The organism is Sphingopyxis sp. YR583 (assembly GCF_900108295.1).
Taxonomy (GTDB): domain Bacteria; phylum Pseudomonadota; class Alphaproteobacteria; order Sphingomonadales; family Sphingomonadaceae; genus Sphingopyxis.
In genome coordinates this window covers 2105001-2161159 of sequence record NZ_FNWK01000001.1, presented here as the reverse complement: position 1 = coordinate 2161159, position 56159 = coordinate 2105001, and the positions used below count along the sequence as shown (strand labels likewise).

The 56159-nt window shown below is 63.9% G+C and carries 53 protein-coding genes, 1 tRNA gene and 2 rRNA genes (2 of these 56 cut by a window edge); 30 read left to right on the top strand and 26 right to left on the bottom strand.

What is annotated here, in order from left to right:
* The 4 genes in view from BLW56_RS10000 to crtY are tightly spaced (each overlapping or abutting the next) and all read right to left on the bottom strand, a layout consistent with a single transcriptional unit that may run on beyond the window.
* On the bottom strand, positions 1–960 hold the 5' portion of the coding sequence (locus BLW56_RS10000) for a phytoene/squalene synthase family protein (RefSeq protein ID WP_093510351.1). 15 nt of this gene lie to the left of the window's left edge; 960 of the gene's 975 nt are visible here — the first part of the coding sequence; it begins with the start codon at positions 958–960; its stop codon lies off the left edge, out of view.
* Positions 960–1541: an LOG family protein gene (locus tag BLW56_RS09995; RefSeq protein ID WP_093510350.1), complete on the bottom strand. Its 582-nt coding sequence runs from the start codon at positions 1539–1541 to the stop codon at positions 960–962. The genes BLW56_RS10000 and BLW56_RS09995 overlap by 1 nt, the downstream gene beginning before the upstream one ends.
* Positions 1541–3013, bottom strand: a complete 1473-nt coding sequence (locus tag BLW56_RS09990) for a phytoene desaturase (protein WP_093510349.1) — start codon at positions 3011–3013, stop codon at positions 1541–1543. The genes BLW56_RS09995 and BLW56_RS09990 overlap by 1 nt, the downstream gene beginning before the upstream one ends.
* A complete protein-coding gene (crtY, locus tag BLW56_RS09985) occupies positions 3010–4167 on the bottom strand; it encodes a lycopene beta-cyclase CrtY (protein WP_093510348.1) in 1158 nt (385 codons plus the stop codon). Before crtY ends, BLW56_RS09990 begins: the two co-directional genes overlap by 4 nt.
* A gap of 74 nt (positions 4168–4241) precedes the next feature.
* On the opposite strand from crtY, the gene BLW56_RS09980 reads away from it, so the two are divergent.
* The 6 genes from BLW56_RS09980 (at position 4242) to BLW56_RS09955 (ending at position 10159) form a co-directional block, all read left to right on the top strand.
* Positions 4242–5024, top strand: coding sequence for a sterol desaturase family protein (locus BLW56_RS09980; RefSeq protein ID WP_093510347.1), 783 nt, complete (start codon positions 4242–4244; stop codon positions 5022–5024).
* Positions 4966–5379, top strand: coding sequence for a DUF2141 domain-containing protein (locus BLW56_RS09975; RefSeq protein ID WP_256203374.1), 414 nt, complete (start codon positions 4966–4968; stop codon positions 5377–5379). The genes BLW56_RS09980 and BLW56_RS09975 overlap by 59 nt, the downstream gene beginning before the upstream one ends.
* Before the next feature lie 33 nt (positions 5380–5412).
* Complete coding sequence (lnt, locus tag BLW56_RS09970; RefSeq protein WP_093510346.1) at positions 5413–7002, top strand: apolipoprotein N-acyltransferase; 1590 nt, start codon at positions 5413–5415, stop codon at positions 7000–7002.
* Positions 7003–7053: 51 nt separating this feature from the next.
* Complete coding sequence (metK, locus tag BLW56_RS09965; protein WP_093510345.1) at positions 7054–8280, top strand: methionine adenosyltransferase; 1227 nt, start codon at positions 7054–7056, stop codon at positions 8278–8280.
* 68 nt (positions 8281–8348) lie between these two features.
* The gene (locus tag BLW56_RS09960; RefSeq protein WP_093510344.1) at positions 8349–9404 is read left to right on the top strand and encodes a hypothetical protein; all 1056 of its coding nucleotides are present in this window, start codon (positions 8349–8351) and stop codon (positions 9402–9404) included.
* Positions 9405–9445: 41 nt separating this feature from the next.
* Positions 9446–10159, top strand: a complete 714-nt coding sequence (locus BLW56_RS09955) for a tRNA (guanine(46)-N(7))-methyltransferase TrmB (RefSeq protein WP_093510343.1) — start codon at positions 9446–9448, stop codon at positions 10157–10159.
* A 268-nt stretch (positions 10160–10427) separates the two neighbouring features.
* On the opposite strand, the gene BLW56_RS09950 is transcribed toward BLW56_RS09955, so the two are convergent.
* Positions 10428–10763 (bottom strand): hypothetical protein, encoded by a 336-nt coding sequence (locus tag BLW56_RS09950; RefSeq protein ID WP_093510342.1) that lies wholly within the window; start codon positions 10761–10763, stop codon positions 10428–10430.
* Between the two features lie 114 nt (positions 10764–10877).
* On the opposite strand from BLW56_RS09950, the gene BLW56_RS09945 reads away from it, so the two are divergent.
* Together BLW56_RS09945 and BLW56_RS09940 are read left to right on the top strand one after the other, a co-directional pair.
* On the top strand, positions 10878–11774 hold the full coding sequence (locus BLW56_RS09945) for a LysR family transcriptional regulator (RefSeq protein ID WP_256203373.1): 897 nt from the start codon (positions 10878–10880) through the stop codon (positions 11772–11774).
* A 123-nt stretch (positions 11775–11897) separates the two neighbouring features.
* A complete protein-coding gene (locus BLW56_RS09940; RefSeq protein WP_093510340.1) occupies positions 11898–12665 on the top strand; it encodes a sulfite exporter TauE/SafE family protein in 768 nt (255 codons plus the stop codon).
* A 46-nt stretch (positions 12666–12711) separates the two neighbouring features.
* Here BLW56_RS09940 and BLW56_RS09935 read toward each other — a convergent pair whose 3' ends face one another.
* Positions 12712–13263 (bottom strand): hypothetical protein, encoded by a 552-nt coding sequence (locus BLW56_RS09935; protein WP_093510339.1) that lies wholly within the window; start codon positions 13261–13263, stop codon positions 12712–12714.
* Between the two features lie 191 nt (positions 13264–13454).
* Between BLW56_RS09935 and BLW56_RS09930 the strand changes: the two genes are divergently transcribed.
* Entirely contained in the window at positions 13455–14591 is a 1137-nt protein-coding gene (locus tag BLW56_RS09930) for a beta-ketoacyl-ACP synthase III (RefSeq protein WP_093510338.1), read from the top strand.
* A 6-nt stretch (positions 14592–14597) separates the two neighbouring features.
* Here BLW56_RS09930 and BLW56_RS09925 read toward each other — a convergent pair whose 3' ends face one another.
* From BLW56_RS09925 to hisB, 5 genes are read right to left on the bottom strand one after another with little or no spacing between them, the layout of a single operon-like run.
* Positions 14598–15680, bottom strand: coding sequence for a calcium:proton antiporter (locus BLW56_RS09925; RefSeq protein ID WP_093510337.1), 1083 nt, complete (start codon positions 15678–15680; stop codon positions 14598–14600).
* Between the two features lie 49 nt (positions 15681–15729).
* Positions 15730–16494 carry an imidazole glycerol phosphate synthase subunit HisF gene (gene hisF / locus BLW56_RS09920; RefSeq protein ID WP_093510336.1) on the bottom strand — a complete coding sequence of 255 codons (765 nt, stop codon included), beginning with the start codon at positions 16492–16494 and terminating at the stop codon, positions 15730–15732.
* Positions 16491–17225 carry a 1-(5-phosphoribosyl)-5-[(5-phosphoribosylamino)methylideneamino]imidazole-4-carboxamide isomerase gene (gene hisA, locus BLW56_RS09915; protein ID WP_093510335.1) on the bottom strand — a complete coding sequence of 245 codons (735 nt, stop codon included), beginning with the start codon at positions 17223–17225 and terminating at the stop codon, positions 16491–16493. The genes hisF and hisA overlap by 4 nt, the downstream gene beginning before the upstream one ends.
* On the bottom strand, positions 17213–17821 hold the full coding sequence (hisH, locus tag BLW56_RS09910) for an imidazole glycerol phosphate synthase subunit HisH (protein ID WP_093510334.1): 609 nt from the start codon (positions 17819–17821) through the stop codon (positions 17213–17215). Before hisH ends, hisA begins: the two co-directional genes overlap by 13 nt.
* A gap of 9 nt (positions 17822–17830) precedes the next feature.
* Positions 17831–18418, bottom strand: a complete 588-nt coding sequence (hisB, locus tag BLW56_RS09905) for an imidazoleglycerol-phosphate dehydratase HisB (RefSeq protein ID WP_093510333.1) — start codon at positions 18416–18418, stop codon at positions 17831–17833.
* An 86-nt stretch (positions 18419–18504) separates the two neighbouring features.
* On the opposite strand from hisB, the gene BLW56_RS09900 reads away from it, so the two are divergent.
* The 5 genes from BLW56_RS09900 to BLW56_RS09880 are packed head-to-tail and all read left to right on the top strand — an operon-like array spanning position 18505 to position 21554.
* Positions 18505–18984 carry an SspB family protein gene (locus tag BLW56_RS09900; protein ID WP_093510903.1) on the top strand — a complete coding sequence of 160 codons (480 nt, stop codon included), beginning with the start codon at positions 18505–18507 and terminating at the stop codon, positions 18982–18984.
* Positions 18985–19042: 58 nt separating this feature from the next.
* The gene (locus BLW56_RS09895; RefSeq protein WP_093510332.1) at positions 19043–19300 is read left to right on the top strand and encodes a hypothetical protein; all 258 of its coding nucleotides are present in this window, start codon (positions 19043–19045) and stop codon (positions 19298–19300) included.
* On the top strand, positions 19297–20691 hold the full coding sequence (fumC, locus tag BLW56_RS09890) for a class II fumarate hydratase (protein WP_093510331.1): 1395 nt from the start codon (positions 19297–19299) through the stop codon (positions 20689–20691). Before BLW56_RS09895 ends, fumC begins: the two co-directional genes overlap by 4 nt.
* 50 nt (positions 20692–20741) lie before the next feature.
* Positions 20742–21110 (top strand): hypothetical protein, encoded by a 369-nt coding sequence (locus BLW56_RS09885; protein WP_093510902.1) that lies wholly within the window; start codon positions 20742–20744, stop codon positions 21108–21110.
* A 51-nt stretch (positions 21111–21161) separates the two neighbouring features.
* Positions 21162–21554 (top strand): hypothetical protein, encoded by a 393-nt coding sequence (locus BLW56_RS09880; RefSeq protein WP_093510330.1) that lies wholly within the window; start codon positions 21162–21164, stop codon positions 21552–21554.
* A 6-nt stretch (positions 21555–21560) separates the two neighbouring features.
* Here the strand turns inward: BLW56_RS09880 and BLW56_RS09875 are convergent, their stop codons facing one another.
* Positions 21561–22124, bottom strand: coding sequence for a DUF2585 domain-containing protein (locus BLW56_RS09875; protein WP_093510329.1), 564 nt, complete (start codon positions 22122–22124; stop codon positions 21561–21563).
* Between the two features lie 44 nt (positions 22125–22168).
* Between BLW56_RS09875 and gmk the strand changes: the two genes are divergently transcribed.
* Positions 22169–22831 carry a guanylate kinase gene (gene gmk, locus BLW56_RS09870; protein ID WP_093510328.1) on the top strand — a complete coding sequence of 221 codons (663 nt, stop codon included), beginning with the start codon at positions 22169–22171 and terminating at the stop codon, positions 22829–22831.
* On the opposite strand, the gene BLW56_RS09865 is transcribed toward gmk, so the two are convergent.
* From BLW56_RS09865 to BLW56_RS09850, 4 genes are all read right to left on the bottom strand, one after another.
* The gene (locus tag BLW56_RS09865) at positions 22828–23265 is read right to left on the bottom strand and encodes an acyl-CoA thioesterase (protein WP_093510327.1); all 438 of its coding nucleotides are present in this window, start codon (positions 23263–23265) and stop codon (positions 22828–22830) included. The genes gmk and BLW56_RS09865 overlap by 4 nt on opposite strands.
* A gap of 1 nt (position 23266) precedes the next feature.
* Entirely contained in the window at positions 23267–24049 is a 783-nt protein-coding gene (locus tag BLW56_RS09860) for an SDR family NAD(P)-dependent oxidoreductase (RefSeq protein WP_093510326.1), read from the bottom strand.
* Positions 24050–24164: 115 nt separating this feature from the next.
* Positions 24165–25334, bottom strand: a complete 1170-nt coding sequence (locus BLW56_RS09855; RefSeq protein WP_093510325.1) for an acetyl-CoA C-acetyltransferase — start codon at positions 25332–25334, stop codon at positions 24165–24167.
* A 31-nt stretch (positions 25335–25365) separates the two neighbouring features.
* Entirely contained in the window at positions 25366–26520 is a 1155-nt protein-coding gene (locus tag BLW56_RS09850) for an acyl-CoA dehydrogenase family protein (RefSeq protein ID WP_093510324.1), read from the bottom strand.
* A gap of 231 nt (positions 26521–26751) precedes the next feature.
* Here BLW56_RS09850 and BLW56_RS09845 point away from each other — a divergent pair, with 231 nt between their 5' ends.
* Positions 26752–27621, top strand: a complete 870-nt coding sequence (locus BLW56_RS09845; protein ID WP_093510323.1) for an SMP-30/gluconolactonase/LRE family protein — start codon at positions 26752–26754, stop codon at positions 27619–27621.
* Positions 27622–27746: 125 nt separating this feature from the next.
* Positions 27747–29900: a M3 family metallopeptidase gene (locus BLW56_RS09840; protein WP_256203372.1), complete on the top strand. Its 2154-nt coding sequence runs from the start codon at positions 27747–27749 to the stop codon at positions 29898–29900.
* A gap of 105 nt (positions 29901–30005) precedes the next feature.
* Here the strand turns inward: BLW56_RS09840 and BLW56_RS09835 are convergent, their stop codons facing one another.
* On the bottom strand, positions 30006–30740 hold the full coding sequence (locus BLW56_RS09835; RefSeq protein WP_143043420.1) for a hypothetical protein: 735 nt from the start codon (positions 30738–30740) through the stop codon (positions 30006–30008).
* 176 nt (positions 30741–30916) lie between these two features.
* Between BLW56_RS09835 and BLW56_RS09830 the strand changes: the two genes are divergently transcribed.
* The 10 genes from BLW56_RS09830 to BLW56_RS09785 all read left to right on the top strand — a co-directional run bounded on the left by BLW56_RS09830 (position 30917) and on the right by BLW56_RS09785 (position 42759).
* Positions 30917–31822, top strand: a complete 906-nt coding sequence (locus tag BLW56_RS09830; RefSeq protein ID WP_093510320.1) for an SPFH domain-containing protein — start codon at positions 30917–30919, stop codon at positions 31820–31822.
* A gap of 10 nt (positions 31823–31832) precedes the next feature.
* Positions 31833–32036, top strand: a complete 204-nt coding sequence (locus tag BLW56_RS09825) for a toxin-antitoxin system HicB family antitoxin (protein ID WP_093510319.1) — start codon at positions 31833–31835, stop codon at positions 32034–32036.
* A gap of 1 nt (position 32037) precedes the next feature.
* On the top strand, positions 32038–32280 hold the full coding sequence (locus BLW56_RS09820; RefSeq protein WP_093510318.1) for a hypothetical protein: 243 nt from the start codon (positions 32038–32040) through the stop codon (positions 32278–32280).
* A gap of 88 nt (positions 32281–32368) precedes the next feature.
* Positions 32369–33040: a ribulose-phosphate 3-epimerase gene (gene rpe / locus BLW56_RS09815; protein WP_093510901.1), complete on the top strand. Its 672-nt coding sequence runs from the start codon at positions 32369–32371 to the stop codon at positions 33038–33040.
* Between the two features lie 3 nt (positions 33041–33043).
* On the top strand, positions 33044–34822 hold the full coding sequence (locus BLW56_RS09810; protein ID WP_093510317.1) for a heparinase II/III family protein: 1779 nt from the start codon (positions 33044–33046) through the stop codon (positions 34820–34822).
* 215 nt (positions 34823–35037) lie between these two features.
* Entirely contained in the window at positions 35038–37830 is a 2793-nt protein-coding gene (locus BLW56_RS09805; protein WP_093510316.1) for a TonB-dependent receptor, read from the top strand.
* Between the two features lie 23 nt (positions 37831–37853).
* Positions 37854–39296, top strand: a complete 1443-nt coding sequence (locus BLW56_RS09800) for a purple acid phosphatase family protein (RefSeq protein ID WP_256203371.1) — start codon at positions 37854–37856, stop codon at positions 39294–39296.
* A 20-nt stretch (positions 39297–39316) separates the two neighbouring features.
* Positions 39317–40336, top strand: coding sequence for a phytase (locus BLW56_RS09795; protein ID WP_093510315.1), 1020 nt, complete (start codon positions 39317–39319; stop codon positions 40334–40336).
* 82 nt (positions 40337–40418) lie between these two features.
* A complete protein-coding gene (gene purH / locus BLW56_RS09790) occupies positions 40419–42011 on the top strand; it encodes a bifunctional phosphoribosylaminoimidazolecarboxamide formyltransferase/IMP cyclohydrolase (RefSeq protein ID WP_093510314.1) in 1593 nt (530 codons plus the stop codon).
* A 94-nt stretch (positions 42012–42105) separates the two neighbouring features.
* On the top strand, positions 42106–42759 hold the full coding sequence (locus BLW56_RS09785; RefSeq protein ID WP_093510899.1) for a YqaA family protein: 654 nt from the start codon (positions 42106–42108) through the stop codon (positions 42757–42759).
* Between the two features lie 142 nt (positions 42760–42901).
* On the opposite strand, the gene BLW56_RS09780 is transcribed toward BLW56_RS09785, so the two are convergent.
* The 3 genes from BLW56_RS09780 to BLW56_RS09770 all read right to left on the bottom strand — a co-directional run bounded on the left by BLW56_RS09780 (position 42902) and on the right by BLW56_RS09770 (position 46566).
* Positions 42902–43447 (bottom strand): VOC family protein, encoded by a 546-nt coding sequence (locus BLW56_RS09780; protein ID WP_093510313.1) that lies wholly within the window; start codon positions 43445–43447, stop codon positions 42902–42904.
* Complete coding sequence (hppD, locus tag BLW56_RS09775; RefSeq protein ID WP_093510312.1) at positions 43444–44532, bottom strand: 4-hydroxyphenylpyruvate dioxygenase; 1089 nt, start codon at positions 44530–44532, stop codon at positions 43444–43446. Before hppD ends, BLW56_RS09780 begins: the two co-directional genes overlap by 4 nt.
* A gap of 159 nt (positions 44533–44691) precedes the next feature.
* Positions 44692–46566: an ABC-F family ATP-binding cassette domain-containing protein gene (locus tag BLW56_RS09770; protein ID WP_093510311.1), complete on the bottom strand. Its 1875-nt coding sequence runs from the start codon at positions 46564–46566 to the stop codon at positions 44692–44694.
* 79 nt (positions 46567–46645) lie between these two features.
* Here BLW56_RS09770 and BLW56_RS09765 point away from each other — a divergent pair, with 79 nt between their 5' ends.
* Positions 46646–47068 carry a VOC family protein gene (locus BLW56_RS09765; protein WP_093510310.1) on the top strand — a complete coding sequence of 141 codons (423 nt, stop codon included), beginning with the start codon at positions 46646–46648 and terminating at the stop codon, positions 47066–47068.
* A gap of 2 nt (positions 47069–47070) precedes the next feature.
* On the opposite strand, the gene BLW56_RS09760 is transcribed toward BLW56_RS09765, so the two are convergent.
* Genes BLW56_RS09760 through BLW56_RS09750 form a run of 3 tightly spaced genes read right to left on the bottom strand, consistent with a single transcriptional unit; the run spans position 47071 to position 51200 of the window.
* Positions 47071–48621, bottom strand: a complete 1551-nt coding sequence (locus BLW56_RS09760) for a DHA2 family efflux MFS transporter permease subunit (protein ID WP_093510309.1) — start codon at positions 48619–48621, stop codon at positions 47071–47073.
* Between the two features lie 3 nt (positions 48622–48624).
* Complete coding sequence (locus BLW56_RS09755; protein WP_093510308.1) at positions 48625–49773, bottom strand: HlyD family secretion protein; 1149 nt, start codon at positions 49771–49773, stop codon at positions 48625–48627.
* A complete protein-coding gene (locus tag BLW56_RS09750; RefSeq protein ID WP_093510307.1) occupies positions 49773–51200 on the bottom strand; it encodes an efflux transporter outer membrane subunit in 1428 nt (475 codons plus the stop codon). Before BLW56_RS09750 ends, BLW56_RS09755 begins: the two co-directional genes overlap by 1 nt.
* 89 nt (positions 51201–51289) lie before the next feature.
* Between BLW56_RS09750 and BLW56_RS09745 the strand changes: the two genes are divergently transcribed.
* Together BLW56_RS09745 and BLW56_RS09740 are read left to right on the top strand one after the other, a co-directional pair.
* A complete protein-coding gene (locus BLW56_RS09745) occupies positions 51290–51898 on the top strand; it encodes a TetR/AcrR family transcriptional regulator (protein WP_256203370.1) in 609 nt (202 codons plus the stop codon).
* A gap of 86 nt (positions 51899–51984) precedes the next feature.
* Positions 51985–53277 carry an Hsp70 family protein gene (locus BLW56_RS09740; RefSeq protein ID WP_093510306.1) on the top strand — a complete coding sequence of 431 codons (1293 nt, stop codon included), beginning with the start codon at positions 51985–51987 and terminating at the stop codon, positions 53275–53277.
* A gap of 106 nt (positions 53278–53383) precedes the next feature.
* On the opposite strand, the gene BLW56_RS09735 is transcribed toward BLW56_RS09740, so the two are convergent.
* From BLW56_RS09735 to BLW56_RS09725, 3 genes are all read right to left on the bottom strand, one after another.
* Positions 53384–53460: transfer RNA gene (locus BLW56_RS09735), tRNA-Met, on the bottom strand.
* 113 nt (positions 53461–53573) lie between these two features.
* A 5S ribosomal RNA gene (gene rrf / locus BLW56_RS09730) occupies positions 53574–53688 on the bottom strand.
* Between the two features lie 114 nt (positions 53689–53802).
* Positions 53803–56159, bottom strand: a 23S ribosomal RNA gene (locus tag BLW56_RS09725) (it continues 434 nt past the right edge of the window).

Here is a 56159-nt window from a genome sequence, read left to right as displayed (position 1 = left end):
ATGGCCCGGTTCGACATGTGTGGGACGCGTCCAGAGGCCGTCGCGGCTGATCCGCCGCTGTGGCGGACGGCGGAGAACCGACCAGCCGGCGCGGGCCACCCAGCCGAGCTTGGCGAAGAGCGAGGTTCCCGCACGGTGATCCCAAGCATGATCGCCCCGCGCCCGAACCTCGCGCGCGATGTCGCCATAAATGCCCGCCGCGGCGAGCACCGCCCAGCGGCTGCGCGGGCCCAGCTTGCGCGCGCCCCAGCGCGCCGACGCTTCATATTCCTCCGCCATTTCGGACAGCCATTTCGCCATCACCGACAAGCGCCCGCGAAAGGCGGGGTGCATGTGCTGGCCGGGCGGGATGTCGAGTTCGACCATCCATTCGACGGGCAAATAACAGCGATCGGCGGCGGCATCCTCCGCGACATCGCGCGCGATATTGGCGAGCTGGAACGCGATTCCGAGGTCCGAAGCGCGGTCGAGCGTCGTCTCGTCGGAGGGATCGATCCCCATCACCAGCGCCATCGCGACCCCCACCGCGCCGGCGACGTGATAGGAGTAGCGCAGCAAATCCTGCTCGCTGCGCGGACGCCAATCCTTCGCATCGAGTTCGAACCCCGCGACGATATCGTCGATCACCCAGCGCGGGATCGCAACTTCGGTGAGCAGGAAGCCGAGCGCGTCGAACGCCATGTCGCCCGTCGGCTGCCCGGCAAAAGCCTTGTCGGTCTGCGCGCGAATATAGGCGACCGCGGCGACCGGATCATGGTCCGGCTTCATCGCGCCGCCATGATCCTGTCCGTCGGTCAGGTCATCGGCGGCGCGGCACCAAGCATAGAGCAGCCAGACGCGCTCGCGCGTTTCGCGGTCGAAGAGCTGGCTGGCCAGCGCAAAGCTTTTCGATCCGCGCGCGATGCTGTCGTGCGCGAAACCGTGGAGGGCATGTGCATCATAGGCCCCCTCGCCGGTCATTACAGATTTTCGGCCTTCATCGCGAAGATCGTCTTGTGCGGGACATAGGCCGCCATCTTTTCGAGCAGATCGTCGAGCCCGGCGTCGACGATCATGATCCCGGCGTGGGCGGGACGGATGAAGCCGACCTCTACCATGTTGCGGTTGAAGGCGATGAGGTCGTTATAGAAGCCCGCGGCGTTGAGCAGCCCGACCGGCTTGCTGTGATAGCCAAGCTGCGCCCAGCTGATCGCTTCCCACAATTCGTCCATCGTACCGACGCCGCCGGGGATGGTAAGGAAGCCGTCGGACAGGTCGGTGAACATCTTTTTGCGCTCGTGCATGCCGCTGACGACATGCAATTCGGTGCAGCCGCGATGCGCGACCTCGGCGCCGACGAGTGCCTCGGGGATTATGCCGATCACCTCGCCGCCGGCTTCCAATGCGCTGTCGGCGACCGCACCCATCAGTCCGAGCCGGCCGCCGCCATAGACGACGCCGATGCCGCGCTCGGCCAGCGTGCGGCCGACGTGGCGCGCGGTTTCGATATAGATCGGATCTTCGGGGGTCGCGGACCCGCAATAGACGGCAAGGCGTTTCATTATTCTTCCAACATCAGATGGGCGGTCGCCTTGGCACTGCCGACGACGCCGGGGATTCCTGCGCCCGGATGCGTCCCCGCGCCGACGAAGTAAAGATTGGAAATCACATCGTCGCGGTTGTGCGCCCGGAACCACGCGCTTTGCCAGAGGAGGGGCTCGAGACTGAACGCGCTGCCGAGATGCGCCGACAGGTCGCGGCCGAAATCGGCGGGCGTGTAATGAAAGCGCGTGACGAGGTTCGCGCGAAGACCGGGCGCGACGCGGCGTTCGACCTCTTCGAGGACCGCATCGGCGAAACGCGCGCCGAAATCGCCGTCCCAGTCGGCCTTGGCCTTGCCCAGATGCGCGACGGGAGCGAGCGCGTAAAAGGTCGAATGGCCGGGCGGCGCCATGCCGGGGTCGGTGACACTCGGATGGTGGAGATAGAGCGAGAAGTCGTCGGGGATTTTCCCGCCGTAAATGTCGCCCAGCAGCCCCTTGTAGCGCGGGCCGAAGAGGATGCTGTGGTGGGCGATGCCGGGATATTCGCCCTTCACGCCGAAATGGACGACGAACAGCGAGGGCGACCAGCGCTTGCGCGACAGGCTTTTGGCGACCCTGGCGCCGCGCGGATGGTCGAGCAGATCCTTGTAGCTGTGCATCAGGTCGCCGTTGCACGCGACCATATCGGCCTCGGCGTGCCAGCCGCTTTGCGTCGTAATGGCCGTCGCGCGATCGCCCGTCGTTTCGATCTTCGTCACCGGATCGCCGAGCAGCAGCCTGCCGCCCAAGCGCTCGAACAGCCGCACCATGCCACTTACAAGAGCATTGGTGCCGCCGCGCGCGAACCAGACGCCGCCGTCCTTTTCGATCGTGTGGATCAGCGCATAGATCGCGCTCGTCGTCATCGGGTTGCCGCCGACGAGCAAGGTATGGAACGACAGCGCCTGCCGCAGCCGCTCGTCCTTCACATAGGAAGAGACGACCCCATAGACGCTGCGCCACGCCTGATATTTCATCAGTGCAGGCGCGGCACGGATCATCGAGGCGAAATCGAGGAAGGCGACCGCGCCGAGCTTCACATAGCCCTGTTCGTACACGCCCTTCGAATATTCGAGAAAGCGGTCGTAACCTTCGATATCGGCCGGATGGAGCTTGGCGATCTCCGCCCGTAACGCCGCCTCGTCGTTCGAATAGTCGAAGTTCGTCCCGTCGGGCCAGTTGAGCCGGTAAAAGGGCATGACGGGGACGAGGTCGACATCGTCCCTCATCTGCTGTCCGCTCAACGCCCACAATTCTTCGAGACACGGCGGATCGGTGATGACGGTGGGCCCGGCATCAAAGGTGAAGCCGTCCCTGAGCCAGTGGTATGCCCGCCCACCGGGCTTGTCGCGCGCCTCGACGACCGTCGTCTCGACGCCCGCCGATTGCAGCCGGATCGCGAGGGCGAGCCCGCCGAACCCTGCGCCGATGACGATGGCGTTGCGGCTCATTTCCAGTCGCGCTTTGCCAGCGCGGCGATCGCGCGGCCGATCGGCACCGGAGGCTTGCCCGACAGGATGCGCAGCTTGTCCGCCGTCGTCGACCGTCCGGCGTAGAAACGCGCCACAAGCCCGGGCGCGAGACGATAGAAGCGTTCGAAGATACGGTAACGCTCGCCCGGATCGGCCGCGCGGAACGCCATGGCCCCGAGCATGCGGTAGAAACGCTGGCGCCGCCACGACGCCGCGGCTCGGCCGCGAAGGATTGCGGGAAGATCGGCGCGGTCGACGAGACCGGGCAGCGCCGATGCCGTGCGCACGGCGTCGGGCAAGGAATAGCCGGTGGTCGCGTGGAACGCGCCGGCGCGAACGCCAATTCGCGCGGTGCGATCGGATTCGAGCCACAACCGGTCGAAGTCCCCCGCGATCACGACGGGCAGCACGCCGTGTTCCTCGCGCGTCGTGGCGGCGACGTCCCAGCCCTGCGCCGCCGCATAGGCGGCGATCCGTTCGCGCACGGCGGGCGCGTCAAGATCGGCACCTTCGCTGTAATAGGTGTCCTCGACGAAGATGGTTTCGGCGTCGAAGGGCAGCAGATAGACGAAACGATAACCGTCCAGTTGTTCGACTGTCGCATCCATCACGACAGGCTGTTCGATGCCGTGCCCGCCCTTCACAGTCAGTGCCTGTCCGACGAACTTCTGCCAGCCACAGTCGAGCGTCGGGAATTTGATGGCGCCGCGCGCGTCGATGACATGCTTTGCCGACAGGCGCCCACCACGCGACAGCAGCAGATGGTCGGGCGCGACATGCTTGGCCTTGTCGGTAATGATATGCCCTGCGGGCAGCGCCGCCATGACAGCGTCGGCGAGAGCTTCGCCGGTTATGCTCTTGTACCCCATGCGCAACCGGCGCGCGTGCGACGGGAAGCGGACATCATATCCCGTCCAGTGGTGGCGAACGAGCGGCGCCACGATCCAACGGTCCTTCTTGGCAATATCGCTGTCGAAAAAGGACCAGACATGATTGCCGCCGATCGGCCCTGGCTCGACCAGTCGCACGTCGAGGTCGGGCCGCTTCGCCGCGAGCGCAAGCGCCGCGAGCCCGCCGGCGAGCCCGCCGCCGACGATCGCGATATCGCATTTATCATTGCTCGGCCCCACCATTCGCCTGCCTTAGCCACGCAAACGCGCGGGCGCAAAGCCATTGCAACGCGGCCGCGAGCGGCTAGCCTTGCGCGATGACCGGCTGGCCGATCCTTTTCTCCGCGCTTGCGATGACCGCGATCGTGGGCGTGCGCTATTTGCTGACCAGCGGGACCTTCGCTTTCGCGACGCGGCTGAAACACCCCGGCCTCTATCGCGGGCTGGAACCGCAGATGCGCCGCGAGGTCGGCTGGAGCCTTGCAAGCGCGGCGATTTACGGGGTTCCCGCGGGCGTCGTCGCATGGGGTTGGCAGGCGCATGGCTGGACGCGCATCTATACCGATATCCACGCATTTCCGATTTGGTATCTGCCGCTTAGCCTTTTCGCCTATCTGTTGATCCACGACACATGGTTTTACTGGACGCACCGCTGGATGCACCGGCCCAAGCTGTTCCGCATCGCGCACAGCGTCCATCACGACAGCCGGCCGCCGACGGCCTGGGCGGCGATGAGCTTCCATCCGGTCGAGGCGATCACCGGCGCCATCGTCATTCCGGCGCTCGTCTTCGTCATCCCGATCCATGTCGCGGTGCTGGGGACCGTGCTGGCGATTATGACCGTCATGGGCGTCGGCAATCATATGGGGTGGGAAATGTTCCCGCGCGCGCTTGTTCATGGACCCGCAGGGCGCTGGCTGATAACCGCGACGCATCACGAGCGGCATCACGCCGCTTACCGAGGGAATTATGGGCTCTATTTTCGCTTCTGGGACAAGGCGTGCGGCACCGATCTTGGCCTTGGCGACTTTGGGGGCAGCATTGCCCCTGCTGATCGGCGCCGCGAGCGCGTCGCCGCCGACACCCACGCCGACGGTTGAGGTCAGCGTCACCGGGCTGCGCAATATGAAGGGGCAGATACTCGTCTGCCTGACCACCAATCCCAAGGCATTTCCCGATTGCAGCAAGGACAAGTCATCGGTGCGTATGGCGGTGAAGGCGGCCGACGCAGGCGATTTCACGGTCCACGCGCCCGCAACCGGCACCTATGCGATCGCGGTCGTCCACGACGAGAACAGCAACAACAAGATGGACACGGCGATCTTCCTGCCAAAAGAAGGTTTCGGTTTTTCGCGCAACCCGACGATCACCGTCGGTCCGCCGAGCTTCAAATCGGCGAGCTTTGTGCTGACCGGCACCGTGCGCCAGTCGATCAAGATGAAATATATGCTCTAGTGGCCGTAACATCGGACGGCTAAGAGAGCGCGCGTGACCGCGACTTCCTCCCGCATCGCCGCTTTCGCCGACCGTTGGCCCAAGCTTGTCGCCCTTTTGCTTGGCGCCGTTTCCGCGACGGGTTTCGCACCGCTGAACCTCTGGCCGCTGACGCTGCTCGCGCTTGCGGGCTGGATGACGCTCGTCGCGAAAGCCCCGCGAGGCCGGCGCGCCTTCGGACTCGGATGGGCCTTTGGCGTCGGCCATTTCACAATCGGCCTGAACTGGATCGCGACCGCCTTCACCTATCAGGCGGCGATGCCCGCGTGGCTCGGCTGGATCGCCGTCGTCCTGCTCGCTCTCTATCTGGCCGTCTATCCGGCACTTGCTGCGTGGGGCGCATGGGCGATCAAGCCAAAAGCCGATACGCATTTCGCTGCCCCCTCCTACATCCTGGTTTTCGCGAGCCTCTGGACGCTCACCGAATGGCTCCGCAGCTGGGTCTTTACCGGCTTCGCATGGAACCCCCTCGGCGTGATCGCTGTCCCGCACGTCGCGGCGCCCGCCCGATGGATCGGCACCTATGGCATGAGCGGGATCGCCTGCCTGCTCGCGGGCGTCCTGATATTGGCCTTTTATCGCCGTCGCGTGGCTGCGGCCTCGCTTCTGGCGAGCCTCGTCCTGTTCTGGGGCGCGGCATTTCTGACGCAGGCCGGCAGCGATGCCGACGCCGCCGTCCGGTCCAAAGGAATGGAGCGCATTCCCATCACCGTCGTCCAACCCAATGTCGGGCAACAGGACAAGTGGGAGGGCAGCAAGGCCGACGCCAATTTCGCCAAGCTGGCACGGTTGACGAGCCCGAAGGACGATACGCCGCGCCTGATCCTGTGGCCCGAGGCAGCGGTGCCCGACTATCTCGAGTGGGGCTATCCATCGGCCTATTATGATCGCTCGCCCGCCGCTGCGCGCGCGCGGCTCGTCGCCCTGATGAACCCGGGCGATCTGATGCTGCTCGGCGCATTGAAGCTTGAACTCGACCAGGCGGGCGATGTCGTCGGGGCGCGCAACGCAGTGATGACCATCCATGCAGACGGCACGCTCGGCCCGCGTTACGACAAGGCGCACCTTGTCCCCTACGGCGAATATCTGCCGATGCGGCCAATATTGTCGGCGATCGGCCTGTCGCGGCTGGCGCCCGGCGATATCGATTTCTGGCCCGGACCGGGGCCGCATACGCTCGACCTCGGCACATTCGGCCGCGCGGGGCTCCAGATCTGCTACGAAATCATCTTTTCGGGGCAGGTGGTCGATCGCGCGCATCGTCCCGATTTCATCTTCAACCCGTCGAACGACGCTTGGTTCGGCGGCTGGGGCCCGCCGCAGCATCTGGCGCAGGCGCGGCTGCGCGCGATCGAGGAAGGATTGCCCGTCGTGCGTGCGACGCCGACGGGGATCAGCGCGATCATCGATGCCGACGGCCGCATCGTCGAATCGCTGCCGATGCATGCGGCCGGGCGCATCGACAGCTTCGTACCAAAGGCCCACGCGCCCACGCTGTTCGCCCGCCACGGCAACATGCTGCCGGTCGGATTTGCGTTGCTGCTGCTCGCCGCCGCCATTGCGTTCCGGCGGCGCGGCCGCTAACAGGGCGCAGACATAAAGCATCCTTTATATTCGTTCCCAAGAAGGCTCTCCATGCGCAACAGCTTCCTCTTCACCTCCGAAAGCGTATCCGAAGGACATCCCGACAAGGTGGCCGACCAGATCAGCGATTCGATCGTCGACCTGTTCCTGTCGAAGGATCCCGAAGCGCGCGTCGCGTGCGAGACGCTGACGACCACTCAGCTCGTCGTGCTGGCCGGTGAAATCCGTTGCAAGGGCGTGTTCGAGAATGACGAATGGGCGACGGGCGCGCTCGAAGAGATCGAGGCCACGGTTCGGAACACGGTGCGCGAGATCGGTTATGAACAGTCGGGCTTCCACTGGGAAAGCTTCCGCTTCGAGAATAATCTCCACGCGCAATCGGCGCATATCGCACAAGGCGTCGACGAAAGCGGCGACAAGGACGAAGGCGCCGGCGATCAGGGCATCATGTTCGGCTATGCCTCCGACGAAACGCCCGACCTGATGCCCGCGACGCTCGATTACAGCCACAAGATTCTCGAACGGATGGCCGCCGACCGCAAGGCGGGAATCGCGCCCTTCCTCGAACCCGATGCGAAGAGCCAGGTCACGCTGCGCTATGCCAACGAGCGTCCGGTCGAAGCGACCGCAATCGTCGTTTCGACGCAGCATGCGCCGGGCTATTATTTCCATAATGGCGAAGGCGACGAAGCAAGATATCTCGAGCTGCGCAAATATGTCCTCGGCGTGATTGCCGACGTGCTGCCGACCGAACTGCTCACTGCGAACACCATCTATCATATCAATCCGACCGGGCGTTTCGAGATCGGCGGGCCCGACGGCGACGCGGGGCTGACCGGCCGCAAGATCATCGTCGACACCTATGGCGGCGCGAGCCCGCACGGCGGCGGCGCCTTCAGCGGCAAGGATCCGACCAAGGTCGACCGCTCGGCAGCCTATATCACCCGCTATCTTGCGAAGAACATCGTCGCCGCGGGCCTCGCGCGCCGCTGCACGATCCAGCTCAGCTATGCGATCGGCGTTGCCGAACCGCTGTCGATCTATGTCGACCTGCATGGTACCGCCGCGCAAGGCGTGACCGAAGCCGCGATCGAACAGGTGATCCCGCAACTCGTGCGCCTGACCCCCAAGGGCATTCGCACGCATCTGGGCCTCAACAAGCCGATCTATAGACAGACTGCGGCCTACGGCCATTTCGGCCGCACGTCGGAAGGCGACAGCTTCCCGTGGGAGCGCACCGATCTGGTCGACAAGCTGAAGGCCGCGATTGCCGGCTAAGGCAGGCGCTTGCCATCGCCACCCCGATCTGACAGCTTCGAAGTCGTCGGATAGGGGGAGGCTGGTCGGTGGCAAGATTTTCTGTTTGGCTGATTTTTTCGGCGCTGGCGCTGGCGGCGTCGCCCGTATGGGCCCAAGGCGAATTGGCCGTCACGGCAGGCAAGCCCTGGACGCATGCCCATAGCGGCATCACCGTTCCCGCCAAGCTCGGCGGCAATCCGCTGACACGGGCGCGGACCTTTGCCCCGCAGGAACTCGATGTCAGCCTGAGCTTCGAACCCGATACGGCCCGAGACTTTTTGTCCTTCTATATTTTCCGCAACACCAACGGCGGCGTCCCCGTGTGGATGGCGCAAGCGCAATGGTCGATCGAGAACCGCGGCGCGTTCGCAGGAGCAAAACTGGCCGCCCCGCCCGAACCATTCACGCCGCCCGGGCAGGCCGTGGCGAGCGGGCTTCGCGCGGTTTACGCCACGCCCGACGCGACGGGTTATAAAAGTACCGGGGTCGCGTTGCTGCCGCTTGGCGACTGGTATGTAAAGCTGCGGGCGACGTCACGCGACAAGAGTCCGGCCGAACTGGCGCAGGCGATGGACGGCTGGTTGAAGGAAATCGGCTGGCCGAAAAATGCGCCCGCGGCTTCCGCCGCTCTTCCGCTCATTCCGTGCGCCGAGCCGCTTGTCTTCAAAGGTACCGCAAAGGACGCGAAAGGCGACATGATGAAAGGCGCGCTTGCCGGCGCCCTCGTTTCGGCGGCCGCGGGCGAACGGAAAGGCGCTCCCGAGCAGATACAATGGTGTCGCGACAGCGCGCTGGACGGCAACAAGGCAGCCTATCGCCCCGATGCGGCGAACAACGCCTATCTTCTTGCCGTCGGCGACAATGGCGATGGCGTGTGGGTCGCCCCGTCGATCGCCGGGGCCGTGGACAGTGACGGCAAGACGGCAAGCTATGGCGTGACGCTCAAGATGGCGGCCGAAGATCTGATCTTCGTGGCGCAGGACCGACTCCCTTCGCCGGCGCGCACCATGGAGATCGTCAACGCGGGCGAGGTCACCAGCAGCGTCACGACCTGGGGTAAAAAGCGCGACATTCGGATCAACAGCGGCACAAAAGAGAAATAGCGCCCTTTCGCCTGCGGCCCGGCCGCGCTAACGCGCGCGCCATGACTGCTTACAAACCCGGCGATCCGACGACGATCAACCGCCTTTATGGCCGTTCGAAGGGCAAGCCGCTGCGCGCCGGCCAGCAGGATCTGGTCGACACGTTGCTGCCGCAGATCGCAGTGCCGCCCGAGGGCGATGTAACCGCCGAGCGCCTGTTCGGATATGACCGGCCGCTGCATTTCGAGATCGGCTTTGGCGGCGGCGAGCATATGGCAGGTCGCGCCGACATGCTGCCCGATCATGGCTTCATCGGCGCGGAACCCTTTATCAACGGCGTCGCGCAGGCGCTGGTCCATGTCGCGGGCGATCATGGCGCGAAATTGCCGCTCGGCAATGTGCGGATCCATCATGGCGACGCGCTGGAGGTGCTGCGGCGGATTCCCGACGACGCCCTGAGCTTCGCCTATCTGCTCCATCCCGATCCGTGGCCCAAGGCGCGCCACGCCAAGCGGCGGATGATGAACGACGGACCGCTCGACCTGATCGCAGAGAAGCTCAAACCCGGCGGCGAATTCCGGTTCGGCACCGACCATCCGATCTATCTTCAGCACGCGCTGATGGTGATGCGCCGCCACCGCCATCAGTTCGAATGGCTGGCGCAGGATGCGCGCGATTTTCAGGTGCGTCCGAACGGCTGGCCCGAAACGCGCTATGAAGCCAAGGCGCGCGCGCAGGGGCACGAAGTCTGGTATTTCCGCTATCGGCGGATCTAGTTTCCGGATTTGCGCTTCCTGGCCGCCGCTTGCCGCAGGCGGTTTTCGCGCAATGCCAGTTCTTCGTACCGGCAGAGCGGCACGGCATCATTTGCGGACGCGCCGGCTGGCGGCGTTTCAGGTCGCGCTTTCCTGCCTGACATGGCGGCAGTCTATCCTGCAAACCGCGCATAAACAAATGGGGCGGCCTCGTTATGAGTGCCGCCCCAGTTATGTGGATCCGTCGGGGAGAGAGAGGACGGTCCGGAGATTGGTGTGTCAGTTTGTCTTAGCGCGACGCCATCTGGCTGTCGGTTTCGACTTCGGCGACGCCGGCAATCTTCAGCGCGGCGCGGAACTGCTTGGCGGCGGCGCGTTCGTTGCCCGCTTCGCACAGCTTCTTGCCGGTCGAAACAAAGCGCTTGGCGCTCGACTGCTTGGCGCCTTCGACACCGCCGGCGGCGACATGCGCCTGTTCGGCGAGGCCCGAGCAGCGATAGTCGCTACCCGACTGGGCATAAGCGGGGCTGGCGGTTGCCATCAGGCCGGTGAACGCGAGGGCCGAAGCGGCGACGATCGCGAAAGCGGCAGGAAAGCGGCGATAAGAGGAGAGCTGATAGGCCATGGGAGAGGTTTCCTTTCGTTTCGTTGTGCAACCTTTTTAGTCGCGGTTGCGCACATAGATAATCCTCTATAATCTGCAAGTGCTTTGAAGCAGGATTTAACAATCCCCCACGGGGTGCTCGACGGGATCGAAGCCTTCCTGCGTGTCGCGGAAAGGCGGAGCTTTTCCGCCGCGGCGGTCGACCTTGGCGTCTCTCCCTCGGCGATCAGCCAGATCATCAAGGGGCTGGAAGCGCGCGTTGGCGCCCCATTGTTCATGCGCACCACACGCAGCGTCGGGCTGACGCAGGCGGGCGAGATGTTCCTCGAGCGCGCCGCGCCCGCCTATGCAGGGCTCGGCGACGCCTATGAAGCCGCGCGCAACCTCGGCAACCGCCCCGCGGGCCGGCTCCGCATCAACCTGATGCGCGGCGCGGTGCAGCCTCTGTTCGAACCGATCATCGCCGGCTTTTGCGAAACCTATCCCGAGATCGAACTCGAAATCTATGCCGAGGACGCGCTCGCAGACCTCAGCGCCGGCGGCTTCGATGCCGGGGTGCGGATGGGCGAATCGCTCGATGCCGATGTGATCGCCGTCCGCCTGACCGGGCCGTTCCGCTTCGTCGCGGTCGCAACGCCGGGCTATCTGGAGAAACACGGACGCCCCGAAAGTCCCGACGAGCTTCGCAATCATCGCTGCGTGCGCATGCGCATGGGCAGCGGCGCGCTGATGCCCTGGACGTTCGAGAAAGGGAATCGCGAGATCGAGGTCGGGGTGACCGGGCCAGTGATCGTCAACGATTTTACCGCGATGATGGTCGCGGTGCACGCCGGGGTCGCGATGGGCATGACCGCCGAGCCGGTGGTCAAGGCGCTCGTCGCCTCGGGTCAACTCGAACTGGTTCTGCCCGACTTTGCCTGCTCGACCTCCGGCCTGTTTCTCTATTATCCCAGCCGTAAACAGGTGATGCCGAAACTCCGCGCGTTCATCGACTATGTACGCGACTACCTGCCCGACGACGTTACCGGCTGAGCCCGTTCGGAGACTTCGGTGGGGCGCACAAACAAATCCCTTTGCCGCGAGCAGAAAAATTGGGCTGGCGCCGGCCAGGGAATCCCGGCAGCAGGTTGTCAATCAAATGGGTTGGGATGACATATGACTGAACTTGCGGCCATCGACTTCTCCGCGCTCCTGCCGTTCATCCTGATCGGCTTCGCCGCGCAGCTTGTCGACGGCGCGCTCGGCATGGCCTTCGGCGTTATATGCAACACCCTGCTCGTGGCGGTCCTTGGCGTCCCGCCCGCGACCGCATCGGCGCGCATCCATGTCGTGGAAATCTTCACGACCGGCGCATCGGGCCTCAGCCATTTATTCCATCGCAACATCGACTGGCCGCTGTTCTGGCGACTGCTGATCCCGGGCGTGATCGGCGGCGTTCTCGGCGCCTATGTCCTTTCGTCGCTTCATGCGGACGTGGTGAAGCCCTTCGTGCTCGGCTATCTGGTGCTGATCGGTGTGTGGCTGCTCATTCGCGGCCTGCTCTATCCGCCCAAGATCGCAAAGCCCAAGGTCGTCGCCCCACTGGCTGTCGTCGGCGGCTTCCTCGACGCGGCGGGCGGCGGCGGCTGGGGACCTGTCGTGACCTCGAACCTGCTCGTCCAGGGCGGCGAGCCGCGCAAGGTTGTCGGCACGGTCAACAGCGTCGAATTCTTCCTCGCGATTTCGGTATCGATCGCCTTTATCGCGAACCTCGGTTTCGCAGAGATATTGGGACCGACGCTGGGGCTGATCATCGGCGGCGTCGCGGCCGCGCCGCTCGGCGCAATGATGGCCAAGCGCTTCTCGCCCAAGGTCATGCTGGTCATGGTCGGCATCGTGCTGACCGCGACGAGCGCCTTCGGCCTCTATCGCGCGCTGATCTGAGCGAAAGCGGTCCGGGCGGCACCCGATGGCCGCCGCCGCTGCGCGATCAGTTCGCCGGTTTGATTTCGTCCACCTTCTCGACCCATTCGGGATAGAAGCTCGGCTCGCGCGCCGACCAACCGGGCGCGGTCGCGGCGGCTTCACTGATCGACTGGAGCAGGATCTTGCGCTTGTCGGGGTGGAGGTGCGGCAGCGACGCCGCGGCGCAGAAGGCGCCGGGCAGCCAAGGCCGCGCATGGGCGCCGAGCAGCCGTTCGTAGAGGAAGCGGTAGGGCGCAAAGGCATGGAGCCGGTCCTGACCGAGGTCGAAGGCCGACACGGCGATCAGCGGTGCCATGAAATGTTCGAGCGCATCGAGCCCGCTATCGTCCGGAATATGCGCGCGGATGTCGACGAGGCGGTGATAGACGCGCGCCTGAACGCGGATCGCGGTTTCCTCCACCATGTCGCGCGACCAGCGCGCGATCGCGTCGTCGCGTTCGAGCCCGATGTCGAGCGAGCGGCGGATATACCGCTGCGTCGCGGCGGGAAAGCTCGCGAATTCCTTGATTTCCGATATCGACAGATCGCCTGCTGCCGGTCCCGAACGCGTCGCCATGGTCGTGCTCCCGCACGGCGCCCGGGGAGCCATCCCCCCGGAGGCCTGCATCAAACAGTCTGCCACCAAAATGGTTAGTGGCGGGTTAACCATGATGTCGGCGATCGTTCAGCAAGCTGAGGGGCGTTGCGCAGCGCCGCGACGAAGCCTAATCAACGTGTCTTGAAACTGTAAGACACATGAGAGCCACCATGTCGCATTCACCGCAGCCGGTCATTTCCGCAACCGGCCTCTTCACCCCTGCCGAACGCATCACCAACGAAGAACTTGTCGCCAGTTTTAACGCGTATGTTGCGCTGCACAATAGAGAAAATGCAGCGGCCATTGCGGCGGGCGATGTAACCGAACTCGCTGAATCGAGTGTCGAATTCATCGAGAAGGCGAGCGGCATCGGGTCGCGCTTCGTCGTCGACAAGGCCGGCATTCTCGACCCCGAACATATGGCGCCACGCATCGGAGAACGGAGCAACGACGAACTCTCGATCCTCGCGGAAATCGGCGTCCTTGCAGCGAAGGACGCACTCGCGCGTGCAGGCCGCGATGCGTCAGACGTCGATGCCGTGCTCTGCGCCGCTTCGAACATGCAGCGCCCCTATCCGGCGATGGCGGTCGAGATCCAGGACGCGCTGGGGATCGACGGTTTCGGTTTCGACATGAATGTCGCCTGCTCGTCGGCGACCTTCGGCATCCAGACCGCCGCCGACTATATCCGTGCGGGGCATGCAAAAAGCGTGCTCGTCGTGAATCCTGAAATCTGTTCGGGGCATCTGAATTGGCGCGACCGCGACAGCCACTTCATCTTCGGCGACGTCGCGACCGCGATCCTCGTCGAGGACAAGGATATCGCACCCGCGGGCCATTGGGACATTCTCGGCACCAAGCTCAAGACGCAATTCTCGAACAACATCCGCAACAATTTCGGTTTCCTCAACCGCGGCCACGGCGGGATAGACCAGTCGGGGCCGAAGAGCGACAAGCTTTTCGTGCAGGAGGGCCGCAAGGTCTTCAAGGAAGTCGTGCCGTGGGTCGCGAACCTGATCGTCGAACAGATGGAATTGCTGAAGCTCAAGGGCGGCGACATGCGCCGGCTGTGGCTGCATCAGGCGAACACCAACATGAACCGCCTGATCGCGCAGCGCGTGCTCGGTCACGAAGCGAGCGAGGACGAGAGCCCGACCGTGCTCGACACCTATGGCAACACGTCGAGCGCGGGGTCAATCATCGCCTTTCACCTCTACCATGAGGATATGACGGCGGGCGATACCGGGCTGATCTGTTCGTTCGGTGCCGGCTATTCGGCGGGAACGGTGTTCGTTCGCAAGACCTGACGCGCCTTACGGCACGAAGGTCGTGAACAAATAGATCGCGAACAGCATCAGGTGGATCACCCCCTGCAACACGGTGGTGCGCCCGTTCGCTAGCGTCTGCGATGCGACAATCAGCGACAGGAACAAGAGCACGGTCGATTTGGCATCGAGGCCGAGGCTGATCGGAAGATCGGTGACGATCGACAGTATCGCGACCGCCGGAATGGTGAGGCCGATCGTCGCGAGCGCCGACCCCAATGCGAGGTTGAGGCTGGTCTGGAGGCGGTCGGCCTTCGCCGCACGGACAGCCGCGAGGCCCTCTGGCGCGAGGATCAGCGCCGCGATCAATACGCCGAGCACCGCAGGCGGCGCGCCCCAGTCGGCAAGCAGCGCGCCCATCACCGGGGACAGATTCTTGGCGAGCAGGACCACCGCGAACAAGCTGGCGAGCAACAGTCCGCCCGAAATGGCGGTGCGCTGGATGCTCGGCGGCGCGGCATGTGCATCGGGTTCGTCGTGCGCCTCGCCATCGGGCAGAAAATAGTCGCGGTGGCGCACGGTCTGGACGAGCGCGAAGGTCGCATAGAGAATCAGCGAAACCGCCGCGACGAAGCCGAGCTGCGTTTCCGAATAGAAGGGTCCAGGCACGCTCGACGTGAAATTCGGCAAAACGAGCGTCACGATGGTGAGCACGGTGAGCGTCGCGAGCGCGGCGCCGATGCCGGTACGCTGGAAACGCTGTTCGTGATGGCGGATCGCGCCGCTGAGCAGGCAAAGTCCCATCAGGAGGTTCAGGATCACCATCACCGCCGCGAACACCGTATCGCGCGCCAGCGTCTGCGCCTTTTCGGGCTCGGCCTGCATCAAGGTCAGGATCAGGCCGACCTCGATCACCGTAACAGCCAGCGCGAGGATCAATGTGCCGAACGGCTCGCCGACGCGGTGCGCGATCACCTCGGCATGATGGACCGCCGCAACGACGGCGCCCATCAATATGATCGCAACCAGCCAGGCATTGAGCGGCATGGCAAAACTCGCCATCGCGGCAACAAAGCCAAGGATCGGAAAAATGTCGTTGGTGCGGTTGGCGAGGCGAAGTTTTGAGGTCATAAGAAACCTATTGCAGCCCCCTCCCCCTATGACCACCCCAAGGGCGCAATTAATGTGCGCGGACGGGCAATCCGGCGGCAGAAAGCCGCGCGTGAGCCTCGGCGATCGTCGCTTCGCCGAAGTGGAAGATGCTGGCGGCGAGCACCGCGCTCGCGCCGCCCTCGATCACCCCGGCAACGAGATGGTCGAGATTGCCGACGCCGCCCGATGCGATGACGGGCACGCTGACCGCATTGGCGATCGCGCGGGTGAGGCTGAGGTCGTAACCGTCCTTGGTGCCGTCGCGGTCCATGCTCGTCACGAGCAGTTCGCCAGCGCCAAGTTCGGCGAGACGCACCGCATGTTCGAGCGCGTCAATGCCGGTCGGCTTGCGTCCGCCGTGGGTGAAGATTTCCCAACGCCCCTCATCGACCCGCCGCGCGTCGATACTGCCGACCGCGCATTGGCTGCCGAAGCGGTCGGCGATGTCGGCGACGAGTTCGGGCCGTGCGACCGCCGCGCTGTTGACCGCGACCTTGTCGGCACCCGCGAGCAGCAGCGCCCGCGCATCGTCGGCGCTGCGCACCCCGCCGCCGACGGTGAGCGGCATGAAACAGACTTCGGCGGTGCGGCTGACCATGTCGAGCAAGGTGCCGCGGCCCTGATGGCTTGCCCCGATGTCGAGAAAGCAAAGCTCGTCGGCGCCCGCGGCGTCATAGGCCCGCGCCGCCTCGACCGGATCGCCGGCATCGCGCAGGTCGACGAAATTGACCCCCTTAACGACGCGCCCGTCCGCAACATCGAGGCAGGGGATGACGCGGACGCGGACGGTCATGCCGCCCCTGCCGCAATCGCTTCGGCGAGATCGAGCCGGCCGTCATACAGCGCGCGGCCGGTGATCACGCCTTCGATGCCGTTCGCGACATGCTGGCGCAGGGCATGAATGTCGCCGATGTCGGCAACGCCGCCGCTCGCGATCACCGGGATGTCGACCGAGCGCGCCAGCGCAGCGGTCGCCTCGACATTGCAACCCTTGAGCAGCCCGTCGCGGCCGACGTCGGTGAAGAGCAATGCCGCAACGCCGGCATCCTCGAAGCGACGCGCGAGATCTTCGACGCGGACGTCGGAGACGTCGGCCCACCCCTCGGTCGCGACCATGCCATCGCGGGCGTCGACACCGACGACGATCCGGCCGGGCAGGTCGCGCGCGGCGGATTTGACGAATTCGGGGTCTTTGAGCGCGGCGGTGCCGATAATCACGCGTTCGACGCCGAGCGACAGCCAGCGGTCGACGCCCGCGCGATCACGGATGCCGCCACCGACCTGAACCTTGCCCGGGAAGGCCGCGATGATGCTTTCGACCGCCGCGCCATTGACGCTCGCGCCGGCAAAGGCGCCGTCGAGGTCGACGACGTGGAGGTGCGAGGGGCCTGCCTCGGCGAACAGACGCGCCTGCGCGGCGGGATCGTCGCCATAAACGGTCGCGCGCGCCATATCTCCCTCGGCGAGCCGCACCACCTGCCCGCCCTTGAGATCGATCGCGGGGAAGATGGTCAGGGCCGCCATGCGAGGAATCTCTCTAATGTCGCGAGGCCGTAAGCCTGGCTTTTTTCGGGATGATATTGGACGCCGACGATATTGTCCTTCGCCACCGCCGCGACAAAGCTGGCGCCATGGCTACTGGTCGCGGCGACATCGATCGCGTCGGCGAAATGATAGCTATGGAGATAATAGGCCTCACCCGCCGCGATCACAGGATGCGGCGCGGCGGGGATCACATCGTTCCAGCCCATGTGCGGGATGCGCAGGCCCGGCGCCGGATCGAAGGCGCGCACTGTGCCACCGATCCAGCCGAGGCCCTTATGGATGCCATGTTCTTCACCCGCATCCGCCAGCAATTGCATACCGACGCAAATACCGAGGAAGGGCACACCCTCGCCGCGCACGCGCTGTTCCATCGCATCTGCCAGCCCGTCGATCGCCAGGAGGCCGTTCATGCAGGCGGCGAACGCGCCGACGCCGGGCAGCACGATGCGGTCGGCGGTTGCCACGACATCGGGATCGGCGGTGACGGCAACATTGTCTGCGCCCGCCGCGACGAGCGCATTATGCACCGAGCGAAGATTGCCCGCGCCATAGTCGATCAGGGCAATGACGCTCATCGGCTGGTCCTAGAGGACACCCTTCGTGCTGGGGATCGCATCGCCCTTGCGGGGATCGATTTCGACCGCCTGACGCAGCGCACGCGCGAGCGCCTTATACATGCTCTCGGCGATGTGATGGTTATTCTCGCCGTACAGCATCTCGATGTGCAGCGTGATGCCCGCGGTCTGCGCAAAGCTGTGGAACCAGTGCGGAAACATCTCGGTGTCCATCTCGCCGAGCCGCGGCTGCGAGAAGCTGGATTTATAGACGCAGTGCGGGCGTCCCGAAATGTCGAGGACGCAGCGGGTCAGCGTCTCGTCCATCGGGGCGTGCGCCTCGCCGTAGCGCGCGATGCCGCGCTTGTCGCCGAGCGCCTTCGCCACCGCTTCGCCGAGTGCGAGCGCGCTGTCTTCGACCGTGTGATGCTGATCGATATGAAGGTCGCCCTTCACCTGCATCGAGATGTCGATAAGCGAGTGGCGCGACAATTGCTCGACCATATGGTCGAGGAAACCGATGCCGGTGGACACCGAATAATCGCCCGTTCCGTCAAGATTGACGGCGATCGCGATATCCGTTTCCTTGGTCGTGCGCTGGACGGTGGCGGTTCGCATGGCGCACGCCTTAGAGCCTCATTTTCACGTTGCAAGGCGATTCTCCCCCCTTGACCACCGTGCGGCTCGCGTTCATCCCCCTGCCCATGAGTGACGATGTACGCGACAGCCTGATTCCCTATGACGAAATCGTGCAGGACGCGCTGCGCGCCGTGGTCGGCCGCGTGCTCAGCCAGATCGTCGGCTATGACAGCCTGCCCGGCGAACATCATTTCTATATCACGTTCAAGACGCAGGCGGTGGGCGTCGACATTCCCGCGCATCTGATCGCCAAATTCCCCGACGAAATGACGATCGTGCTGCAGAACCGTTTCTGGGATCTGAAGGTCGAGGACGATCATTTCAGCGTCGGCCTGTCGTTCAACCAGACGCCGTCGATCCTGACGATCCCCTATGCGTCGATCACCGCTTTCGTCGATCCGTCGGTCGATTTCGGACTGCAGTTCCAGGTCAGCGACGACGAAACCCAGCCCGAACCGCATGACGAAGCCGACAACGACCGGCCCGAGGTCACGACCGAGGACGGATCGAACGTCGTGACGGTGGATTTCGGCAAGAAGCGCTAAAGTGCCGGGCCCCGCCTGGCCTCCCAGCCGATTCTGGCAATATTGGGCTCTCGCGGGCATGGTCGTTCTCACCGCTGCCTTCTGGTGGGGTGTCGAGGGCTATACGCTGGCCCAGAGCAATACCCCGCGCGGACAGATTGCCGACGGGCTGCTCCGCTTCAGCGTTCTGATCCTGACTCCCGCGCTCGTTCTGGCGTGGCTCGCCGCCGCATGGCTGCGCCGCCGCGTCGGCGACGGCGGATATTGGCAGATGCTCGGGCTGGTCGCGATGATCTGGGCGGGGTCGGTTCTGGTGACAAGGATGCTGGTGGCATGAGCACGCGGGTGGAAAGCGACAGTATCGGCGAGATCGAGGTCGCGGACGACGCCTATTGGGGCGCGCAGACCGAACGCAGCCGGCACAATTTTGCCTTCCCGGCACACGAACGGATGCCGATACCGATCGTCCACGCGCTGGCGCGGATCAAGGGCGCGGCGGCGCGGGTCAATCGCAATCATGGCCTCGATGCCGGCCTTGCGGAGGCGATCGCCGCCGCCGCCGAAGCCGTGGTCGCCGGCCGCTATGACGACCAGTTCCCACTCGCGATCTGGCAGACGGGAAGCGGCACCCAGTCGAACATGAACGCCAATGAGGTGATCGCCGGCATCGCCAATGAAAAGCTCGCGGGTACGCGGGGGGGCAAATCGCCGGTCCATCCCAATGACCATGTCAACATGGGCCAGTCGTCGAACGACAGCTTTCCGACCGCGCTGCACGTCGCGGTCGCGGTCGAGACGACGGCGCGGTTGCTGCCGGCGCTGACCATCCTGACCGACGCGATCGAAGCCAAGGCGCGGGCGTGGGGCGATATCGTCAAGATCGGCCGCACCCATTTGCAGGATGCGACCCCGCTAACATTGGGCCAGGAATTTTCGGGCTATGTCGCTCAGCTCATCGCCTGCCGCGCGCGGATCGAAGGGGCACTCGCACACAATATCTGCAAACTCGCGCAGGGCGGCACGGCAGTCGGCACGGGGCTGAACGCGCCCGCCGGTTTCGACGTCGCGATGGCCGCCGAGCTATCGAAAAGCACGGGCATCGCCTTCGAACCTGCCCGCAACAAGTTTGAGGCGCTCGCATCGAACGACGGGCTCGTCTTCTTTTCGGGCGCCCTGAACACGCTCGCGGTCGCGCTGACCAAGATCGCGAACGATATCCGCCTGCTCGGATCGGGACCGCGCGCCGGGCTTGGCGAACTCGACTTGCCCGCGAACGAACCCGGCAGCTCGATCATGCCCGGCAAGGTCAACCCGACCCAGTGCGAGATGCTGACGATGGTCGCCGCGCAGGTCATCGGCAACCATCAGGCGGTGACCGTCGGCGGGTTGCAGGGTCATCTCGAACTCAACGTCTTCAAGCCGCTGATCGGATCGAACGTGCTGCGTTCGATCGACCTGCTGGCGATCGGCATGGCGGGCTTCACCGAGCATTGCGTGACCGGGATCGAACCCAATCTGGCCCGCATCGACGAACTGATGAACCGGTCGCTGATGCTCGTCACCGCGCTCGCGCCCGAGATCGGCTATGACAAGGCGGCGAAGATCGCGAAGCACGCGCATGAAACCGGCAGCACGCTGAAGGAAGCCGCGCTCGACCTCGGCTATGTCGATGCCGCGACCTTTGACCGGGTGGTCGATCCGCGCACGATGCTCGGTCCCGATAGCTGAAGGAACCCGCGGGGTCTTCCGGGGATTGAAGAGGGGAAGGAGAGATGAAGATGATCGGTCGTATCGTAGGCGGCGTTCTCGGTAGCGCCATCGGACGCCAGAAGGGCAATCATCCCGTCGCGGGCGCGGTCATCGGCGCTGGCACGCTGTTCGCGGCGCGGCGCCTGTTCCCGCAGCGTTACGCGGTGCTCGCCGCGACGGTCGCGGGCGCCTATCTCACCAAGAAATGGGCCGAGCGGTCCGAGGCGCGCAAGGCGGCGGCAGAGGCACATGCGCTCGACCCCGTGCTGGCGAACGCAGGTGTCGTCGACACCTATGCCGGAACCGCCGAGATCCCGACCGATGGACAGGCGATAGGCGATGCCCTGCCTCCCGCCATCCCGCTCGACGCCAACGGACGCAGCGGCGCGCTTCACTGACGCCAACGGCGAATTAACCTCATTCTCATCCTGACCCGCTATCGACGGGCCATGACCTTCAATCCGCCCGGATTTCGCACATTCATGCTTCTCGCGCTCGGGTTCGGGCTGCGGACGGTGAGCAAGGCGCTCGAACGCGCGGGCGATTTCGCCGACGATCCGGGCACCCGCCTGTTCAATCATGTGTCGGCGCTCGTCGTCCTCATTGCCGCAGTAGCCTGTTTCATCTGGGCGTTGAAGCGGATGTTTTTCGACAAGCCCCGCGCGCCGGACCAAAAAGCCGCGCCCGCTGCGGCACCGAAACATGTCGACATCTATCCCGAAGAGTTGAGTTTCGATCCTGACGCGGCGCTCGCCCGCTACATGCAAAACCGGAAGACAGGCGACCTAGGCGATCCGCCCGCACCCAAGCCTCCGGGAAGCTTCGGCCGCAAAGGCCTTTAGCGGGCGCTAGCCACCCGCTTGCCATTCCTTCACCGCCTCGACCGGCGATACCAGCATCAGCACATTAAGCGTCAGATTGTCGCGGATCGTCCAGAGCGTGAACAGTTCGAAGACGATCGCGAGCGTCACCGTCGCCCACCAGCGCATCTTGCTGGCGGCGATGAAGCCCAGCACCATGAACAATGTGTCGCTGACCGAATTGAGCACCGAATCGCCCGAATAGCCGAACGCCATCGTAACCTCGCGATAGCGATCGATGATGATCGGCGAATTTTCGAGGATTTCCCATGCGCCCTCGATGCCGATCGCGATCGCCAGCGGCACCCATAGCGGGCGTTCGGGCAGGATCCAGCGCAGCAGGCCATAGAAGATAAATCCGTGGATGACGTGGCTGAAGCTGTACCAGTCCGAAATCTGCTGGCTGTTCTGGTTCGATTGCACCGTGCCATGCCACAGGCTGATCGTCCCGCACGGACAGATCGGCGGGCGACCCATGCCGATCAGGATCGCCGCGAGCAGAGCGACCAGTGCCGCGGCGACGAGCCATCCCGTTCGTGAAATTCCTGCCATCCGCGCCCCCTTGACCGCTGCCCCTCGTCAGGCGAATAGCGCGCATGACCGAAAGCGTCCATCTGAACCGCCGCGGCGTGTTGTTCGTCCTCTCCTCGCCCTCGGGCGCGGGAAAGACCACCATTTCGCGCATGATGCTCGAAGCCGACAGGGATATCGCGCTCTCGATCTCCGCCACGACGCGTCCGCCGCGTCCCGGCGAGATCGATGGCGTCCATTATCATTTCGTCGATACCGACACCTTCAAGAAGATGGCGGCCGACGGCGAATTCCTCGAATGGGCGCACGTCTTCGGCCACCGTTACGGTACGCCGCGCGCGCCGGTCGAGGCACTGCTCGCGGCGGGCAAGGACGTCCTGTTCGACATCGACTGGCAGGGCGCGCAGCAGCTCTATCAGGAGGCTGGCCCCGACGTCGTTCGCGTCTTCGTCCTGCCGCCGACGATGGAAGAACTCGAACGCCGCCTGCGCTCGCGCAACACCGACAGCGACGAGGTGATCGCGGCGCGCATGGAACGCGCCGCGAACGAGATCAGCCACTGGGACGGCTACGACTATGTGCTGATCAACGACCATGTCGAAGGCTGCTTCGACGAGGTCCGCGCGATCCTGCGCGCCGAACGGCTGAAGCGCCGTCGCCAGATCGGGCTGATCGGGTTTGCGCGCGACTTGATCCGCGCCGTGCCCGACGCCGACAAGAAGCTCTAGGCGGGCTTTACGAGTTTCGTTTCCAGCTCTGCAACCATCTCGGCGCGGAGCGGTTTTGCCTGCCCGTCGGTGCGGCACACCACGACGGTATCGCAGGTCGCGATCGCGCGACCATTCTGGAACATCGCCTGGACGATCGTCCAGCTCGACGTGCCGAGGCGGCCAATGCCGGTCGCTATCTGCACCGGATCGGGAAAATTGCCCTCGGCCAGATAGTTAATCTCGACCGCGGCGACCATGGTGCGCTCGTTCGCCGGGCGCTCCTCCAGCGGGCGGACCTCGCGGTTCAGCAGAACGCGGCCGCTTTCGAACAGCGCCGCAAAGGCCACATTGTTGAGGTGGCCGTTGATGTCCATGTCCTGGAACCGCGTCTGCAATTCCAGGTGGACGGGGTAGCTGGCGGCATTCAGCCGCCAGCTCTCCGGTTTCGGCATATCAGCGCGGCGCCATACGGATGCCGCCGTCGAGGCGGACGTCCTCGCCGTTGAAATAGCCGTTTTCGATCATGCAGAGCGCGAGATTGGCATATTCGGCGGGGTTGCCGAGACGCTTCGGGTTGAGCACCGAGGCGCCGAGCGCGTCGCGGACATTCTGCGGCGCGCCGGCGAGCAGCGGGGTGTCGAAGATGCCCGGCAAGATCGTGTTGACGCGGATATTCTCGGTATTGAGGTCGCGCGCGATCGGCAGGGTCATGCCGACGACGCCACCCTTCGACGCCGAATAGGCCGCCTGACCGATCTGGCCGTCCTCGGCCGCGACCGACGCCGTGTTGACGATCGCGCCGCGCTCGCCGTCTTCCATCGGGTCGAGCGTCATCATGCCCGCCGCCGACTTCGCGATGCAGCGGAAGGTGCCGACGAGGTTGATCTGGATGATCCAGTTGAAGGCATCGAGCGGGAAATGTTTGATGCTGCCGTCTTCCTTCGAACGGCTCGCGGTCTTGATCGCGTTGCCGGTACCGGCGCAGTTCACGAGGATACGTTCCTGACCGATCGCGGCGCGCGACTTTTCGAAGGCGGCATCGACCGACGCATCGTCGGTGACGTTGCATTCGCAGAACACGCCGCCGAGTTCGGCTGCGAGGGCGGTGCCCTTTTCTTCCTGCAGGTCGAAGATCGCGACCTTGACGCCCTTCGACGCGAGCAGGCGCGCGGTCGCGGCACCGAGGCCCGAGGCGCCGCCTGTGACGACGGCGGATACGGTGGAATCGAGTTTCATGGTTTTCTCCGTTTAAGCCCTCCCCTTCAGGGGAGGGTTTGGGTGGGGCATGTGGGGGCGCGCGAGCCAACAGGCCCTCCCCCAACCCCTCCCGCGAGCGGGAGGGGAGATTTCGTTAAAGCCGCTCGATGATCGTGACGTTGGCCTGGCCGCCGCCTTCGCACATCGTCTGCAGGCCGTATTTGCCACCGGTCGCGTCGAGCACACCGAGCAGCGTCGCCATCAGCTTGGTGCCCGAGGCACCGAGCGGGTGGCCGAGCGCGATCGCGCCGCCATGCTGGTTGATGCGTGCCGGATCGGCACCGAGATATTTGAGCCAGGCGAGCGGCACCGGCGCGAACGCCTCGTTGACCTCATAGGCATCGATGTCCTCGATTTTCATGCCCGCCTTCTTCAGTGCGCGTTCGGTCGCGAACAGCGGCTCTTCGAGCATGATGACCGGGTCGCCCGCGGTCACCGACACATGATGGATGCGCGCACGCGGGGTGAGGCCATGATCCTTCAGCGCCTGTTCCGACACGACGAGCGCCGCCGAAGCGCCGTCGCAGATCTGGCTCGCCGACGCGGCGGTGATCGCGCCGCCTTCCTGGAGCAGTTTCACGCCCGCGATACCTTCGAGCGTCGCGTCGAAACGGATGCCCTCGTCGACGAGGTGCATCTGGCGACCTTCGGGGGTGTCGATTTCGACCCCGACGATCTCGCGCTTGAAATGGCCGGCTTCGGTGGCGGCCGCACCGCGGCGATGGCTTTCGAGTGCATAGGCGTCGAGATCGGCCTTGGTCAGGCCGTGCTTCTTGACGATCATCTCGGCGCCCATGAACTGGCTGAACATGATGCCGGGATATTTTTCCTCGAGCCGTTCGGATTTGTAGTGGCCGAGCCCTTCCTTGATGAACAGCGTCGCGACGCTGCCCATCGGGACGCGCGTCATGCTTTCGATGCCGCTCGCGAGGACGATGTCCTGCGTGCCCGACATCACCGCCTGCGCGGCGAACTGGATCGCCTGCTGCGACGAGCCGCACTGGCGATCGATCGTGACGGCGGGAATCGAGTCGGGCAGCTTCGAGGCGAGCACGGCGTTGCGCCCGACGTCCATCGTCTGCTGGCCGCCCTGCGAAACGCAGCCAGTGATGACGTCGTCGATCGCCTTCGTATCGAAGTCGTTGCGGTCGGCGATCGCGTCGAAGACGGCGGCGCCGAGGTCAACGGGGTGAACGCCGGCGAGCCGGCCGCCGCGCTTGCCACCCGCGGTGCGGACGGCGTCGACGATATAAGCTGTAGCCATGGGAATATTCCTTTCCTGCGATTTCAAGCGATCAGAGCTTGCGCCCGATCAGTTCCTTCATGATTTCGTTCGTGCCGCCAAAGATGCGGGTCACGCGTGCCGCGCGCCAGGCGCGGGCGATCGGATATTCGTTCATATAGCCAGCGCCGCCGTGAAGCTGGAGGCACTTGTCCATGATTTCCCACTGCAGTTCGGTGTGCCACAGCTTGGCGGCCGCGCCTTCCTCGGGGGTCAGTTCCTTTTTCAGATGCCGCGACAGCGCCCAGTCGAGATGCGCCCAGCCGACCTGCAGCTTGGTCTTGAGATCGGCGAGTACGAAGCGCGTGTTCTGGAAATCGAGGACGGGCTTGCCAAACGCCTTGCGGTCGCGGGTGAATTCGACCGTGTCGTCGAACGCGCGCTGCGCCGAAGCCTGCGCCGACACCGCGATCGACAGACGTTCCTGCGGCAGTTCGCTCATCAGATAGATGAAGCCTTTGCCCTCTTCGCCGAGGCAGTTGGTGATCGGCACGCGCACGTCGTTGAAGAACATCTCCGACGTATCGGCCTCATCCTGCCCGATCTTGTCGAGGTTGCGGCCGCGCTCATAGCCTTCGCGGTCGGCCTCGACGAGCACGATCGACACGCCCTTCCACGCAGGCTGCACCTCGGTGTCGGTCTTGACGCAGACCAGGATCAGGTCGGCATTCTGGCCGTTGGTGATATAGGTTTTCGACCCGTTGATGACATAGTGATTGCCATCCTTCTTCGCGGTCGTGCGCATCCCCTGAAGGTCGCTGCCGGTGCCCGGTTCGGTCATTGCGATCGCGGTGATTACTTCGCCCGCGACCATCTTGGGCAGCCAGTGCTTCTTCTGCTCTTCGCTGCCATATTTGACGATATAGCTGGTGACGATGTCCGACTGGAGCGAGAAGCCCGTCGTCGCGCGGCCATAATAGGCGCTCTCTTCGTCGACGATCGCATTGTAACCGAAATCGAGGCCCAGCCCGCCATATTCCTCGGGAACCGTCGGGCACAGCATGCCGAGCTCGCCCGCCTTCGGCCAGATATCCTTCGGCACGATGCCGTCCTCGGCCCATTTCGCGGCGTTCGGGGCGATTTCCTTTTCGAGGAACTGGCGAACCGTGGCGCGGAACGCCTCATGGTCTTCGGAGTAGGCGGAGCGCGACAGATTATCGAGCGACATGGACATTCCTTTTCCCGGTGCGCGGTGGAACCGACAGGGGAGCCGGCCGCGCCAAAACGCCGCGCGCTTTCGCGTCGGCTTCGCGGCGCACCTGACCTTACGTTTACGTGCACGTCAAGTATAAATGCCGCTACGGCAGCGAAGATGCGTCAAACGCACGGACAGCGGCGGTGCGGCGAATAGGTTTGCAGTCGCTGTGCAGCGCCTGCCGATCACGCTAACATCCGCTCCATGGTCGAACTGCTTCTCGACGCCGGCGCATTGCTCGGCGAATCGCCCTTCTGGCACGCCGGCGAAGCCCGCCTCTATTGGGTCGATATCGACGCGCAAAAAATCCATCGCACCGACCCTGTCACCGGCACCGACGAGACGATGGGCCTTGCCGAGCAGGTCGGCTGTATTGCGCCGCGCGCGGGCGGCGGGCTCGTCGCCGCGCTCGAAAACGGCTGCGCGCTGATCGATAGCTGGGGCGCCGCGCCGCGCGCCTTCGGCCCGGCGGTTCTGGCCGACAAACCCGAACAGCGCTTCAACGACGGCCGCGTCGACGCCGCAGGACGGCTGTGGGTCGGCAGCCTGACGAGCGACAAGGCGAACCCTGCAGCGACGCTCTACCGGCTTGACCCCGACGGGTCGCTGACCGAAATCTTCGGACGGCTGACGACGAGCAACGGCGCGGCGTTCAGCCCCGATGGCCGCACCTTCTATCACGCCGACACGCCGACACACGCGATCCGCGCCTATGATGTCGATCCAGCCAACGGCACGCTGTCGGGCGGACGCATCTTCCACCAGTTCGAATATGGCAAGGGCCGCCCCGACGGCGCGGCGGTCGATGCCGAGGGCTGTTACTGGTCGGCGCTGTGGGACGGGTGGCGCGTCGTGCGCTTCTCGCCCGCTGGCGAGCTCATCCAGACGGTCGAGCTTCCGGTTCAGCGCCCAACGATGATCGCGTTCGGCGGCCCCGACCTCCGGACCGCCTTCGTCACCAGCGCGGGCAAGAACCTCACCGACGAGGAACGCTTGGGCCAGCCTCATGCGGGCGGCATCTTCTCCTTCCGCGTCGAGACACCTGGCCTGATCCAGCGGGATTTTGGCGCCTAGGCAGCTTGCACCCCGCCGTCATATAAGGTTAAGACGGCCCCCGACATGGTTTCGTCCGAAACCTTATCCTCCGGGGAGATTTATCGATGTCGCGCACCGCGCAACCTTTCGCCCGTCATTTGTCGATGATGCTTGCATCCACCGCGATGATGGTGGGTTATAGCCAGATGACCGCAACCGCCGCCGAATCCGCCGCCGCCAAGCCGGCTGCCACCGCCCCCGCAGGCGAAAACCCGATGCTCGCGCCGTGGACCGGCCCGTTCGAAGGGGTGCCGCCGTGGGACAAGATGGACCCCGAGCTGTTCCCCGACGCCTTTGCCAAGGCGATGGCAGAGACGAAGGCGCAGGTTCAGGCGGTGATCGACAATCCCGCAGCGCCGACCTTTGAAAACACGCATGTCCCGATGATGCTCGCCGGCGACACCGCCGACCGGCTGTTCGCTTTGTGGGGCGTGCAGTCGTCGAACAAGTCGAACGACCGCGTCGAGGATATCGATGCCGAGTGGAGCCCCAAAATCTCCACCTTCTACACCGAACTGTTCCTCGAGCCCAAGCTCTTCGCGCGCTACAAGGCAGTGTACGACAAGCGCAATTCGAGCGGCCTCAACGCGCAGCAAATCCGCATCGTCGAGCGCAGCTATGACGAGATGGTACGCGACGGCGCGAACCTGTCGCCCGAGAACAAGGCGAAGCTGGTCGCGATGAATGCCAAGCTCGAAGGGCTTTTCTCGGCCTTCTCGTCGAAACTGCTCGGCGACGAAAAGCTCTACACCTTCGTCACCGACAAGGCCGAACTCGCGGGTCTCGAACCGGGCTTTGTCGCTTCGCTTGCCTCGGCCGCCGAAGCCAATGGCAAGCCCGGCCAATGGGCGATCAAGAACACCCGCTCGTCGGCACAGCCCGTGCTGCAGGGCGCGACCAACCGGGGCTTGCGCGAAAAAGTCTGGAAGGCCTTTGTCAGCCGCGGCGACAATGGCAATGCCAACGACACCAATGCGACGATCGCCGAAATCCTGAAACTGCGCCAGCAGCGCGCCGAACTGCTCGGTTTTGCGACGCACGCAAACTACCGCATGGCCGATACGATGGCGAAGACGCCGGAAAATGCGATGGGCCTGATGATGAAGGTCTGGCCCGCCGCGGTGGCGCGCGTGAACGAAGAGGTCGCCGACATGCAGGCGATCGCCGATCAGGAAGCGAAAGCCGGCAACGGACCGAAAATCACGATCGAGCCGTGGGACTATCGCTTCTATTCGGAAAAGGTCCGCAAGGCGAAATACGACCTCGATGAAAGCGAAGTGAAGCCCTATCTCCAGCTCGACAAGCTGGTCGACGGCATGTTCTGGTCGGCAGGTCAGCTTTACGATCTGGGTTTCCGCGAAAATACCGGCACGGTTCCCGTCTTCGATCCCAAGGTCCGCACCTTCGAGGTTTATAATCTCAAGACCAACGAGAATGTCGGCCTGCTCTATCTCGACAATTTCGCGCGCGACGGAAAGCGCTCGGGCGCGTGGATGACGACCTATCGCAGTCAGCAGACGTTGGGCGGCGAACGCAATGTCCTCGCCTCGAACAACAACAACTTCACCGAGGCCGCAAAGGGCGAACCGACGCTCGTCAGCCTCGACGATGCGACGACGCTGTTCCACGAGTTCGGCCACGGCATCCATTACCTGCTGCAGCATATCTATTACCCGGCCCTCGGCGGCGTTCCGCGCGACTTCGTCGAATATCCGAGCCAGGTGAACGAAAATTGGCTGATGACGCCCGAAGTGCTGTCGAAATATGCGACGCACTATAAAACCGGTGCGCCGATCCCGCAGGCACTGGTCGACAAGATCCTCGCGTCGAACAAGTTCAACCAGGGTTTCGAGACGGTCGAATATCTTTCGAGCGCGATCGTCGACATGAAGATCCACGACCGCAAGGTTCCGGTGACCGACGTCGACGCGTTCGAACGCGAAACGCTGGCCGAAATGGGCATGCCGAAGGAAATCGTCATGCGCCACCGCCTGCCGCAGTTCGGCCACCTGTTCAGCAGCGACGCCTATTCGGCGGGCTACTATTCGTACCTCTGGTCCGAAACGATGGACGCCGACACCTGGGCCGCCTTCACCGAAGCCGGCGGCCCGTGGGATCGCACCGTCGCCGACAAGTTCCGCACCATATTGCTGATGACCGGCAACGAGACCGACCGCGCCGAAGCCTATCGCGCCTTTCGCGGCCGCGACCCCGATGTGAAGGCCCTGCTGAAGAAGCGCGGTTTTCCGACCGAATAATCGAGACATTATCGGAGAGGCAAAGGGGGCGATTTTCGTCCCCTTTGTTTATCCTGTCAGCCCGGCCTTCGCCGACACCCGGTCAAGTTCGGAACATCCCACCCGTCAAAAGCGTTCGGTTTGCCTGAATCCGATGAATGCGTTCCGGCCATCCCCGTCAAAATAGAAACGGAATTCCGCATGGGAAGGCCAGACCGTTTTTCTGGAGATCTCTAGAATCGCCCATGCGAGGGATTGTTGCCCGGAATATTTGTAATCTTTGATCTCGTTTCCCACGCCAGCCTGCCCTGAAAGCGGCCTTAGCCCATAACCGTCAAAAAAACTGGCGAGGGTCCCCGGGTCAAACTTCAACCCTCCCCGCGACGACGAAATCCCGTCCCACATCACAACGGTGACAAAAAACTCACTGGAAAGCGCCATCCTGTCGTAGGGAGTCACTTCCAGGTGAATTATGTCCACGTCGCGATTTGTGAACAAATTCCTCTTCGTAAATATGCTATACGAACAGCGGCCAAAACGATCATCAAGTGCAATCGATTTCGCGCCGAACAAGGTCTTTATATTTTCCTCCGAATAGAATTCAGGGTGGAAAAAAACGTCATTGTCGGCTGCGAATTTCAGATTCCCGAGTAGCTGTAGCTCTGTCTTTGGTTCCTTCACGGATGACAGGAGCGGCTCAAGAGCAACGCGATGTCCGGATGCTCTCGGGCCCGTCGACCCGAAATCGTGGCAGAATTTTCCAGCGGTATATTTGCCTTCGGCCGCAAGCGCCGGAGCGCCCGCCACGACGAGAGCCACCGAGAACAGCATCGCCCCATTTGCCTGAAGATGCTTTGGCATCGGATACCCCTGTTCTCGTCTGGCCGGTCAGCAGAGCGACCTTATGGCCGCGCCGATATTAACATCTACTTTTCAGCTCAAAACGCTCCGGCGCCGTCCATCCGAACTGGGTTGACCTTACACCAATTCGATATAAATATGATATCATCTTTATATCGAGCGATTCGGAGGGAAATATGGTCGAAACAGGGACAAGGGCGCTGAACCGCAGTCGCGAGACGCGCGCCAACACGCAGAGCGGCTATCTGATGCTGCTGATCTGGCTCGTGCTGCTGGGCGTCGCGATATGGGCGGCGACGACCAATATCGGCGGCGAGGGGATCGACTGGAACTGGAAATGGGCGGTCGTTGTGATGAGCGGCGTGATCGGCACGATCATCCTCTGCGGTTTTTACATGATCAATCCGAACGAGGCGGCCGCGGTCCAGCTCTTCGGCGAATATAAGGGCACCGACCGCGAGGAAGGGCTGCGCTGGGTTCTGCCCTGGCTGTCGCGCAAGAAGATCGCGGTCCGCGCGAACAACGTGATTTCGGACAAGATCAAGGTCAACGACCTCCGCGGCAACCCGATCGAGATGGCGGCGCAGGTCGTGTGGCGCGTCACCGATACCGCGCAGGCGCTGTTCGACGTCGACGATTACAAGGAATTCGTCATGGCGCAGATCGAGGCAGCCGTGCGCTCGATCGGTTCGCGCTATCCCTATGACGACATCGAGCATCAGGAAGTGACGCTGCGCGGCAATCATGACGAGGTCGGCGAGGAACTGCGCAAGGCGCTGATCGAGCGGCTGGAAGTTGCCGGCATCACCGTCGACGAATGCGGCCTGACCCACCTCGCCTACGCGCCCGAAATCGCCGGTGCGATGCTCCGCCGCCAGCAGGCCGAAGCGGTGATCGCGGCGCGCAAGAAGCTGGTCGAAGGCGCGGTGACGATGGTCGAGATGGCGCTGCAGCACCTCTCCGAAAAAAATGTCGTCGACCTCGACGACGAGCGCAAGGCGGCGATGGTATCGAACCTGATGGTCGTCCTGTGCGGCGAACGCGACACCCAGCCCGTCGTCAACACCGGCTCGCTCTACTGAGGGCCGGACGATGGCGTCGCAGTCCAAAAAGGCCTTTGCCCTCCGCCTCGATCCCGCGCTCTATGCGGCGATCGAGCGGCTGGCAGCGGCCGAGCTGCGCAGCGCCAATGCGGAGATCGAGATGCTGCTGCGCGAAGCGCTGGCGCGGCGCGGCGTCAGCGTGAAACGGTCCGGGGCGCCCAAACGCGGCCGACCGCCCAAGGAGGAAAGCTGACATGTTGCACCTGATGTTCGACGGCCGCCCATGGTTCCGGCCGAAACGCCGCGGCTATGGCACCGGCCTGCCGATCGCGTGGCAGGGCTGGCTGATGCTGGCGATGCATATCGCGCTGATCACAGGAATTGCCCTGCTGCTGCAGGATCGGCCGGCGATGCTTACGATCGCGGTCATTCTTGCAGGGCTCGCCCCGATGCCGCTCTATCGCGCGCGGACCGAAGGCGGCTGGCGCTTGCGATAGGCGCTGGACAAGAATATTTGCGGATAGCTGCCGATAGCGCCCGCGCCCCGCTTGCCCCCGACTCGCTTGATGGTTAAGGCCGATGGTCATGACCGGCTCACCTGCTCCCGTTCGCATCGCCCCGTCGATCCTCAGCGCCGATTTCGCGCGGCTGGGCGAGGAGGTCCGCGCGATCGAAACCGCGGGCGCCGACTGGGTCCATATCGACGTCATGGACGGCCATTATGTCCCCAATCTGACCATCGGGCCGGCAGTGGTGAAGGCCTTGCGCCCGCATTCGACCCTGCCCTTCGACGTCCATCTGATGATCTCGCCGGTCGATCATTTCCTCGACGCCTTTGCCGCGGCGGGCGCCGACATCATCACCGTGCATCCCGAGGCGGGCCCGCACATCCACCGCACCGTCCAGCATATCAAGTCGCTCGGCAAGCAGGCGGGCGTGTCGCTGAACCCGGCAACTCCGGCCAAGATGCTCGACTATCTGATCGACGACATCGATCTCGTCCTCATCATGAGCGTCAATCCGGGCTTCGGCGGCCAGAGCTTCATTTCGAGCCAGCTTCGCAAGATCGAGGCGGTGAAGAAGATGATCGAGAAATCGGGCCGCGATATCCGGTTGGAGGTCGATGGGGGTATCGACGCGGGGACCGCCCCGCTCGCGATATCGGCGGGCGCCGACGTGCTCGTCGCGGGGACCGCGACCTTCAAGGGCGGCCCCGACGCCTATGCCGACAATATCCGGCGGCTTCGCGGCGCCTGATCGATGGAGGGGAGACCGTTGACCGCTGCCCCCGCCGACACACCGTTCGACTCCGGTGACGACGCCGCGCCGCTCGACGACAGCATCGAACCCGGCAAGCGGCTGATCCGCCTTCCCGCCGACAAGGGCCTCTCGCTCGGCGACCGTGTCGCGAATGCGATCACCCGGCTGACCTGGCGCACGCCGCTTCACGCCTTTCGCCTGAAGGGCCGCTTTCCGCTCAAGCTGCTGGGCGTGCCGACCGACCCCATCCCGGGCGACGCGCGTGCAGGCACCGCGATCCGCGCCGGTCATTTCCTGCACCGCGGGTTGAAGCTGCCGCTCGGCGAACTCGATTTCGCGGCGCTCGACGTCGTGCCGACCTTTGCCGATTATTTGCACAGCTTTGCCTGGCTGCGCGATCTCGCCGCGACGGGGTCGCGCGCCGACGGTGCGCCGATCGCGGAAGCGGTCGTGCGCCACTGGCTCGGCACGCATGGCGAGGCGGTCAGCGAACCGGCGTGGAAAGCCGACAACACCGCCTGGCGCATCCTGTTCTGGGCGGCGCACGCGCCGCTGATCCTGTCGTCGAGCGATCTCGTCTATCGCTCGGCGGTGCTCAATCATCTCGCGCGCGCGGCGCGCCACCTCGATCGCGTCGCCGACAAGACGCGGCCGGGCACCGGCCAGATGGTCGCGTGGGTCGGGATCGTCGCCGCATCGCTGTTGATGCCCGGCGGCGAACCGCGGCAGGTCTTCGGCGAGGCGGGACTCCGCAAGGTGCTCGAGACGAGCTTCTATGCGGACGGCGGCAATATCTCGCGCTCGCCGCAGGCGCAGCTCGAAGCCGTCATGGCGCTGTCGATGCTCGCCAAAATCTATGACATGCGCCGCATGGAAGTGCCGCCCTTCATCCAGGAAGTGCTCGCGCGCGCGGTTCCCGCGCTGCTCGGCCTGCTCCACAGCGACGGCGGCATGGGAAGCTGGCAGGGCAGCGGGGCGACATCCGCCGCTTACGTTCAGGCGATCGTCCATGCGAGCGGCGTGCGCACGCGCCCGCTCAAACAGGCGCGCGACTGGGGATATCAGCGGCTCGTCGCGAACAAGGTCGTGCTGCTCGCCGATGCGGCGCCGCCCCCCATCGCCCGCGTGACCGAGGCGGGCTGCGCATCGACCCTCGCCTTCGAACTCAGCGACGGCGACGAACGCATCGTCGTCAATTGTGGCGGCGCGGCGCTGACGGGCGCGACGATCCCAGCCGACCTCGCACGGGGGCTTCGCACGACCGCGGCGCATTCGACGCTGGTGCTCGGCGACAGCAATTCGACCGCGATCCTTGCCAACGGCTCGCTCGGCAAGGGTGTGACCGAAGTCGAGCTCGACCGGCGCGAGACCCCGCAGGGCAGCCGGGTCGAGATGAGCCATGACGGCTATGTGCGGCGCCACGGCCTGATCCACCGCCGCCTGCTGATCCTGTCGCCCAACGGGCGCGAACTGCGCGGCGAGGACATGCTGCTTCCTGGACCGCGCACGCGGCGCAAGGGCGACAAGGGCTTCACGCTGCGTTTCCACCTCGGCCCGCACATTTCGGCGAGCCTGACCGCCGACAAGCTGGGCGCGCTGCTGCGCATCAACGGCGGACCGCTGTGGCAGTTTCGCACCTCCGAGGGCGCGCTCGATATCGAGCAGAGCCTGTGGGTCGACGGCGAGGGTCGGCCGCACCCGACCGAGCAGCTCGTCGTCACTGGCAATGCACCTGCCGGCGGGGCCAGCATCGGCTGGATCTTCAAGCATATCGGCTGATGTCGCCGACGGCTCGGCCGTCAAAATAATTTACGATTACACTTCCGATGCAAGTTCCGGTGCAATCCCTTGCGCTTGCCCGACACCGCTTTCCTTCTGTTTCATTACTGTGACATCTCCGTAACACAGCGGTCACAGAGCGCTGTCAGTGGCCCCCTCGACTCGCCGGGAGCCAAAAGGACCCGGCGACCTTCTCGCACTCCTCGGGGGACTTCATGTACCAGCTTCGTACCGTCCGTTCGCGCATCCTGCTCGGCACCTGTCTTTCACTCGCTGCGGCGCTGCCGACCAGCGCCTTCGCCTCCGACATCATCGGAACCGTGACCGACGCGACCGATACCCGTGCCCTGCAGAGCACCGAATTGCGCCTCGTCGAAATCGGCCGCGTGGTCGAAGCCGGCCGCGACGGCAGCTTCCGCTTTGTCGACGTGCCCGCCGGCACCTACACGCTCGAGGCCCGTTATGTCGGCGCCGAACCGCGCACGCAGGAAGTCGTCGTTCCTGAAACCGGCAGCGTCACCGCCAATGTCGTGCTGGGCACCGACGGTAGCATACTCGTCGTCGGCCAGGTCGCCAATCTGGCGAGCAGCCTGTCGCGCCAGCGCGCTGCCGACGGCGTTGAAAGCGTGCTGACCCGTGACGGAATCGGCCAGTTCCCCGACCAGAATGTCGCCGAATCGCTCCGTCGCCTGCCCGGGGTCAACATTCTCAACGACCAGGGCGAAGGCCGTTTCATCTCGGTCCGCGGCCTTGATCCCGAACTCAACGCAGCCTCGATCAACGGCGCACGTATCCCCGCACCCGAAAGCGATGTTCGCTCGGTCGCGCTCGACGTCGTTGCCGCGGAACTGATCGAATCGATCGAGGTCAAAAAATCGCTGACCCCCGACATGGACGCCGACACGATCGGCGCGTCGATCGAGATCAACACGACGAGCGCGTTCGACCGCAAGAAGGATCTGCTCTCGGTCAAGCTCGAAGGCAGCTATAATAATTATGCCGACGCCCTGACGCCAAAGGGCAGCCTCGATTTCTCGACCCGCGTCACCGACAATTTCGGCATCGCGGGCGGGATCAGCTATTATCAGCGCAAGTTCGAAACCGACAATATCGAAGCGACCGACTGGGACGAGCAGGACGGCAACGCTTTCGCACGCGAAATCCAGTATCGCGACTATGACGTCGAACGTAAGCGCCTCGGCGGCTCGCTCAATCTCGATTGGCGCGCCAGCGATTCGACCAAGCTCTACGCCCGCGGCATCTACAGCCAGTTTTCCGATCAGGAATATCGCGGCGACGTCACCTTCATCATGAGCGGCGATCCGCGCGCAACAACCGAAACCAGCGCGGACTTCTCGAGCGCCGACGGTCGCATCGAAGTGCGCCGCCGTATGAAGGATCGCTTCGAAAAGCAGAAGATCATGTCGCTGACCGTCGGCGGCGAAACCGAAACAGGTCCGTGGAAACTGACCTATTCGGGCGCCTACTCGAAATCGACCGAGAAGGAAGACGGCTCTGTCGATCCCACGCGTTTCCGCGCGCGGTTCAGCGGCACCGGCGCCAACGCAGTCGGACTGAATTTCGACTATTCGGACATTCGCCGTCCGTTGTTCGATGTGACGGGGAACACCACGCTGTTCAACAATCCCGCGAGCTATGCCTTCAACGAACTCGAATTGACCGATCTCTCGGACTCGCAGGATCGCGAATGGACGGCGCGCGCCGACCTTGCGCGCGAATTTGCGCTGGCCGACGGCAGCTTCACACTGCAAGGCGGCATCAAGTCGCGCTGGCGCGCCAAATCATATGATTTCGATGCGCTGGTCTATGACGGGTTCGATGGAAGCTACACGCTCGCCGATGTGCTGGGCGGCGGCCAGACCTATCGCATTCAGGACCTTGGCCCGCTGCCCGGCAAGACGGCGCCGAGCGATTTCTATTTCAGTAACACCGGCAAGTTCGAGCTTAACCCGGACGACACAACCATCAATTCGGCGGCGTCGGACTATGCCATCGATGAAGATGTGCTCGCCGGCTATATGCTCGGCCGGTACGATAGCAGCACCGTGCGCGTCGTCGGCGGCATCCGTTTCGAGCGCACCTATAACGACATACGTGCCTTCACGACCAACGAAGACACGCTGGCCGTCACGCCGAACCGCTCGACGCGCAGCTATACCGACTGGCTTCCCAGCCTGACCGTGCGTTTTGAGCCGACCCAGGATCTGGTCCTGCGTCTGGCGGGCTACAAGAATCTGGTCCGTCCGAAGCTGTCGAACCTCGCGCCGCGCATCCTGGTCAATCAGGCCGACGAAGCCGAGTTCGGCAACCCGAACCTCAAACCGTATCGCGCCTGGAACATCGACGCATCGGCCGAATGGTATTTCGGCAACAACTCGGCGCTGACCGCCGGCGTCTTCTGGAAGTCGATCGACGATTTCGTCGTCGAGATCACCGACAATACCCCGGGCGAGATATTGGGCGTCCCGTATCGCAAGGCGACGACCTTCACCAACGGCGAGACCGCAAAGGTAAAAGGTGTCGAACTGTCGTTTGCACAGCGCTTCACTTTCCTGCCCTCGCCGCTCGACGGCTTGCTGATCAACGCGAACTACACCTACACCGACGCGAAGGGCACCGTGTACGCCGGTGACGATCTGACCGATCCGCGCGGCATCCCGCTGCCTGCCTCGTCCAAGCACACGTTCAACGTCGCGCTCGGTTATGAAAAGGGTCCGATCTCGCTGCGCGCCGCGGGCACTTATCGCGACAAATATCTCGATGAGTTGGGCGGTGGGGCAGACGAAGACCGCTATGTCGACCAGCATTTCCAGCTCGACCTGTCGGCGAAGTTCCGCGTCACCAAGGATATCCGCCTGTTCGCAGAATGGGTGAACGTCACCGACGCCCCCTATTTCGCCTATCAGAATTTCGAAGGTGCCAAGCGTATCCTGCAATATGAAAAATATAGCTGGACCGCCAAGTTCGGCGTCTCGGCCAGCTTCTGACGACAGCGTTCAGGGAAGATATGATGATCAAGCGGATGTTCGGTCTGTCGCTGCTCGCAGCGACGATGTTTTCGGCGGCGGCTGCAGCGCAGTCCGCCCCGACGGGCTTTACCATCGTGACGCAGACGGAGGATGGCCAACCCATCCCCCGCTCTGCGGGCCTTCCCTACGCACCCAAAAATCTGCCCGACCGTATCGTGCTCACGCCCGGGGCGGACCCGTCGCGCGAGATGGCGGTCGCCTATCGCACCGATACCGCACAGGCCGCCTCGCAGGCGCAGCTTGCGGTATCGGTCGATGGCCCCACGCTCGAGGAAAAGGCCGAGCTGATCACCGGCACGGCGACGCGGGTCGACAGCAGCTATGGTCCCGCGCTCTATCATCAGGTCCGTTTCACCGGCCTCGCGCCCGACACCGTCTACACCTATCGCGTCAAGGGCGCCGCCGGCTGGAGCGAATGGCTGCAGTTTCGCACAGCTGCCGCCGAGGCGAAGCCCTTCCGTTTCCTCTATCTCGGCGACATCCAGAACGGCATCCTGACCTATGCCAGCCGCGTGATACGGCAGGCGTTCCATGCCAATGGCGACATCCGCCTTGTTGTGCATGCCGGCGACCTCGTCGCGCAACGCGACGATCTCGACCATGACGACGAATGGGGCGAGTGGAACCAGGCGGGCGGCTATAATTATGCGATCGTCCCGCAGGTGCCCGCGACGGGCAACCATGAATATGTCGATGTGCTGAAGCCGGACGGCAGCGAAAGCCGCAAGCTCGGCCCCTATTGGCCCGCGCAGTTCGCGCTGCCGTCGAACGGCGCCGATCCGGTCAAGGCGACGACCTACTACACCGATTTTCAGGGCGTGCGTTTCATCGTCCTCGACGGCACCGCCGCGATCGACCTCGGCACGATGAAAGCGCAGACCGACTGGCTCGACGCCACGCTCGCCTCGTCGAAAGCGAACTGGAACGTCGTATTGTTCCACCAGCCGGTGTTTACCTGCGCGCGGCCGAACGACACGAAAGAAATCAAGGCGGCATGGAAGCCGGTGTTCGAAAAGCGCAAGGTCGACCTGGTGCTGCAGGGCCACGACCATTGCTACAGCCGGCTGACCGGCGAGGCCGGCCGCGACGCGAACGCAAAGGCGCGCGCCGACGGCAAGGTACAGGGGCCGGTCTATCTCGTCTCGGTGACGGGATCGAAAATGTACGCGCTCAACGACCGCGCGGGTACGCAGCCCGACAAGATTGCCGAGGCAACCGAACTCTATCAAGTGGTCGACGTCGAACCGAAGCGTATCAAGTTCCGGACCTTTACGGCGTCCGGCAAGCTTTATGATGGCTTCGATCTCGAACGGACGGCACAGGGCAACAGGCTCAGCGAGATCAGCGAGCCGACGCTTGCCGCAAGGCGCTGTTCTGGCGAAATCGGTCCCGACGGCGGGCGCTGCGTCGCCCGGGGCAAATAGAATATAATAAGGGGCAGACCATGATCCGCTTGTCGAGATTGCTGACCGCCGCGGCGTTGACCGCCACCCTCGCTGCCTGCGCTGCAAGTGAACCGGTGATTTCCGGCCTGCCGCCCGTGCAGGTGACCGCGAGCGGCGAAACCGCGCCCGTCGGCACCGGCCGCGCCGACGCCGCCGACGATCCGGCGATCTGGATCGACCCCGCCAACCCGAACCGCGCGCTGATCGTCGCGACCGACAAGAAGGCGGGGCTGCATGTCTATGACCTGACCGGCAAGGACATCGCCTTCACGCAGGCCGGCCTCGTCAACAATGTCGACGTCGCGGGCAACATCATCGTCGCGAGCGACCGCAACGACGGGGTGAACGCGCATCTCGCGGTCTTCCGCCTCGACGCCGACAAGCCCGCGATCGTCTCGCTCGGCCGCGCCGCGGCGGGCACGGGCGAGGCCTATGGCCTCTGCCTCAAGAAAACCGCGCCGGGCGCGCCGATCACCGCAGCGCTGATCGTCAAGGACGGCACCGTTCGCGTCGGCACGTTGACCGTCGATGGCGCCGCACCGAGCTTCGCCGTGCAGTGGGAGTACAAGATCCCGACCCAGTCCGAGGGCTGCGTTTTCGACGGCGATACGCTTTTTGTCGGCGAGGAAGACGCGGGCATCTGGGAACTGAAGCCGAACGGCAAGACCGCGACCGCACGCATCGTCGCGCCGGTCGACAATCAGCGCCTTGTCGCCGATGTCGAGGGACTCGCGACGATCGATCACAAGGGTCAGCGTTATCTGCTCGCCTCATCTCAGGGCGACAATGCCTATGCGGTCTTCCGCCTGCCTTCGGTCGAATATGTCGGCCGCTTTGCCGTCGCCGCGGGCGCGTTCGGCGCGACGAGCGAGACCGACGGGATCGAAGCGGTCGCAGGCAATTTCGGCGCCGCTTATCCCGACGGCATCTTCCTCGCGCAGGATGGCGACAACGCGCCCAAGGCGCAGAATTTCAAACTGGTGCGCTGGGACCAGATCGCAGCGGCATTGGGGCTGTAAAAAGGGGGCCAAGGGTTGCGATAGCGGCCTCATCCGCCTAGGGGGGCCGCGTCTTTCCCATCCTGCAAAGGCCGCCCTTTCCATGACCGACCTGATTCCCGTCCGCCGCGCCCTCCTGTCCGTCAGCGACAAGGCGGGGCTCGCCGAGCTTGCCGCCGCGCTCGTCCGCCACGGGGTCGAACTAGTGTCGACCGGCGGCACCGCGAAAGCGCTACGCGAAGCGGGTCACACCGTCCTCGACGTGTCCGACCTCACCGGCTTTCCCGAGATGATGGATGGCCGCGTCAAGACGCTGCACCCGACCGTGCATGGCGGCATACTCGCGGTGCGCGACGATGCGGCGCATGTCGCATCGATGGAAGAGCATGGCATCGGCGCGATAGACCTCGTCGTCGTCAACCTCTACCCGTTCGCGGCGACCGTCGCCAAGGGCGCACCGCGCGAGGACATCATCGAGAATATCGACATCGGCGGCCCCGCGATGGTGCGCTCCTCGGCGAAGAATCACGCGTTCGTCGGCATCGTCACCGAGCCCGAAGATTATGCCGCGGTGATCGAGGAAATGGACGCCAACAATGGCGCGACCACGTTGACACTCCGCAAGCGCCTCGCCGCGACGGCTTTCGCGCACACCGCGACCTATGACGGGATGATCGCGAGCTGGTTCGCCTTTGCTGATCAGGGCAAGATCTTCCCCGATACGCTGCCGCTGACCGCCAAGCTCGCGAACGAGCTGCGTTATGGCGAGAACCCGCATCAGCAAGCTGCACTTTACCTGCCCGCCGGGCCCGCGGCGCGTGGCATCGCGCAGGCCGAACAGGTGCAGGGCAAGGAGCTTTCATACAACAACATCAACGACGCGGACGCGGCGCTCGAACTGGTCGCCGAATTCCGCGAGGCCGACCCGACCTGCGTCATCGTCAAGCACGCCAATCCGTGCGGCGTCGCGAGTGCTGCGACGATCGCCGAAGCCTATGACGCGGCGCTGAAGTGCGACGATGTCTCGGCGTTCGGCGGGATCATCGCGGTCAACCGGCCGCTCGACGGCGCGACCGCCGAGCTGATCAGCGGCATCTTTACCGAGGTCGTTTGCGCACCCGACGCCGACGGTGATGCGCGCGCGGTGTTCGCGAAGAAGAAAAATTTGCGCCTGCTGCTCACCGGCGAACTGCCCGACCCGGCGCGCGGGGGGCTGATGATGAAGACGATCGCCGGCGGCTGGCTTGCGCAGAGCCGCGACAATGGCCGCATCACCCGCGCCGACCTGAAGGTCGTCACCGACCGCGCGCCGACAGAGGAAGAACTGGCCGACGCGCTGTTCGCGTGGACGATCGCGAAGCATGTGAAGTCGAACGCGATCGTTTATGCCAAGGGCGGCTCGACCGCGGGCATCGGTGCCGGCCAGATGAACCGCCGCGACAGCGCGCGCATCGCCGCGGTCAAGGCGCGCGAAGCCGCCGAGAGCCACGGCTGGGCCGAAGCCCGCACCGTCGGCAGCGCGGTGGCGAGCGACGCCTTTTTCCCCTTCGCCGACGGCTTGCTGGCGGCGGTCGAGGCGGGCGCGACCTGCGTGATCCAGCCGGGCGGCTCGATCCGCGACGATGAGGTGATCGCTGCGGCGAACGATGCCGGGCTTGCGATGGTCTTCACGGGCATGCGCCACTTCCGCCACTGATCGGCTCGACTTCGCCCGAACCCGGCGGCATAGACGTCGCAGCGCATTCCGGCGCCGAAGGACCAGCATGACCGCCACTGCCCATCGCCCCGGCTTGATCCAGCGGCTCTACAACTGGACGATGGAGAAATCGGCGCATCCGCACGCCGAATTCTGGCTGGCGCTGGTGTCTTTCGTCGAAGCGAGTTTTTTCCCGATCCCGCCGCACCCGCTGCTCGGCCTTATGTGCCTCGCGAACCCCAAAAAGGCGGTACGCTACGCGATCATCTGCACGCTCGCCTCGGTCGCGGGCGGCATGCTGGGTTATGGGATCGGCTTCTTCCTCTATGAAAGCGTCGGGCTGTGGCTGCTCGGCGTGCTCGGGCTGACCGACGCCTTTCCGCCGGCCGCCTGTTACCTCCGCGAATTCGGCGCGGAGATCATCCTGATCAAGGGCGCGACGCCGATCCCGTTCAAGCTGCTGACGATCACCGCTGGCTTCATCCACATGAATTTCTGGACTTTCCTGTGGGCGAGCCTCGCCAGTCGGGCCTTTTCCTTCATGCTCGTCGGCATATTGTTCCGGCTGTTCGGGGCGCCGATCAAGGCGTTCATCGACAAATATCTGATCTGGGTCACCGGCGCGTTCCTCGTCGCCGTGGTCGCGGGTTTCCTCGCGATCGGCGCGCTGTCGGGCGACGGCAAGACCAAGGAAGCCGACAAGTGCAGCGGCGCGACGCTCGAGAGCATCGGGCTGGACCGGAAGTAGGAATAGGCTGGGAGCGGCAAGGCCGCCCTCTTTCTCGTCGCCCCGGACTTGATCCGGGGTCCATTTACGCCATCGTCGGACCCATGGATCCCGGATCAAGTCCGGGATGACGAAAGAAGAAGACTTCGTTTCTCTGCGAGGGCTATTCGTTCGCCGCGGTGTGCAGCCAGTCGGCGTGGCGCGGGGCCTTCTTGGTCTGGCTCCATTCCTCGAGCATCAGCGGCGCGACGCGTTTCAGTTCGGCATATTGCTCGGCTGTGCCAATGTCGCAGGCCAGCTCGACGCGGTGGCCGTTGGGGTCGAAGAAATAGATCGACTTGAAAATGCCGTGGTGCGTCGGGCCGAGCACATCGACGCCTTCGCTTTCCAGATGCGCCTTCGCCGCGACCAGTTCGTCGAAGCTGCCGACCTTGAACGCGAGATGCTGCACCCACGCCGGCGTATTCTCGTCACGCCCCATGACGGGCTGATTGGGCAGCTCAAAGAAAGCGAGGATGTTGCCGTTTCCCGCCTCGAGAAAGACGTGCATATAGGGATCATATTCGCCGGTCGACGGGACATGATCCTCGGCAAAGGCGGTCGTGTAGGTCATGCCGAGCATACGCTCGTACCATTCGACCGTTTCCTTCGCATCCTTGCAGCGATAGGCGGCGTGGTGGACGCCGCCCAATTTGATCGGGCTCGTCATTCGGCGGGTTCCTCGACGTTCAGGGCTCCGCGGCGAATCTGGTCCATTTCCATCGATTTGAACAGAGCGGTAAAATTGCCCTCGCCGAAGCCTTCATCCTTCTTGCGCTGGATGAATTCGAAGAAGACCGGGCCGATGACGGTCTGGCCGAAAATCTGGAGCAGCAGGCGCGGGTCGCCCTCGGTGGTCGAGCCGTCGAGCAGGATGCCACGCGACTGGAGGCCTTCGACCGACTCGCCATGGCCGGGCAGGCGCTCTTCGAGCATCTCATAATAGGTTGCCGGGGGCGACGGCGCGAAGGGATTGCCGAGTGCCTTGAGCTTGTCCCACGCGGCGTAGAGATCGTCGCAGCTGAACGCGATATGCTGGATGCCTTCGCCATTATAGGCGCGCAGATATTCCTCGATCTGTCCCTTGCCGCCCGCGCCTTCCTCGTTGAGCGGGATGCGGATCTTGCCGTCGGGGGCGGTCATCGCCTTCGACGTCAGGCCGGTATATTCGCCCTTGATGTCGAAATAGCGGATCTCGCGGAAGCCCGCGATGCGCTCGTAGAACGCCGCCCAATGCGCCATACGGCCGCCATAGACATTGTGGGTCAGGTGATCGATCAGCTGCATGCCCGCGCCGACGGGGTGGCGATCGACGCCTTCCTCATAGACGAAATCGATGTCGTAGATGCTGAGGTCGTCGCCATAGCGGTCGATCAGATAGATGATCGAACCGCCGATGCCGCGAATTGCGGGCAAGCGCAGTTCCATCGGGCCGGGATTGACCTCGACCGGCTCGGCGCCGCGCGCGACGGCCTCTTCATAAGCCTTTGCAGCGTCGCGGACGCGCCACCCCATGCCGCATGCCGACGGACCATGTTCGGCGGCGAAATAGGCGGCGGGCGACCTGGGCTCGTAATTGGCGATCAGGTTGATACCGCCCTGGCGCCACAGCTGGACGTCCTTCGAGCGATGGCGTGCGATCAGGGTGAAACCCATCGCTTCGAAAACGGGCTCGAGAATGCCCTTTTCCGGCGCCGAAAATTCGACGAATTCGAAGCCGTCGAGGCCCAGCGGATTTTCGAAGAGGTCGGCCATGTCGCATTCCCATCTAGTTTCAATTGAAACTATTATGATGGATTGATGGGGGCGAGTCAATGAGGCCAGCGCATGACGGCTTCGTCATGCCGGACTTGATCCGGCATCCATCGCCGCCACGGTGGCTGGACCCCGGATCAAGTCCGGGGTGACGATTAGCTAAACCGCCGTGCTCTCGAACGCTTCCAGCGCTTCGCTCGCCGTAACCCAGCGCGCTTCGGCGGCTTCCTGTGCGGCGACGATCTTGCCGCGACGCTGCGACAATTCGCTCATCGTCAGGCCCTTATATTCGTTCGCGGCGCCCTGCGGATCGAACATTGCACGGTCAATGGCGGAAAGGATGACCTCATATTTCGCGAGATCGGCCTCGGCGTCCGAGACCTCCTTCTTGATCTTCGCCGCTGCCTCGCGCGCCGCGGCAGCGGCCTTGCGATCTTCCTTCTTGTCGGCCTTCGACACCTTTTCCTTCGAGGGGCCCTTGCCAAGGATCAGGTCGACATAATCGTCCATGCTGCCCGAATATTCACGCGCGGTGCCGTCGTCGACGAGCACCAGCCGGTCGGCGGTGAGTTCGAGCATGTGGCGATCATGGCTGACGAGCACCACAGCGCCGTCAAAATCGTTGAGCGCCTGCACCAGCGCCTCGCGCGCATCGACGTCGAGGTGGTTGGTCGGTTCGTCGAGGATCAGGAGATGCGGTGCATCGCGCGTGATCAGCGCAAGCGCCAGCCGTGCGCGTTCGCCGCCCGACAGCTTCTTGACCTCGGTCGTCGCCTTGTTGCCCGAGAAACCGAAGCGGCCGAGCTGCGCGCGGATCGCGGCCTGTGTCTTGCCCTCCATCACGCGCGTCATATGCGCGAGCGGCGTGTCGCTGCCGTCGAGTTCCTCGACCTGATATTGGGTGAAATAGCCGACGCGCATCTTGCCCGATGCCGCCATCGCACCGGCCATCGGCGTCAGCTGTGCCGCGAGCAGGCGCGCGAGCGTCGTCTTGCCGTTGCCGTTGCGACCGAGCAGCGCGATCCGGTCGTCGGGATCGATGCGCAGGTTCAGGCGCTGAAGCACCGGCCGGTCGGCATAGCCGACGCTCGCGAGGTCGAGCGTGATCAGCGGCGGCTTCAGCTCGTCGGGGCTCGGAAAATCGAAAGCGAGCGTCTGATCCTCGGCGAGCGCCGCGATCGGCTGCATCTTGGCGAGCAGCTTCGCGCGCGACTGCGCCTGCTTCGCGGTCGACGCGCGCGCGCTGTTGCGCGCGACATAATCCTGGAGCTTGGCGCGCTGCGCGTCCTGCGACGCCTTCGCCGCGGCGAGTTGTGCGGCACGCTCGGCGCGCTGACGCTCGAACGCGTCATAACCGCCGGTGTAGAGCGTCACCTTGCCGCCTTCGAGATGCAGGATATTGTCGACGACATTGTTGAGCAGGTCGCGCTCGTGGCTGATCACCACAAGCTGCCCCGGATAGGCGCGGAGGAAATTTTCGAGCCACAAAGTCGCCTCGAGGTCGAGGTGGTTCGAGGGTTCGTCGAGCAACAGCAGGTCGGGTTCGGAGAAGAGCAAGGCCGCGAGCGCGACGCGCATTTTCCACCCGCCAGAGAAGCTGTCGAGCGGCTGCGCCTGCATATCCTCGTCGAAGCCGAGGCCGATCAGGATGCGCGCGGCGCGTGCGGGCGCGGTATAGGCGTCGATCGCAATCAGCCGTTCGTGAATATCGCCGAGCTTGTCGGGATCCTGTTCGGTCTCAGACGCAGTAAGCAATTCGGCGCGTTCGGTGTCGGCGGCGAGCACGGTGTCGAACGGCGTTGCCGTCCCGCTCGGCGCTTCCTGCGCGATATAACCGACGCGCGTCTTGCGCGGCATGTCGATGCTGCCCTCGTCGGCTTCGAGCTGGCCGATCATCACCTTCATCAGCGTCGATTTGCCCGCACCGTTGCGCCCGATCAGCCCGGTCCGGCTTTTGGCCGGCAGGCTTGCGGTGGCGCGTTCGAGGATGGCGCGCCCACCAAGGCGTACAGTGATAGCGTTGATTGTCAGCATGGGCGCGCGCCTAGCATGTTCGGCGCGTCAGCCCAAGGGCGGACTGGCATTCCGCGCGCGGGTACGGCAAACGGGGAACATGGCCGACCTCGCACCCTTTCACATCGCCTTTCCCGTCGACGATCTGGACGCCGCGCGCCACTTTTACGGCACCGTCCTCGGCTGCCCCGAGGGGCGCAGCTCGGCCGACTGGATCGACTTCAGCCTGTACGGGCATCAGATCGTCGCGCATCGCGTCGATACGCCGCGTAGCCAGGCCGCGCACAATCCGGTCGACGGGCACGACGTGCCGGTGCCGCATTTCGGCGTCGTGCTGCCGCCCGCCGAATGGCAGGCGCTCGCCGACCGGCTGAAGGCAGCGGGCACCGCATTCGTGATCGAGCCGCATACGCGCTTCCCCGGCGAGCCGGGCGAACAATCGACGATGTTCTTTCACGATCCCGCAGGAAATGCGCTGGAGTTCAAGGCGTTCGCGGACCTGGGGCAGCTGTTCGCCAAATAGCGCTAATGCCCGCCGCCCATTGAAATCTGTTTCGGGCGCGGTGCAAACCAGACCGAGATCGCGGCGATCACGAACACGACGCCCGACGCCAGGAACAGGTGAAGCACCCCGAGCGTCGAGGCCTGCACCTCGACCAGTCGCTCGATCGCCGCACGCGCCTGCTCGAGCGTCAGCCCCGCGCTTTGCAGCGAGGTCATCGTCGCTTCGGGATTGTTGAGCGCCGACACCAGTTCGGACCGCGAAGTACGGCTGGCATCGTCCCACGCGGTCGTCGCGACCGCGGTGCCGATCGCGCCGCATAATGTGCGCAGGAAGCTCATCAAGCCGGCGGCCGACGTCTGATGCTGTGCCGGCACCGAGCTTAGTGCGAGCGCGGTCAACCCGACGAAGAAGAAGGGCATGCCGATCCCCTGCAGGATGTGGGGCAGCGCGAGCGTCCAATAGCCGACATCGGCGTTCCAGCTCGCACGAAGGATCGACATAAACGCCATCCAGAGAATGCCGGCGCAGATGGTAATCCGAACGTCGATCTTGGTGATCAGCCCCGCCGCGACGGGGGACAGCAACACCGCGAACACGCCGAGCCAGGCGACGATGAAGCCCGTCTCGGTCGCGGTATAGCCCGCGACCTGCTGTAGCCAGAGCGGCGTCAACACCACCTGCGCAAAAAAGGCGCCGAAGCCCAAGGATATTGCCATCGTCGCGAAGCTGAAGCCGCGGAAGCGGAAGATGCGCAGGTTCACGACCGGATTGGCATCGGTCAGTTCCCAGATCACGAAAGCCGCGAAGCTGATCGCGGCGACCACCGCGAGCCCGATGATCCACACCGAACCGAACCAGTCATGCTCGCGCCCGGTGTCGAGCATGATCTGGAACGCGCCGACCGACACGACGAGCAGGATCAGGCCGATGACGTCGATGCGGGCCTTGGCGCGCTTCGTCTCGAACGGCGTCAGCAGCGTGAACACGCCGAACGCACAAATCGCGACGACGGGCAGGTTGATGAAGAAGATCCACGGCCAGGTCCAGTTGTCGCTGATCGTCCCGCCGAGGATCGGGCCGAGAATCGGCGCGGTCGTGGTGGTCATCGCCCAGATCGCGAGGCCGATGCCGGCCTTTTCCTTGGGGAAGATGCGCAGCAGCAGGATTTGCGACAGCGGCATCAGCGGGCCGCCGGCGAGACCCTGGAGCACGCGGAAGAGCACGAGGGCGTCGAGCGTGCGCGAAATGCCGCAGAGGAAGGAGAAGATACCGAAACCGATGATCGAGATCATGAACCAGCGCACGGTGCCAAACCGCATCGCGAGCCAGCCGGTGAGCGGCACGCTGATCGCATCGGCGACCGCATAGCTGGTAATAACCCATGTTCCCTGCGTCGGCGAGACGGCGAGCCCGCCCGCGATATGCGGCACCGACACATTGGCGATGGTGGTGTCGAGCACGACAACGAAATTGGCGAGTGCGAGCGCGAAAGCCGCGACGATCAGCCGCGCGCCGGTGAGCGGTTGCGGTTCGGCGGAGAGCGCGGATGCGGGGGCGGCGGCGCTTGCCATGACTCAGTTCCCGCGCGTGTCGATCGTGGCTTCCATCGAGAGCCCGACGCGCAGCGGATGTTCCTTGAGCTCTTTCGGATCGAGCGCAATGCGGACCGGCAGGCGCTGCACCACCTTCACCCAATTGCCCGTCGCATTCTGTGCCGGGATCAACGAGAAGGCCGCGCCGGTGCCGCCGGCAATGCCGATCACCTTGCCGCGATAGACGACATCGCCGCCATAATAGTCCGAGGTCAGCTCGACCGGCTGGCCGATACGGATGTCCTTGAACTGGCTTTCCTTGAAATTGGCGTCGACATAGGCGGTCGCAATCGGAACGAGCACCATGATCGGCGCGCCCGCAGCGATCCGCTGGCCGACCTGCACCTGCCGGTTGGTGACGATGCCGTCGACCGGCGCGCGCAGCACGGTGCGCGCAAGGTCGAGCTTCGCCTTTTCGAGCCGCGCTTCGGCGGCGGCGACGTCGGGGGCGGTGTTGATCGTCGTACCGCGCACCACGGCTTCGGCAGCGCCGAGGTCACCGCTAGCCGAACCCTGCGTCGCTTCGGCCGAGGCGATTCCAGCGGAAGCTAGGTCGCGTGCGGCCGACGCCGATGCCAGTGCGGCACGGGCGGCCGTGAGCTCTTCACCCGAGACCGCGCCGGTACCGGCAATGCTTTCGCGCCGCGCCAGTTCGGCGCGGGCGCGCTCGACCGTCGCGTTGGCGTCGCGGAGCCGCGCGCGGGCCTGCGCGATGTCGGCGCCGCGTGCCGCGACGCGGGCGCGGGCCGCATCGGCATTGGCATCGGCCTGTCCATAACGCTGGCGCGCGAGACGCAGCGCGGCTTCGGCGTCGGCGACCGCGATCTGCTGGTCGGCGTCGTCGAGAATGACGAGGATATCGCCCTTCTTCACCGCCTGCGTGCCGCTGACGCGCACCTCCTTGACCGGGCCCGACACGAGCGCCGTCACCTGCGCCGAGTCCGCGCCGACATAGGCGTTATCGGTGTGGACACGGCCCGCTTGCGTGAGGAAATACCAGAGGCCCCACAGGATCGCGACGGTCACGACGACGATGCCCAGGATGCGCAGCAGTTTGGCGCGCTTGGCGCCATTGCCTTCGGAGCTTGCTTCGGGAGCGGGGGTTGCGGCTGCAGCCGTTTCGTCGGCCATCATTCGTCTCCTGTTGGATTTTGCGCGCGATATCCGCCGCCGAGCGCACGGATCAGGGCGATATCGAGGGTAAGCTGCCGCGCTTCGAGGTCAGCGACGTCGCGGCTCAAGGCCACCATGCTGTCCTCGGCGGTGAGTTGGACGATCTGGTTCGAGAGGCCGGCGCGGTAGCGCAGGTCTGCAAGTTTTGAAGCTTCGGCGGCGGCGGTCAGCGCCTCCCGCCGTCCGACGAGCTGACGCTCGGTCGCGGCGCGCTGTGCGACGATGTCGGCGACATCGCGCAGCGCGCCGATCAATGTGCGGTCATAGGTGGCGACCGCGACATCATAGTCGGCACGCGATCCGCGATAGCGTCCCTGCAGCCGCCCGCCTTCGAAGATCGGCAGGCTGATCGCGGCGCCGCCATTGCCATATTCGGACCCCGATTTGAACAGGTTGGAGAGGCCGAGTGACTGGAGTCCGACGAGCGCCGACAGGCTGATATTGGGGTAGAAATCGGCGCGCGCGACGTCGATGCGCTTGGCGGCGGCTTCGGAGCGCAGCCGCGCCGCAACGATATCGGGACGCCGCCCGATCAGGTCGATTCCGGCATTGCCCGGCAGGCCGAGCGACGGCCGCGTCATCTGCGGGCGCATGATCGACATTCCGCGATCGGGCCCGGCGCCGAGCAGCGCGGCAATCCGGTTGCGCGTCGTCGCAATCGCTTCTTCGAGCGCGACGACATCGGCGCGCGCCGAGGCCGCGCGGCTTTCGGCCTGCCGCTGGCTCGCCTGATTCTCGATACCCGCGCGGGCACGCTCGCCCGACAGGTCGGCGCTCGCAGCGCGAACGCGCACCGCATCATTGGCAACGTCGAGTGCGCGATAATAGCCCGCGAGATCGGCGTAAGCCGACGCGATCCCGGTCGTCAGCATCAACCGTGCCTGCGCCTCGTCGACGCGTGCGGCCTCGGCCTCGGACGTCGCCGCGGCGAGCGCCGCGCGATTGCGGCCCCACAGGTCGAGGTCGAAGCTGAAAGTTGCGGCGATATGCCCCGTATCCTGGATGCCATCGGGCACGAACTCGGGCGGAATGCCCATATTTTTGCTCTGCTGGACTCCGCCCGCGCTGGCTTCGGCGCCGACGCGCGGCAGCAGCGCGGCACCCGCCTGCTGCGCCATCGCCTCGGCGGCCCGGACACGCGCGGCGGCGATCGCTACGTCGGGCGAGCCTTTCAATCCCTCGGCGATCAGCGCGTCAAGCTGCGCGTCGCCCAGGGTTTGCCACCAGCCTTCGGCCGGCCATTCGCCGGTTTCACCGGCAAGGGACGCACGCGATTCGAGCGACTCGGCGGCAACCGGCGCGGGCTTCGGCCCAAGGTCGGGTACGGTCGCGCAGCCCGCTAACAGGCCGATAATGGCGGAGGAGAGAAAAATTGATCGGGGCATGGCTTCCAACGATACTAGCTGGTATCATGCGCCATTGGACCTCGGAGGATGCGTTGTCAATCGAAATGATACCAGCTGGTACGGCAGGCTTGGACGATGCCGCGGCGATGCGCCGCAAGGCATTCGTAGATGCCGCGCGCGAGCTGTTTTTCGCAAATGGTTATGCGGGGACGACAATGTCGTCGATCGCCAGCAAGGTCGGCGGATCGAAAACGACGCTATGGACTTATTTCCCGTCGAAAGAGGATTTGTTCGCCGCGGTGGTCGACGGAATCGTCGAGCAATATGGCGATGCGCTGACGATCGAGCTCCCGTTCGACGAGCCGGTGCCCGACGTGCTGCGCCGGTTCGGCAATGTCTTGATGACCAAGCTGACCGCAAAACCCCTGCTGTCGCTCTATCGTCTCGTCGTCGGTGAAGCCGACCGCTTCCCGCATCTCGCAGAAACCTTTTACGACCGCGGCCCGCGACGCGGGAAAGCGCGCATGGCCGAATGGATGGGCGAAAAGATGGTGCGCGGCGAGATAAGAATGGGCGATCCGATGCGTGCCATGCAGCAGTTTTCAGGCCTGCTCCAGTCGGGTCTCTATCAGTTCGCGCTCCTGAATCTGCCCGAGAGCCGCGACATCAGCCGCTTGCAAGAGGAAATCGAGGCCGCGGTCGACACCTTCTATCGTGCATGGGGGCCCGAAGCCTGAGAACACGGTCCGGAACTTGCTCCACCCGCCGTCCTGTGCAATAGGCGCCGCCCCCCACCGGGGATCCCCAGTCACAGGAGCATGTCATGGACAAGGCGGCCGCGAGCGCGCTCGGCCTCGATTTCGGCACGACGAACAGCGTCGTCGCGCTTGCCGATGGCCAGGGTGGCACCAGACTCGTCGAGTTTGGCGATGCCGGTGACGCGGTGTTCCGCTCGGCACTCTGCTTCTGGGAAGAAGAGCGCGGCTGGAACGGCATTGCGCACGAGGCGGGACCGTGGGCGATCGACGAATATCTGCAATCGCCGCTCGACAGCCGTTTCATCCAGTCGTTCAAGAGCGTCGCCGCGAGCCCCTTGTTCGAGCGCGCGATGATCTTCAACAAACCTTTCCGCTTCGAGGATATGGGACGGCTGTTCCTTCAGCGCCTCGTCGCCCATGCCGGCGGCGCGCTCGACGCGCGGCCACGCCGCATCATCGTTGGCCGCCCGGTCGAATATGCGGGAGCACGCCCCGATCCCGACCTCGCGCGACAGCGCTATGACGCGATGCTCGCGGCGTTCGGCACCGAAATATACTATGTCCACGAGCCGCTCGGCGCCGCACACAGCTATGCCTCGTGCCTGACCGAGCCCGCGACGATCCTCGTCGCCGACTTCGGCGGTGGCACCACCGACTTTTCGATCGTCCGCGTCGCCGAGCCCGGGAGTCCGCGTCGCTGCGTGCCGCTCGCCTCGTCGGGTATCGGCATAGCGGGCGACCGCTTCGATTATCGCATCGTCGACCGGCTCGTGCTGCCTTTGCTCGGCAAGGGCAGCAATTATAGATCGTTCGACAAATTGCTCGAGATCCCGGGCGGCTATTTCGCCGATTTTGGCGACTGGTCGCGGCTTGCGATGATGCGCAACCGACGGACGCTCGACGAAATCCGCCGCCTGCAACGCGATGCCGAGCACCCCGATCTGATCGGCCGCATGATCGCGTTGATCGAACATGAGCAGGGTTTTCCGCTTTATGACGCGGTGGGCAGGCTCAAGCGCGCGCTGTCGGGCAGCGATCGGGCGCAATTTCATTTCGCCGGGGGCGGGATCGAGATTGGCGCGGACGTGCAGCGGCAGGATTTCGAGCAATGGATTGCCGATGACCTCCGCCGGATCGAGGCGGCGATGGATCAGGCGCTCGCCCGTGCGGGCACAGTGCCCGAAGCGATCGACCGTGTTTTCCTGACCGGCGGATCCTCGCTGATCCCCGCAATCCGTGCGCTCTTCAACCGGCGTTTCGGCGAAGCGCGTATTGCGACGGGCGGCGAACTGACCTCGATCGCGCACGGCCTCGCGCTGATTGGCGAGGAATCCGATCCCGCCGAGTGGGCGGCGTGACCATCCGGCCACTCAGAACAGCAATTTTCAGCGTCCAATGGCGTTAACCCGCATGCTCCAGACACGAAAAAGCCCGCCGTCCATGAAGGAAGGCGGGCTTTTTCGTTGGTTGCGGGAGTAGGATTTGAACCTACGACCTTCAGGTTATGAGCCTGACGAGCTACCGGGCTGCTCCATCCCGCGTCAACCAATCGCAGTCGCCGTTTCGGGACCGCTAAAACAGCAAAAGGCCGGCATCGCTGCCGGCCTTTAACTTTGTGAATGGGTTTCCGTTTCGACCATACGCCGGCCACAATGCCTGGCGACGTCCTACTCTTCCAGGGCTTGAGCCATAGTACCATCGGCGCTGTCAGGTTTCACGTCCGAGTTCGAGATGGGATCGGGTGGGTCACTGACGCCATGGTCACCAAGCAATGAAGCCGGCGTAGGTCAAAAGGGTATCAATCGATGTCCGTGCAATATTGTCTGATCAATCATCCACTATCATGGACAAACCGGTCAGGCTTGTCGTTGATGGCGGGACTCTTAAGTGCGAATAGAGCAATTAGTATCGGTTAGCTCCACGCGTTACCGCGCTTCTACATCCGATCTATCAACGTGGTGGTCTTCCACGGCTCTATGAAATCTTATCTTGAGGGAGGCTTCCCGCTTAGATGCTTTCAGCGGTTATCCCGTCCATACATAGCTACCCTGCTGCGCGGCTGGCGCCACGACAGGTACACCAGAGGTATGTTCAACCCGGTCCTCTCGTACTAGGGTCAACTCCTCTCAAATTTCGACGCCCACGGCAGATAGGGACCAAACTGTCTCACGACGTTCTGAACCCAGCTCACGTACCACTTTAATTGGCGAACAGCCAAACCCTTGGGACCTGCTCCAGCCCCAGGATGTGATGAGCCGACATCGAGGTGCCAAACGATTCCGTCGATATGAGCTCTTGGGAATCATCAGCCTGTTATCCCCGGCGTACCTTTTATCCGTTGAGCGATGGCCCTTCCACTCGGGACCACCGGATCACTATGACCGACTTTCGTCTCTGCTCGACTCGTCAGTCTCGCAGTCAGGCAGGCTTATGCCATTGCACTCTAACAGACGGTTTCCAACCGTCCTGAGCCTACCATCGCGCGCCTCCGTTACTCTTTAGGAGGCGACCGCCCCAGTCAAACTACCCGCCACAGAGGGTCCCTGATCCAGTTTCATGGATCGAGGTTAGACATCAGAAAACAACAGGGTGGTATTTCACCTATGGCTCCACACCGGCTGGCGCCAGTGCTTCAAAGCCTCCCACCTATGCTACACAGTTCTTTCCTAATGCCACTCTGAAGCTGCAGTAAAGGTGCACGGGGTCTTTCCGTCTAACCGCGGGTACTCCGCATCTTCACGGAGAATTCAATTTCGCTGAGCATCTCCTGGAGACAGTGGGGAAGTCGTTACGCCATTCGTGCAGGTCGGAACTTACCCGACAAGGAATTTCGCTACCTTAGGACCGTTATAGTTACGGCCGCCGTTTACCTGGGCTTCATTTCGCAGCTTGCACCACTCCACTTAACCTTCAGGCACCGGGCAGGCGTCAGGCCCTATACGTCGTCTTGAAGCCGACTTAGCAGAGCCCTGTGTTTTTGCTAAACAGTCGCTACCCCCTGGCCTGTGCCCCCCACAACTGGTTGCCCAGATGTGGGGCCTCCTTCTTCCGAAGGTACGGAGGCAATTTGCCGAGTTCCTTCAGGAGACTTCTCTCAAGCGCCTTGGTATACTCTACCATCCCACCTGTGTCGGTTTAGGGTACGGTCTATAATGGAGGGGCTATTTCCTGGAACCTCTTCAAAGCCTGACCAATCCAATAAGGTCAGACAATTTACGAGATCCGTCACACACCTCCAGGCCCACGAATATTAACGTGGTTCCCATCGACTACCCCCTTCGGGCTCGTCTTAGGGGCCGGCTTACCCTGCTCAGATTAGCTTTAAGCAGGAACCCTTGGGATTTCGGCGAGAGGGCATCTCACCCTCTTTATCGCTACTCATGTCAGCATTCGCACTTCCGATACCTCCACGACCCATTACCAGATCGCTTCATCAGCCTACGGAACGCTCCGCTACCGCGTGTATTGCTACACACCCTAAGCTTCGGTGCACGTCTTGAGCCCCGTTACATTTTCGCCGCAGGAACCCTTATTTAGACCAGTGAGCTGTTACGCTTTCTTTAAAGGATGGCTGCTTCTAAGCCAACCTCCTGGTTGTTTTGGGATTCCCACATGCTTTCCCACTTAGACGTGACTTGGGGACCTTAGCTGTAGGTCAGGGCTGTTTCCCTTTTGACGACGGACCTTAGCACCCGCCGTCTGTCTGCCAGATATTACTCATGGGTATTCGGAGTTTGGTTAGAATTGGTAGATCTCGCGACCCCCGCATCCATCCAGTGCTCTACCCCCCATGGTATTCGTCTGACGCTCTACCTCAATAGATTTCGCGGAGAACCAGCTATTTCCCGGTTTGATTGGCCTTTCACCCCTAAACACAACTCATCCGACAATTTTTCAACATTGAACGGTTCGGTCCTCCAGTGCGTGTTACCGCACCTTCAACCTGGTCATGCCTAGATCACCGGGTTTCGGGTCTAATGCAACAAACTCAGTCGCCCTATTCAGACTCGCTTTCGCTGCGCCTACACCTAACGGCTTAAGCTTGCTTGTTACACTAAGTCACTGACCCATTATGCAAGAGGTACGCAGTCAGGCCTCAAGGGCCCTCCTACTGCTTGTAGGCGTTCGGTTTCAGGTACTGTTTCACTCCCCTCATCGGGGTGCTTTTCACCTTTCCCTCACGGTACTAGTTCACTATCGGTCATACAGGAGTACTTAGGCTTAGAGGGTGGTCCCCCTA

Excerpts from the sequence above, each read along its gene's own strand:
- BLW56_RS09740 (WP_093510306.1), top strand. The coding sequence starts at position 51,985 with ATGGACAAGGCGGCCGCGAGCGCGCTCGGCCTCGATTTCGGCACGACG.
- BLW56_RS09845 (WP_093510323.1), top strand. The coding sequence starts at position 26,752 with ATGGTCGAACTGCTTCTCGACGCCGGCGCATTGCTCGGCGAATCGCCC.
- gmk (WP_093510328.1), top strand. The coding sequence starts at position 22,169 with ATGACCGAAAGCGTCCATCTGAACCGCCGCGGCGTGTTGTTCGTCCTC.
- BLW56_RS09750 (WP_093510307.1), bottom strand. The coding sequence starts at position 51,200 with ATGCCCCGATCAATTTTTCTCTCCTCCGCCATTATCGGCCTGTTAGCG.
- BLW56_RS09780 (WP_093510313.1), bottom strand. The coding sequence starts at position 43,447 with ATGACGAGCCCGATCAAATTGGGCGGCGTCCACCACGCCGCCTATCGC.
- BLW56_RS09900 (WP_093510903.1), top strand. The coding sequence starts at position 18,505 with ATGAGTGACGATGTACGCGACAGCCTGATTCCCTATGACGAAATCGTG.
- BLW56_RS09990 (WP_093510349.1), bottom strand. The coding sequence starts at position 3,013 with ATGAGCCGCAACGCCATCGTCATCGGCGCAGGGTTCGGCGGGCTCGCC.
- metK (WP_093510345.1), top strand. The coding sequence starts at position 7,054 with ATGCGCAACAGCTTCCTCTTCACCTCCGAAAGCGTATCCGAAGGACAT.
- BLW56_RS09800 (WP_256203371.1), top strand. The coding sequence starts at position 37,854 with ATGATCAAGCGGATGTTCGGTCTGTCGCTGCTCGCAGCGACGATGTTT.
- BLW56_RS09820 (WP_093510318.1), top strand. The coding sequence starts at position 32,038 with ATGTTGCACCTGATGTTCGACGGCCGCCCATGGTTCCGGCCGAAACGC.
- purH (WP_093510314.1), top strand. The coding sequence starts at position 40,419 with ATGACCGACCTGATTCCCGTCCGCCGCGCCCTCCTGTCCGTCAGCGAC.
- BLW56_RS09765 (WP_093510310.1), top strand. The coding sequence starts at position 46,646 with ATGGCCGACCTCGCACCCTTTCACATCGCCTTTCCCGTCGACGATCTG.
- BLW56_RS09880 (WP_093510330.1), top strand. The coding sequence starts at position 21,162 with ATGACCTTCAATCCGCCCGGATTTCGCACATTCATGCTTCTCGCGCTC.
- BLW56_RS09805 (WP_093510316.1), top strand. The coding sequence starts at position 35,038 with ATGTACCAGCTTCGTACCGTCCGTTCGCGCATCCTGCTCGGCACCTGT.
- hisB (WP_093510333.1), bottom strand. The coding sequence starts at position 18,418 with ATGCGAACCGCCACCGTCCAGCGCACGACCAAGGAAACGGATATCGCG.
- BLW56_RS09755 (WP_093510308.1), bottom strand. The coding sequence starts at position 49,773 with ATGGCCGACGAAACGGCTGCAGCCGCAACCCCCGCTCCCGAAGCAAGC.
- BLW56_RS09835 (WP_143043420.1), bottom strand. The coding sequence starts at position 30,740 with ATGCCAAAGCATCTTCAGGCAAATGGGGCGATGCTGTTCTCGGTGGCT.
- hppD (WP_093510312.1), bottom strand. The coding sequence starts at position 44,532 with ATGGCCGACCTCTTCGAAAATCCGCTGGGCCTCGACGGCTTCGAATTC.
- BLW56_RS09995 (WP_093510350.1), bottom strand. The coding sequence starts at position 1,541 with ATGAAACGCCTTGCCGTCTATTGCGGGTCCGCGACCCCCGAAGATCCG.
- BLW56_RS09955 (WP_093510343.1), top strand. The coding sequence starts at position 9,446 with ATGACTGCTTACAAACCCGGCGATCCGACGACGATCAACCGCCTTTAT.
- BLW56_RS09860 (WP_093510326.1), bottom strand. The coding sequence starts at position 24,049 with ATGAAACTCGATTCCACCGTATCCGCCGTCGTCACAGGCGGCGCCTCG.
- rpe (WP_093510901.1), top strand. The coding sequence starts at position 32,369 with ATGACCGGCTCACCTGCTCCCGTTCGCATCGCCCCGTCGATCCTCAGC.
- crtY (WP_093510348.1), bottom strand. The coding sequence starts at position 4,167 with ATGGTGGGGCCGAGCAATGATAAATGCGATATCGCGATCGTCGGCGGC.
- BLW56_RS09795 (WP_093510315.1), top strand. The coding sequence starts at position 39,317 with ATGATCCGCTTGTCGAGATTGCTGACCGCCGCGGCGTTGACCGCCACC.
- hisF (WP_093510336.1), bottom strand. The coding sequence starts at position 16,494 with ATGACCGTCCGCGTCCGCGTCATCCCCTGCCTCGATGTTGCGGACGGG.
- BLW56_RS09925 (WP_093510337.1), bottom strand. The coding sequence starts at position 15,680 with ATGACCTCAAAACTTCGCCTCGCCAACCGCACCAACGACATTTTTCCG.
- BLW56_RS09810 (WP_093510317.1), top strand. The coding sequence starts at position 33,044 with ATGGAGGGGAGACCGTTGACCGCTGCCCCCGCCGACACACCGTTCGAC.
- BLW56_RS09760 (WP_093510309.1), bottom strand. The coding sequence starts at position 48,621 with ATGGCAAGCGCCGCCGCCCCCGCATCCGCGCTCTCCGCCGAACCGCAA.
- BLW56_RS09825 (WP_093510319.1), top strand. The coding sequence starts at position 31,833 with ATGGCGTCGCAGTCCAAAAAGGCCTTTGCCCTCCGCCTCGATCCCGCG.
- BLW56_RS09865 (WP_093510327.1), bottom strand. The coding sequence starts at position 23,265 with ATGCCGAAACCGGAGAGCTGGCGGCTGAATGCCGCCAGCTACCCCGTC.
- BLW56_RS09980 (WP_093510347.1), top strand. The coding sequence starts at position 4,242 with ATGACCGGCTGGCCGATCCTTTTCTCCGCGCTTGCGATGACCGCGATC.
- BLW56_RS09885 (WP_093510902.1), top strand. The coding sequence starts at position 20,742 with ATGATCGGTCGTATCGTAGGCGGCGTTCTCGGTAGCGCCATCGGACGC.
- BLW56_RS09830 (WP_093510320.1), top strand. The coding sequence starts at position 30,917 with ATGGTCGAAACAGGGACAAGGGCGCTGAACCGCAGTCGCGAGACGCGC.
- BLW56_RS09770 (WP_093510311.1), bottom strand. The coding sequence starts at position 46,566 with ATGCTGACAATCAACGCTATCACTGTACGCCTTGGTGGGCGCGCCATC.
- BLW56_RS09850 (WP_093510324.1), bottom strand. The coding sequence starts at position 26,520 with ATGTCGCTCGATAATCTGTCGCGCTCCGCCTACTCCGAAGACCATGAG.
- hisH (WP_093510334.1), bottom strand. The coding sequence starts at position 17,821 with ATGAGCGTCATTGCCCTGATCGACTATGGCGCGGGCAATCTTCGCTCG.
- BLW56_RS09950 (WP_093510342.1), bottom strand. The coding sequence starts at position 10,763 with ATGGCCTATCAGCTCTCCTCTTATCGCCGCTTTCCTGCCGCTTTCGCG.
- BLW56_RS09895 (WP_093510332.1), top strand. The coding sequence starts at position 19,043 with ATGGTCGTTCTCACCGCTGCCTTCTGGTGGGGTGTCGAGGGCTATACG.
- BLW56_RS09940 (WP_093510340.1), top strand. The coding sequence starts at position 11,898 with ATGACTGAACTTGCGGCCATCGACTTCTCCGCGCTCCTGCCGTTCATC.
- BLW56_RS09935 (WP_093510339.1), bottom strand. The coding sequence starts at position 13,263 with ATGGCGACGCGTTCGGGACCGGCAGCAGGCGATCTGTCGATATCGGAA.
- BLW56_RS09840 (WP_256203372.1), top strand. The coding sequence starts at position 27,747 with ATGATGCTTGCATCCACCGCGATGATGGTGGGTTATAGCCAGATGACC.
- fumC (WP_093510331.1), top strand. The coding sequence starts at position 19,297 with ATGAGCACGCGGGTGGAAAGCGACAGTATCGGCGAGATCGAGGTCGCG.
- BLW56_RS09855 (WP_093510325.1), bottom strand. The coding sequence starts at position 25,334 with ATGGCTACAGCTTATATCGTCGACGCCGTCCGCACCGCGGGTGGCAAG.
- hisA (WP_093510335.1), bottom strand. The coding sequence starts at position 17,225 with ATGGCGGCCCTGACCATCTTCCCCGCGATCGATCTCAAGGGCGGGCAG.
- BLW56_RS09875 (WP_093510329.1), bottom strand. The coding sequence starts at position 22,124 with ATGGCAGGAATTTCACGAACGGGATGGCTCGTCGCCGCGGCACTGGTC.
- BLW56_RS09930 (WP_093510338.1), top strand. The coding sequence starts at position 13,455 with ATGTCGCATTCACCGCAGCCGGTCATTTCCGCAACCGGCCTCTTCACC.